At 71.9% G+C, this 56,638-nt stretch carries 52 protein-coding genes and 1 riboswitch (1 of these 53 cut by a window edge); of the genes, 29 read left to right on the top strand and 23 right to left on the bottom strand.

The window, feature by feature from the left end:
• The 6 genes from plsX to PYR91_RS33830 form a co-directional block, all read right to left on the bottom strand.
• Window positions 1-874, bottom strand: the 5' portion of a protein-coding gene (gene plsX, locus PYR91_RS33855; protein ID WP_279786645.1) for a phosphate acyltransferase PlsX. 146 nt of this gene lie to the left of the window's left edge; 874 of the gene's 1,020 nt are visible here — the first part of the coding sequence; the start codon lies at window positions 872-874; its stop codon lies off the left edge, out of view.
• Window positions 875-952: 78 nt separating this feature from the next.
• The gene (locus tag PYR91_RS33850; protein WP_279786644.1) at window positions 953-1,519 is read right to left on the bottom strand and encodes a DUF1707 domain-containing protein; all 567 of its coding nucleotides are present in this window, start codon (window positions 1,517-1,519) and stop codon (window positions 953-955) included.
• Between the two features lie 153 nt (window positions 1,520-1,672).
• Window positions 1,673-1,834 carry a hypothetical protein gene (locus PYR91_RS33845; protein ID WP_279786642.1) on the bottom strand — a complete coding sequence of 54 codons (162 nt, stop codon included), beginning with the start codon at window positions 1,832-1,834 and terminating at the stop codon, window positions 1,673-1,675.
• 142 nt (window positions 1,835-1,976) lie between these two features.
• Window positions 1,977-2,510 carry a YbhB/YbcL family Raf kinase inhibitor-like protein gene (locus PYR91_RS33840; RefSeq protein WP_279786640.1) on the bottom strand — a complete coding sequence of 178 codons (534 nt, stop codon included), beginning with the start codon at window positions 2,508-2,510 and terminating at the stop codon, window positions 1,977-1,979.
• A gap of 60 nt (window positions 2,511-2,570) precedes the next feature.
• Window positions 2,571-3,377: an ABC transporter ATP-binding protein gene (locus tag PYR91_RS33835; protein ID WP_279786659.1), complete on the bottom strand. Its 807-nt coding sequence runs from the start codon at window positions 3,375-3,377 to the stop codon at window positions 2,571-2,573.
• Between the two features lie 22 nt (window positions 3,378-3,399).
• On the bottom strand, window positions 3,400-4,359 hold the full coding sequence (locus tag PYR91_RS33830) for an ABC transporter permease (RefSeq protein ID WP_279786638.1): 960 nt from the start codon (window positions 4,357-4,359) through the stop codon (window positions 3,400-3,402).
• Between the two features lie 444 nt (window positions 4,360-4,803).
• On the opposite strand from PYR91_RS33830, the gene PYR91_RS33825 reads away from it, so the two are divergent.
• The 5 genes from PYR91_RS33825 (at window position 4,804) to PYR91_RS33805 (ending at window position 10,467) form a co-directional block, all read left to right on the top strand.
• Window positions 4,804-6,450 carry an ABC transporter substrate-binding protein gene (locus PYR91_RS33825; protein ID WP_279786636.1) on the top strand — a complete coding sequence of 549 codons (1,647 nt, stop codon included), beginning with the start codon at window positions 4,804-4,806 and terminating at the stop codon, window positions 6,448-6,450.
• 115 nt (window positions 6,451-6,565) lie between these two features.
• Complete coding sequence (locus PYR91_RS33820) at window positions 6,566-7,507, top strand: ABC transporter permease (RefSeq protein WP_279786635.1); 942 nt, start codon at window positions 6,566-6,568, stop codon at window positions 7,505-7,507.
• A complete protein-coding gene (locus tag PYR91_RS33815) occupies window positions 7,500-8,420 on the top strand; it encodes an ABC transporter permease (RefSeq protein ID WP_279786634.1) in 921 nt (306 codons plus the stop codon). The genes PYR91_RS33820 and PYR91_RS33815 overlap by 8 nt, the downstream gene beginning before the upstream one ends.
• A gap of 15 nt (window positions 8,421-8,435) precedes the next feature.
• Window positions 8,436-9,473 carry an ABC transporter ATP-binding protein gene (locus tag PYR91_RS33810; protein ID WP_279786632.1) on the top strand — a complete coding sequence of 346 codons (1,038 nt, stop codon included), beginning with the start codon at window positions 8,436-8,438 and terminating at the stop codon, window positions 9,471-9,473.
• A complete protein-coding gene (locus tag PYR91_RS33805; protein ID WP_279786631.1) occupies window positions 9,457-10,467 on the top strand; it encodes a dipeptide ABC transporter ATP-binding protein in 1,011 nt (336 codons plus the stop codon). Before PYR91_RS33810 ends, PYR91_RS33805 begins: the two co-directional genes overlap by 17 nt.
• 135 nt (window positions 10,468-10,602) lie before the next feature.
• Here PYR91_RS33805 and PYR91_RS33800 read toward each other — a convergent pair whose 3' ends face one another.
• Entirely contained in the window at window positions 10,603-11,415 is an 813-nt protein-coding gene (locus PYR91_RS33800) for an SAM-dependent chlorinase/fluorinase (protein ID WP_279786630.1), read from the bottom strand.
• A 443-nt stretch (window positions 11,416-11,858) separates the two neighbouring features.
• Between PYR91_RS33800 and PYR91_RS33795 the strand changes: the two genes are divergently transcribed.
• Window positions 11,859-12,173 (top strand): DUF3263 domain-containing protein, encoded by a 315-nt coding sequence (locus PYR91_RS33795; RefSeq protein WP_279786629.1) that lies wholly within the window; start codon window positions 11,859-11,861, stop codon window positions 12,171-12,173.
• A gap of 45 nt (window positions 12,174-12,218) precedes the next feature.
• Window positions 12,219-13,034, top strand: a complete 816-nt coding sequence (gene otsB, locus PYR91_RS33790) for a trehalose-phosphatase (RefSeq protein WP_279786657.1) — start codon at window positions 12,219-12,221, stop codon at window positions 13,032-13,034.
• Between the two features lie 45 nt (window positions 13,035-13,079).
• Here the strand turns inward: otsB and PYR91_RS33785 are convergent, their stop codons facing one another.
• The gene (locus PYR91_RS33785; protein WP_279786627.1) at window positions 13,080-14,330 is read right to left on the bottom strand and encodes an MFS transporter; all 1,251 of its coding nucleotides are present in this window, start codon (window positions 14,328-14,330) and stop codon (window positions 13,080-13,082) included.
• 119 nt (window positions 14,331-14,449) lie between these two features.
• On the bottom strand, window positions 14,450-15,877 hold the full coding sequence (locus tag PYR91_RS33780) for a trehalose-6-phosphate synthase (RefSeq protein WP_279786626.1): 1,428 nt from the start codon (window positions 15,875-15,877) through the stop codon (window positions 14,450-14,452).
• A 164-nt stretch (window positions 15,878-16,041) separates the two neighbouring features.
• Here PYR91_RS33780 and PYR91_RS33775 point away from each other — a divergent pair, with 164 nt between their 5' ends.
• The 5 genes from PYR91_RS33775 (at window position 16,042) to groL (ending at window position 21,176) form a co-directional block, all read left to right on the top strand.
• Window positions 16,042-16,605, top strand: coding sequence for a sigma-70 family RNA polymerase sigma factor (locus PYR91_RS33775; RefSeq protein WP_279786624.1), 564 nt, complete (start codon window positions 16,042-16,044; stop codon window positions 16,603-16,605).
• A gap of 259 nt (window positions 16,606-16,864) precedes the next feature.
• Window positions 16,865-17,026: riboswitch (SAM riboswitch) on the top strand.
• Between the two features lie 15 nt (window positions 17,027-17,041).
• Window positions 17,042-18,334 (top strand): threonine synthase, encoded by a 1,293-nt coding sequence (gene thrC, locus PYR91_RS33770; protein ID WP_279786622.1) that lies wholly within the window; start codon window positions 17,042-17,044, stop codon window positions 18,332-18,334.
• A gap of 13 nt (window positions 18,335-18,347) precedes the next feature.
• Window positions 18,348-18,623: a MoaD/ThiS family protein gene (locus PYR91_RS33765; RefSeq protein WP_279786620.1), complete on the top strand. Its 276-nt coding sequence runs from the start codon at window positions 18,348-18,350 to the stop codon at window positions 18,621-18,623.
• Window positions 18,624-18,962: 339 nt separating this feature from the next.
• A complete protein-coding gene (locus tag PYR91_RS33760; protein WP_279786618.1) occupies window positions 18,963-19,163 on the top strand; it encodes a cold-shock protein in 201 nt (66 codons plus the stop codon).
• A gap of 387 nt (window positions 19,164-19,550) precedes the next feature.
• On the top strand, window positions 19,551-21,176 hold the full coding sequence (gene groL / locus PYR91_RS33755; RefSeq protein ID WP_279786617.1) for a chaperonin GroEL: 1,626 nt from the start codon (window positions 19,551-19,553) through the stop codon (window positions 21,174-21,176).
• Between the two features lie 76 nt (window positions 21,177-21,252).
• On the opposite strand, the gene PYR91_RS33750 is transcribed toward groL, so the two are convergent.
• The gene (locus tag PYR91_RS33750; protein WP_279786616.1) at window positions 21,253-21,597 is read right to left on the bottom strand and encodes a YciI family protein; all 345 of its coding nucleotides are present in this window, start codon (window positions 21,595-21,597) and stop codon (window positions 21,253-21,255) included.
• Between the two features lie 27 nt (window positions 21,598-21,624).
• Complete coding sequence (locus PYR91_RS33745) at window positions 21,625-22,188, bottom strand: GNAT family N-acetyltransferase (RefSeq protein ID WP_279786614.1); 564 nt, start codon at window positions 22,186-22,188, stop codon at window positions 21,625-21,627.
• Here PYR91_RS33745 and PYR91_RS33740 point away from each other — a divergent pair.
• The 3 genes from PYR91_RS33740 (at window position 22,187) to PYR91_RS33730 (ending at window position 23,509) form a co-directional block, all read left to right on the top strand.
• Window positions 22,187-22,375 (top strand): hypothetical protein, encoded by a 189-nt coding sequence (locus tag PYR91_RS33740; RefSeq protein ID WP_279786612.1) that lies wholly within the window; start codon window positions 22,187-22,189, stop codon window positions 22,373-22,375. The two genes, PYR91_RS33745 and PYR91_RS33740, sit on opposite strands and share 2 nt — an antisense overlap.
• Window positions 22,372-22,659, top strand: coding sequence for a hypothetical protein (locus tag PYR91_RS33735; RefSeq protein ID WP_279781188.1), 288 nt, complete (start codon window positions 22,372-22,374; stop codon window positions 22,657-22,659). Before PYR91_RS33740 ends, PYR91_RS33735 begins: the two co-directional genes overlap by 4 nt.
• 466 nt (window positions 22,660-23,125) lie before the next feature.
• Window positions 23,126-23,509 carry a nuclear transport factor 2 family protein gene (locus PYR91_RS33730; RefSeq protein ID WP_279786610.1) on the top strand — a complete coding sequence of 128 codons (384 nt, stop codon included), beginning with the start codon at window positions 23,126-23,128 and terminating at the stop codon, window positions 23,507-23,509.
• A 30-nt stretch (window positions 23,510-23,539) separates the two neighbouring features.
• Here PYR91_RS33730 and PYR91_RS33725 read toward each other — a convergent pair whose 3' ends face one another.
• From PYR91_RS33725 to PYR91_RS33710, 4 genes are all read right to left on the bottom strand, one after another.
• On the bottom strand, window positions 23,540-24,076 hold the full coding sequence (locus PYR91_RS33725) for a hypothetical protein (RefSeq protein WP_279786608.1): 537 nt from the start codon (window positions 24,074-24,076) through the stop codon (window positions 23,540-23,542).
• Complete coding sequence (locus tag PYR91_RS33720) at window positions 24,073-24,930, bottom strand: AAA family ATPase (RefSeq protein WP_279786606.1); 858 nt, start codon at window positions 24,928-24,930, stop codon at window positions 24,073-24,075. The genes PYR91_RS33725 and PYR91_RS33720 overlap by 4 nt, the downstream gene beginning before the upstream one ends.
• On the bottom strand, window positions 24,931-25,410 hold the full coding sequence (locus PYR91_RS33715; RefSeq protein ID WP_279786605.1) for a hypothetical protein: 480 nt from the start codon (window positions 25,408-25,410) through the stop codon (window positions 24,931-24,933).
• Between the two features lie 140 nt (window positions 25,411-25,550).
• Complete coding sequence (locus PYR91_RS33710; protein ID WP_279786603.1) at window positions 25,551-27,596, bottom strand: AAA family ATPase; 2,046 nt, start codon at window positions 27,594-27,596, stop codon at window positions 25,551-25,553.
• A 394-nt stretch (window positions 27,597-27,990) separates the two neighbouring features.
• Between PYR91_RS33710 and PYR91_RS33705 the strand changes: the two genes are divergently transcribed.
• Window positions 27,991-28,284: a hypothetical protein gene (locus PYR91_RS33705; protein ID WP_279786601.1), complete on the top strand. Its 294-nt coding sequence runs from the start codon at window positions 27,991-27,993 to the stop codon at window positions 28,282-28,284.
• A gap of 230 nt (window positions 28,285-28,514) precedes the next feature.
• Here PYR91_RS33705 and PYR91_RS33700 read toward each other — a convergent pair whose 3' ends face one another.
• Both PYR91_RS33700 and PYR91_RS33695 read right to left on the bottom strand, forming a co-directional pair.
• A complete protein-coding gene (locus PYR91_RS33700; protein ID WP_279786599.1) occupies window positions 28,515-30,161 on the bottom strand; it encodes a DNA repair helicase XPB in 1,647 nt (548 codons plus the stop codon).
• Between the two features lie 139 nt (window positions 30,162-30,300).
• Window positions 30,301-32,820 carry a helicase C-terminal domain-containing protein gene (locus PYR91_RS33695; protein ID WP_279786598.1) on the bottom strand — a complete coding sequence of 840 codons (2,520 nt, stop codon included), beginning with the start codon at window positions 32,818-32,820 and terminating at the stop codon, window positions 30,301-30,303.
• 214 nt (window positions 32,821-33,034) lie between these two features.
• Here PYR91_RS33695 and PYR91_RS33690 point away from each other — a divergent pair, with 214 nt between their 5' ends.
• The 3 genes from PYR91_RS33690 to PYR91_RS33680 all read left to right on the top strand — a co-directional run bounded on the left by PYR91_RS33690 (window position 33,035) and on the right by PYR91_RS33680 (window position 35,598).
• On the top strand, window positions 33,035-34,405 hold the full coding sequence (locus tag PYR91_RS33690) for a hypothetical protein (RefSeq protein ID WP_279786596.1): 1,371 nt from the start codon (window positions 33,035-33,037) through the stop codon (window positions 34,403-34,405).
• A 96-nt stretch (window positions 34,406-34,501) separates the two neighbouring features.
• Window positions 34,502-35,134: an HAD hydrolase-like protein gene (locus tag PYR91_RS33685; protein ID WP_279786594.1), complete on the top strand. Its 633-nt coding sequence runs from the start codon at window positions 34,502-34,504 to the stop codon at window positions 35,132-35,134.
• Between the two features lie 65 nt (window positions 35,135-35,199).
• Window positions 35,200-35,598 carry a cold-shock protein gene (locus PYR91_RS33680; protein ID WP_279786593.1) on the top strand — a complete coding sequence of 133 codons (399 nt, stop codon included), beginning with the start codon at window positions 35,200-35,202 and terminating at the stop codon, window positions 35,596-35,598.
• A gap of 89 nt (window positions 35,599-35,687) precedes the next feature.
• On the opposite strand, the gene PYR91_RS33675 is transcribed toward PYR91_RS33680, so the two are convergent.
• A complete protein-coding gene (locus tag PYR91_RS33675; RefSeq protein ID WP_279786592.1) occupies window positions 35,688-37,304 on the bottom strand; it encodes an MFS transporter in 1,617 nt (538 codons plus the stop codon).
• 356 nt (window positions 37,305-37,660) lie between these two features.
• Between PYR91_RS33675 and PYR91_RS33670 the strand changes: the two genes are divergently transcribed.
• Both PYR91_RS33670 and PYR91_RS33665 read left to right on the top strand, forming a co-directional pair.
• Window positions 37,661-38,488 (top strand): DUF3027 domain-containing protein, encoded by an 828-nt coding sequence (locus tag PYR91_RS33670; protein WP_279786590.1) that lies wholly within the window; start codon window positions 37,661-37,663, stop codon window positions 38,486-38,488.
• Between the two features lie 137 nt (window positions 38,489-38,625).
• Window positions 38,626-41,676 (top strand): hypothetical protein, encoded by a 3,051-nt coding sequence (locus tag PYR91_RS33665; protein WP_279786589.1) that lies wholly within the window; start codon window positions 38,626-38,628, stop codon window positions 41,674-41,676.
• 157 nt (window positions 41,677-41,833) lie between these two features.
• On the opposite strand, the gene PYR91_RS33660 is transcribed toward PYR91_RS33665, so the two are convergent.
• Entirely contained in the window at window positions 41,834-42,190 is a 357-nt protein-coding gene (locus PYR91_RS33660) for a DUF2530 domain-containing protein (protein WP_279786587.1), read from the bottom strand.
• Between the two features lie 150 nt (window positions 42,191-42,340).
• Here PYR91_RS33660 and PYR91_RS33655 point away from each other — a divergent pair, with 150 nt between their 5' ends.
• A complete protein-coding gene (locus PYR91_RS33655; protein WP_347943915.1) occupies window positions 42,341-43,792 on the top strand; it encodes an NCS2 family permease in 1,452 nt (483 codons plus the stop codon).
• A gap of 126 nt (window positions 43,793-43,918) precedes the next feature.
• Here PYR91_RS33655 and PYR91_RS33650 read toward each other — a convergent pair whose 3' ends face one another.
• Together PYR91_RS33650 and PYR91_RS33645 are read right to left on the bottom strand one after the other, a co-directional pair.
• Window positions 43,919-45,145: a retropepsin-like aspartic protease gene (locus tag PYR91_RS33650; protein WP_279786586.1), complete on the bottom strand. Its 1,227-nt coding sequence runs from the start codon at window positions 45,143-45,145 to the stop codon at window positions 43,919-43,921.
• Window positions 45,146-45,239: 94 nt separating this feature from the next.
• Window positions 45,240-45,848: a helix-turn-helix domain-containing protein gene (locus PYR91_RS33645; protein WP_279786585.1), complete on the bottom strand. Its 609-nt coding sequence runs from the start codon at window positions 45,846-45,848 to the stop codon at window positions 45,240-45,242.
• 256 nt (window positions 45,849-46,104) lie between these two features.
• Between PYR91_RS33645 and PYR91_RS33640 the strand changes: the two genes are divergently transcribed.
• Window positions 46,105-48,696: a hypothetical protein gene (locus PYR91_RS33640; RefSeq protein WP_279786584.1), complete on the top strand. Its 2,592-nt coding sequence runs from the start codon at window positions 46,105-46,107 to the stop codon at window positions 48,694-48,696.
• Window positions 48,697-48,737: 41 nt separating this feature from the next.
• Here PYR91_RS33640 and PYR91_RS33635 read toward each other — a convergent pair whose 3' ends face one another.
• Window positions 48,738-49,319, bottom strand: coding sequence for a peroxiredoxin-like family protein (locus PYR91_RS33635; RefSeq protein ID WP_279786581.1), 582 nt, complete (start codon window positions 49,317-49,319; stop codon window positions 48,738-48,740).
• A gap of 76 nt (window positions 49,320-49,395) precedes the next feature.
• Here PYR91_RS33635 and PYR91_RS33630 point away from each other — a divergent pair, with 76 nt between their 5' ends.
• From PYR91_RS33630 to thpR, 5 genes are all read left to right on the top strand, one after another.
• Complete coding sequence (locus PYR91_RS33630; RefSeq protein ID WP_279786579.1) at window positions 49,396-50,019, top strand: TetR/AcrR family transcriptional regulator; 624 nt, start codon at window positions 49,396-49,398, stop codon at window positions 50,017-50,019.
• Window positions 50,020-50,253: 234 nt separating this feature from the next.
• A complete protein-coding gene (locus PYR91_RS33625; RefSeq protein ID WP_279786578.1) occupies window positions 50,254-51,537 on the top strand; it encodes an MFS transporter in 1,284 nt (427 codons plus the stop codon).
• Between the two features lie 40 nt (window positions 51,538-51,577).
• Window positions 51,578-52,018 carry a MarR family transcriptional regulator gene (locus PYR91_RS33620; RefSeq protein WP_279786653.1) on the top strand — a complete coding sequence of 147 codons (441 nt, stop codon included), beginning with the start codon at window positions 51,578-51,580 and terminating at the stop codon, window positions 52,016-52,018.
• A gap of 179 nt (window positions 52,019-52,197) precedes the next feature.
• Window positions 52,198-53,484: an MFS transporter gene (locus tag PYR91_RS33615; RefSeq protein ID WP_279786576.1), complete on the top strand. Its 1,287-nt coding sequence runs from the start codon at window positions 52,198-52,200 to the stop codon at window positions 53,482-53,484.
• Complete coding sequence (gene thpR, locus PYR91_RS33610; protein WP_279786574.1) at window positions 53,438-53,995, top strand: RNA 2',3'-cyclic phosphodiesterase; 558 nt, start codon at window positions 53,438-53,440, stop codon at window positions 53,993-53,995. The genes PYR91_RS33615 and thpR overlap by 47 nt, the downstream gene beginning before the upstream one ends.
• A 108-nt stretch (window positions 53,996-54,103) precedes the next feature.
• On the opposite strand, the gene PYR91_RS33605 is transcribed toward thpR, so the two are convergent.
• Window positions 54,104-55,075: an aldo/keto reductase gene (locus PYR91_RS33605; protein ID WP_279786573.1), complete on the bottom strand. Its 972-nt coding sequence runs from the start codon at window positions 55,073-55,075 to the stop codon at window positions 54,104-54,106.
• 157 nt (window positions 55,076-55,232) lie between these two features.
• Here PYR91_RS33605 and PYR91_RS33600 point away from each other — a divergent pair, with 157 nt between their 5' ends.
• A complete protein-coding gene (locus PYR91_RS33600) occupies window positions 55,233-56,327 on the top strand; it encodes a hypothetical protein (protein ID WP_279786571.1) in 1,095 nt (364 codons plus the stop codon).
• The last annotated feature ends 311 nt before the right edge of the window (window positions 56,328-56,638 follow it).

Here is a 56,638-nt window from a genome sequence, read left to right as displayed (position 1 = left end):
CGTTGAGGCCGAGCAGCGCCGCCCCGCCGTACGCCTCGGGGTCGAGCCGCTGGCGCAGGTCGCGGAGCCGGCCGCGCTGGAGGGTGGCGCCGAGCCGCGAGAGCCTGCCCGTCTCGATGGTGTCGCGCAGCTCGCTGAAGGCGTACCGGACGGAGCCCTCCATGGTCTTGAGCGCGACGTTGCCCGTGAAGCCGTCGGTGACGATGACGTCGACGGCGCCGGTCAGCAGGTCGTGGCCCTCGATGTTGCCCGCGAAGTTCAGCCCCGGAAGGGCAGTGATGAGCTCGTGGGCGCGTTTGGTCAGCTTGTTGCCCTTCCCGGCCTCCTCGCCGATCGTGAGCAGGCCGACCTTGGGGGAGGCGATGCCGAGGGCGGTCTCGGCGTACGCGACGCCCAGGTGGGCGAACTGTACGAGGTTCTCGGGCTTGGCGTCGGCGGTCGCGCCGGCGTCGAGCAGCACGGTGGGCTGGGGACGGGTGGGCAGCTGCACGGCGATGGCCGGCCGCAGCACGCCCTGCTGGGCCTTCAGCCGGAGCCGGCCCGTGGCGACCACGCCCGCCGTGGAGCCCGCCGAGACCACCGCGGCGGCGTCCCCCCTGCGCACGAGGTGACAGGCGACGGCGATGCTGGAACGGGGCCTGCGCAGGCTGGCCAGGGCGCCCTCGTCCATCGCCAGGGCCTCCTCGGCCCGCACGATCGGGATCTCGTCGACGGCGTCGTGCTCGGCGAGCGCCTCGGCGACCGCCCGCGGCGCGCCGACGAGCACGACGGGAACCCCGTGCTCCCGTACGGCGCGCACCGCTCCGGCCACGATCTCGCCGGGGGCGTTGTCGCCTCCCATGGCGTCAAGGGCTACGGGCGTAATGCCGTCCAAGCGGTCACCTCGTGCGGAATCAGGTTGTGTCCCGCATCGTAGGTGGACGAGGAGACTGCTGTGAGCGCCGCGGCGGGCTCAGCGGCGGACGACGATCTTGCCGAACATGGCTCGCCCCGTGACGCGGATGAGCGGGGTGTTGGGGTCGTTCGTATCGGCTCCGCCGGAGATGTCGCGCTTGGAGAACAGCGCGCTGCCGCCCTCGTCGAGGATGCGGGCGTTCTTGGGAACCCGGATGATGAGCTTGCCGCAGAAGGAGTCGGCCTGCAGGGTGATCTCGCGCCCCGGCATGACGGCGTCGGTGAGGTCGACGATCAGCGCTCCGAACCAGGAGCGCAGCAGCGTGTGCCGCCCGGTCACCCAGCGCCCGCGGCGGATCACCTTGCTGAAGATCGCGGAGACCTCCTGGCGGCCGGTGCCCGGCGCCTGGGAGGCGGTGCCGGTGGTCTCGGGCAGGTCGCGGACGATCGGGGCCAGCTCGCCCAGGGTGACGGCGGAGTACGCGGCCTCCAGCCGGTCGGCGTGCTCGACGCTGGTGAGGCGGCCGGTGGCGAGCGCCTCGCCGATGACGGCGGCGACGCGGTCGCGGTCGGCGTCGGAGGCCCGCTGGGCGCCGTCGCCTTCGAAGCTCATAAGGGAACCCACCCGCTCAGAGTAGCCCAACTCAAGATATGTCGCGATAAGGAATGGTGTTTGTCATCGACCATTCCGGCCCTCGCATGACCGAAGGCCGGCGCCGGGGGGCGCCGGCCTTCGGAGTGAAGGGCGGGATCGGTGGTGGGCTGGAGTGCGGGCGTCTCAGCCGCCCGGACCCCTGACGTAGGTGCGGCGGGCGATCTGGGCCTGCAGGCGGGCCATCTGCCAGTGCAGCTCGATGACCTGCTGGGCGAGCAGGCCCCGTGGAATGTCCGACGGGTCTTCCGCGGACAGTTGATCGATCGCGTTCGTGAGCTCTCGCACCCCGCACCCCCACTCCATAGCGGCTTCCCTCTGGTTCGAATGTTCGTTCGAATCATAGTGGACCGCCGCCCGCAGTGTCAGCAGTTTCACGTGCGGTGTCGGAGTTCTGTACGGTCTAGTGAGGCGTACGGCGACGCGGCTGTCAGATCTCGTACACCGGGGCGACGTAGCCGCGCGCCAGGGTGTTGGCGGTGATGTTGAAGCCCACCACCGCGGGCGGCGTGTCCGGGTCGAGGCCCAGCGCGTCGACGCCGAGTGCGTGCACGGCGAACAGGTAGCGGTGCGGTGACCCGGGCGGCGGGGCGGCGCCGCCGTACTGCTTGATGGAGTAGTCGTTGCGGCTGTGGACGGCCCCGTCGGGCAGTCCCTTCAGCTCTCCCGAGCCCGCGCCGGTGGGCAGTTCGGTCACCTCGGCGGGGATGTCGAACAGGACCCAGTGCCAGAAGCCGCTGCCGGTCGGCGCGTCGGGGTCGAAGCACGTCACCGCGTAGCTCCGGGTGCCCTCGGGCGCCCCCGACCAGCGCAGGTGCGGGGAGACGTTACCCCCGCTCATCCCCCAGTCGTCGAACACGTGATCGTCTGAGAGGCGCTCGCCGTCGCGGACGTCGTCACTCTCGACGGTCAGCCACGGAACCTCGGGAAGGAAGTCGTACGGAATCGGCGGCTGCTTGGGCATGGTGACCTCCGATGGAAGGGCGTTGCCGGACGCACCCCATCTTGCCCCGTCGCGCGAGGGTCAGGCGTTGTAGGCCGCGAGCACCGTCGCGGGGTCTCCGTCCATCTTGATCTGCCCCTTGTGCAGCCAGATGACCCGGTTGCAGGTCTCCTCGATGACGTCGAGGTTGTGGGCGACGAGGAACACCGTGCCCGCCTCGCCGCGCATCTGCTGGATGCGCTCCTGGCTCTTGCGCCGGAAGTCGCGGTCGCCGGTGGCCAGCGCCTCGTCGATGAGCAGCACGTCGTGGGTCTTGGCCGAGGCGATCGCGAAGCGCAGGCGGGCGCCCATGCCCGAGGAGTAGGTGGACATGGGGAACTGGACGAACTCCCCGATGCCGGAGAACTCCACGATCTCGTCGTAGCGCTCCTTGACCTGGGCGGGGGTCATGCCCATGGCATAGCAGCCGAGCACGATGTTGCGCTCGCCGGTGAGCTCCCGCATCAGGGCGGCGTTGACGCCGAGCAGCGACGGCTGGCCGTCGGTGTAGACCGAGCCGCTGTGCGGGGGGAGCAGGCCGGCGATGGCGCGCAGCAGGGTGGACTTGCCCGAGCCGTTGCGGCCGACGATGCCGATGGCGTCGCCGTGGTGGGCGACGAAGGAGATGCCCTTGATGGCATGCACCTCCTTCATCTGCGGCCGGCCCTGCCGCCGCAGGAGGCGGATCAGCGCGTTGGCGGCGTTGCCCTTCTCGGCGGCGCTCGCCGCGCCGTACACGCGGTAGATGATGTGCAGGTCGTCGACGATCACCGTGGGGGTGCCCGAGGGGGCGGCGACGCCCTCGGCGGCTTCCTTGACGGGTTGGTGCTGCTCTTGCGGGTGGGCCATCCGGGACGGCTCCTTGGTCAGCTCAGCCACGGCCATACCTCTCCTCGGCCCGCCAGAAGTACCAGAAGCCGCCGATCAGCGCCACGGCGGCCCAGAAGCCAGCGTATAGCCACAGTTGCGGCAGGCTGCTGTGGGGAAACCCCTTCTGTACCAGGTCGTCCGAGTAGGACTTCATCAGCAGGTGTCGCATGAGGTCGATGAAGACCGACGGGGGGTTGAACTCCAGCAGGAACCGCGCCCAGGCCGGCTGGTCGGCCATGCGGGCGTGGATGCTGAAGAACACGCCGGAGGTGTAGAGCCAGGTGCGCAGGATGAACGGCAGGAGCTGGTTCATGTCGCGTGCGAACGACCCGATGCGGGCGATCAGCAGGCTGGCCCCGAGGTTGAAGATCGTCTGAAGGATCAGCGCGAAGGGGATGAGCAGCCATGCCCAGGTCAGCGGCTCATGGGTGAGCAGCACGATGCCGAACAGGACGCCCATCGAGATGGCGAGCTGCTGGAACTCCTGGATGACGTACGCCAGGGGCAGCGCGGCCCGGGGGAAGTGCAGCGCGCGGATCAGCGAGAGGTTGCCGGAGATCGACTTGGCGCCGCCGGTGATCGAGCGCTGGGTGTAGGAGTAGACGAACACGCCCGTGATGAGGAAGGCGGTGTAGTTCGTCAGGTCGTCCTTCTGCCCCAGGATCAGGCCGAACATCAGGTAGTAGACCGCGGCGTTCAGCAGCGGGGTCAGTACCTGCCAGAGCTGGCCGAGCGCCGCCTGGGAGTACCGCGAGACGTTGCGCGACGTCGCGTACGTCAGGACGAAGTGGCGCCTGTCCCACAGTTGGCGCAGGTAGACGGGCAGACTTGGACGCGCGATGGCGCGTCGCAACCCGTGGCGCTCGGCGAGCGCGGACAGCGAATCCTTCCCGTTGGGGGAGGAGCCGCCCGCCCGGTCGCCCGCCCGGGAGTCCGCGACAGCGGATTCCGGCTGACTCATGGCATGGACTCTAGAGGATGCGGATGAATGACATGCCTGCGGCGGTCCTCGTCCGGCGGCGTCGCGGCGGCCCCGATGCCCGTCCAGAAGCCTTCGGCGCCGTCGACGCAGGTCGGCGACACGGGGGAGTCGGCGGTGGCGGACGCAACCCATGATGCGATCTATGGAGGGCCTGTGTACCTTAGTGAGGACTTTATGCCGTATCAAGGCATTATTAACGGCCTAGTTGGTATGCGTGTGACGTCCGGACAGGGACACGTGTGACCGAACTGCAACGCGCCAGAGACTCGCTGGTGAGAAGTAGTGAGGGATGCTCACGGTCGACTGGCAGGGCGTCGTCTGATTTGACCGTGTCCGCGAATCCCGGGGTCAGATCCCCTGGGACCGCCCCGACATGAGCGGTTCAGTGCGCTACGCCCACCTTAGAGGGAGGAATAATCCACGATGCGTGTGACCAAGGGCGCACAGATCGTCGCCGGCACCGCGCTGCTCGCACTCGCGGTCGCGGCGTGTGGTGGTGGCGGTGAGTCGTCGGGCACCGGTTCCACCGCCGGTGCCGGCGGAGCCGCTGGAGCGGTACGGGTTGAGATCGCAGAACCCCAGCACGACCTCATTCCGGGCAACACCACCGAGACCAGCGGCGCGGAGGTGCTGAACGCACTCTTCGTCGGTCTCGTGGACTACGACGCGGAGAAGAAGCCCTACAACCGTGTCGCGGAGTCCATCGAGTCGCCCGATGCCACGACGTGGACGATCAAGCTGAAGGACGGGTACAAGTGGCACAACGGTGAGCCCGTCGTCGCCCAGAACTTCGTCGACTCCTGGAACTACACGGCCAACGGCGCCAACGCCCAGGAGGGCAACTACTTCTTCGGAAGCGTCAAGGGCTACGACGAGATGAACCCGGGCGAGGGCAAGACGCCGACGGCCACGACCCTGGCGGGTCTGAAGGTCGTCGACGACAAGACCTTCACGGTCGAGCTCAAGAACCCGTTCTCGGGCTTCCCGACCATGCTCGGCTACACCGCGTTCTACGGGCTGCCCAAGGCCGCCTTCGAGTCCGAGGGCAAGCTCAAGGCCGACTTCGGCGGCAACCCGGTCGGCAACGGCCCCTTCAAGATCTCCAAGCCGTGGAAGCGCGGCACGGACCAGACCATCTCGACGGTCCGCAACGAGGAGTTCATGGAGGGCAAGGCCAAGATCGAGGCGGTCGACTTCAAGATCTACACCGACCTCAACACGGCCTACAACGACCTGCGCGCCGGCAACCTGGACATCATGGACCAGCTGCCCGCCGAGCAGATCGCCTCCGCCAAGCAGGAGTTCGGCGAGCGGTACATCGAGCAGCCGTCCTCGGGCATCGGCTACATCGGCTTCCCGATCAAGAGCGGCGCCGACTACGCCAAGAACAAGGACATCCGCAAGGCCGTCTCCATGGCGATCGACCGCAAGACGATCACCGAGACCGTCTTCTCGGGCACCCGTGTCCCGGCCGACGACTTCATCAGCCCGGTCGTCCCCGGCTACCGGCAGGGCGCCTGTGGCGAGACCTGCAACTACGACCCCGCCAAGGCCAAGGAGCTGTTCACCTCGGCCGGTGGTCCCAGCATGGGCGCCATCGAGCTGGGTTACAACGCGGACGGCGGCCACAAGGAGTGGATCGAGGCGGTCGCGAACAACCTGCGCACCAACCTCGGCGTCGAGGTGACCCCCAAGCCGGTGGAGAAGTTCGCCACCATCCTCGACGACCTGGGCGCCAAGAAGTGGCAGGGCGCCTTCCGCATGGCGTGGATCATGGACTACCCGTCGCCGGAGAACTACCTCCGCCCGCAGTTCGGGACCGGCGGGAGCTCCAACTATTCCGGGTTCGAGAGCAAGGAATTCGACGACCTGGTCACGCAGGGCGACGCGGCCAAGACCCTCGACGAGGGCCTGCCCTTCTACCAGAAGGCTGACGACCTGGTGCTGGAGGAGCTGCCGTACATTCCGGTGTACTTCTACCAGACCAATGGTGCGTACTCGGCCAACGTGAAGAACGTGAAGATCGACCCGTTCGAGCGGATCGACCTGTTCAACGTAGAGAAGGCCTGACGTCGACCACTCCGGGTGACCCGGTACATTCGAGTCACCCGGAGTGGGAGACAACCCCACGAGGGCGGCCCAGTTGGTTGCGGCGGGCCGCCCTTTGTAATGATCGGGAGAATCAATGGGCCGCTTCGTCATCAGGCGCCTGCTCCAGGCGATCCCTGTGCTGCTGGGCACCACCTTTCTCATCTTCGCCATCGTGTACGCGCTTCCCGGAGACCCCATCCAGGCGCTGGCCGGCGAGAGGCGTGTCGACCCCATCCTCGCGGCGACGCTGAGAGAGCAGTTCCACCTGAACGACCCGCTCATCGTGCGGTACGGCTACTACCTCCGTGACATCGTGAGCGGCAACTTCGGCACCACCTTCCGCGGCCTGCCGGTTTCGACGATCTTCGAGGGTAAGTTCGCGGTCACCTTGAAGCTCGCCACGACCGCCCTGTTGTTCGAGGCCGTCATCGGCATCGGGCTCGGGCTCTGGGCCGCCCTGCGCCGTGGCCGATGGGAGGACAAGGCCATCCTGGCCTTCACGCTCCTGCTGGTGTCGATCCCCACCCTGGTCAGCGGCTTCGTTCTCCAGCTCGTGCTCGGCGTGCAGCTCAAGACGAGCCTGGGCATCGCCTTCTTCCCCGTCGCGGGAGTGCAGGACGGAATCCGCAGTTATCTGCTGCCCGGCTTCGTCCTCGCCACCGTCTCGATCGCCTACCTCACGCGGCTCACCCGCACGAGCCTGATGGAGACGCTGCGCGCCGACTACGTCCGCACGGCCGTCGCCAAGGGCATGCCCCGAAGCCGCGTGCTCGGACGGCACGCGCTGCGCAACTCGCTCATCCCCCTGGTCACGTACCTGGGCGCGGACCTCGGCGCCCTTATGGGCGGCGCGGTCATCACCGAGACGATCTTCAACCTGCCCGGCATCGGCCAGCAGCTCTTCACCTCGGTCTACCTGCGGGAGAACCCCGTGGTGGTCGGCATCGTGACGGTCCTCGTGCTGATCTACATCGTCGCCAACCTCGTCGTCGACCTGCTGTACGCCGTCCTCGATCCCAGGATCCGCTATGAGTAACGACACTCTGCCGGCTGAGTCCGCCGCGCCGTCGGCGCAGCCCGCCAAGCAGGAGAAGCCCGCCAGCCTGTGGTCGGACGCGTGGTACGACCTCCGGCACAACAAGGTCTTCATCATCGCGTCGATCATGGTGTCGCTCTTCGTCGCCGTCTCGGCGTTCCCGGGCCTGTTCGACACCGTGGGCGTCGCCCCCGTCACCTGCCAGCTCGCCGAGTCCCGGCAGGGCATCAGCGCGGCGCACTGGTTCGGCACCGACAACCTCGGCTGCGACGTGTACTCGCGGGTCATGCACGGCGCGCGCGTCTCGATCGTCGTGGGCTTCGTCAGCGCCGTGGTGACCGGGCTCGTCGGTGGCGCGCTCGGTCTGCTGGCCGGCTTCTACGGGCGCTGGGTCGACGTGATCCTCTCCCGCGTCGCCGAGATCTTCTTCGCCATCCCCTCCATCCTGGGCGCGCTGCTCATCCTGTCGATCATCGGCCGCGACAACGCCGGCATCACCAGCGTGGTGCTGGCCCTGGCGATCCTGGCCTGGCCGATGATCCTGCGCATCATGCGCGCCGCGGTCATCACCGCCAAGCACCAGGACTACGTGGTCGCGGCCCGCGCGCTCGGCGCGAGTCCCGGGCGCATCATGGTCCGGCACATCCTTCCCAACGCGGTCGCGCCGGTCATCGTGGTCTCCACGATCAACCTGGGAGCGTTCATCGCGGGCGAGGCGGCGCTGTCCTTCCTCGGCGTGGGCATCCAGTCTCCGCAGATCTCCTGGGGGCTGATGATCGCGGACGCGCGCAACCGCTTCCTGGAGGCGCCGCTGCCGCTGCTGTTCCCCGCGCTGTTCCTGAGCCTGACCATCCTCAGCGTCGTCATGCTGGGTGACGCGGTTCGTGACGCGCTTGACCCCAAGCTGCGGTAGGAGAGGGCACCGAAGGTGAAGAACCCGTCAATCGACACGCATCCGCCGGCCGACGAGGTCGCGCAGGAGCCGCTCCTCGTGGTGGACAACCTCCACGTGGAGTTCGCCACCCGCCAGGGTGTGGTCCGGGCGGTGAACGGTGTCAGCTACACCGTGAACGCCGGCGAGTCCCTCGCGGTGCTGGGCGAGTCCGGCTCGGGCAAGTCGGTCACCGCGCAGGCGATCATGGGCATCCTCGACATGCCGCCCGCCCGCATCCCCAAGGGTGAGGTGCGCTTCCGCGGCACCGACGTGCTCCAGTTGTCGGAGCAGGCTCGCGGCCAGATCCGCGGCCAGCGCATCGCCATGATCTTCCAGGACGCCCTCTCGGCGCTCAACCCGGTGTTCACCGTGGGCTGGCAGATCGGCGAGATGTTCCGCGTGCACCGCGGCATGTCGCGGCGCGACGCCAACAACAAGGCCGTCGAGCTGATGGACCGTGTGCGCATCCCGGCCGCCAGACAGCGGGTCAACGACTACCCGCACCAGTTCTCCGGCGGCATGCGGCAGCGCATCATGATCGCGATGGCGATCGCGCTCGACCCGGAGGTCCTGATCGCCGACGAGCCCACCACGGCGCTCGACGTGACCGTCCAGGCCCAGATCATGGACCTGCTCGCCGAGCTGCAGCGCGAGAGCAACATGGGCCTCATCCTGATCACCCACGACCTCGGCGTGGTGGCGGACGTCGCCGACAAGATCGCGGTCATGTACGCCGGGCGGATCGTCGAGCACGCGCTCGTCCATGACATCTACAAGAACCCGGCGCACCCGTACTCCAAGGGCCTGCTCGACTCCATCCCGCGGGTCGACATGAAGGGCCAGGAGCTCTACGCCATCAAGGGCCTGCCGCCCAACCTGCTCAACATGCCCCCGGGCTGTGCCTTCCACCCCCGATGCCCGTACGGCCGCCCCAACTGCGTCACCGACGTGCCGCCGCTCTACGAGATCAGCGGGACGCGCGGAAGCGCCTGCCACTACTACCGGGAGGTCCTCGATGGCACCGTCCAGTGAGCGGATCCTGGAGGTCCGCGACCTGGTCAAGCACTTCGCGCTGACCCAGGGCATCGTGCTGAAGCGCCAGATCGGCGCGATCAAGGCGGTCGACGGCGTGTCGTTCGACCTGCACCGTGGCGAGACGCTCGGCATCGTGGGCGAGTCGGGGTGCGGCAAGTCCACGCTGGCGAAGCTGCTGATGGCGCTGGAGCGGCCGACCTCGGGCGAGGTGAAGATCAACGGGATCGACATGGCCAAGGCGCACGGCGGCGAGCTGAAGCGGATGCGCCGCAACATCCAGATGGTCATGCAGGACCCGTACACCTCGCTGAACCCGCGCATGACCGTCGGCGACATCATCGGCGAGCCGTACGAGATCCACTCCGAGGTCGCGCCCAAGGGCGACCGGCGCAAGAAGGTGCAGGAGCTGCTGGAGGTGGTCGGCCTCAACCCCGAGCACATCAACCGCTACCCGCACCAGTTCTCCGGCGGCCAGCGCCAGCGCATCGGCATCGCCCGGGGGCTCGCGCTCCAGCCCGAGATCATCATCTGCGACGAGCCGGTGTCGGCGCTGGACGTGTCGATCCAGGCCCAGGTCATGAACCTGCTGGAGAAGCTGCAGAACGAGTTCAACCTGGCCTACATCTTCATCGCCCACGACCTGTCGGTCGTCCGGCACATCTCCGACCGGGTCGCGGTGATGTACCTGGGCAAGATCGTCGAGCTGGGGCAGGACGCCGCGATCTACGAGCGCTCCAGCCACCCGTACACCCAGGCGCTCCTGTCGGCCGTGCCGGTCCCCGACCCCGAGGGCCGCGAGCAGCGCGAGCGGATCATCCTGCAGGGTGACCCGCCCTCGCCGGCCGACCCGCCTTCGGGCTGCCGGTTCCGCACCCGCTGCTGGAAGGCGCAGGACATCTGCGCGCAGCAGGAGCCGCTGCTGGAGATCCGCGCGGGCGGCCACTACAGCGCCTGCCACTTCGCGGAGGAGCACGACGTCCTGCACGTGTGACCGCCGCCCGCGACGTGACACACGCCGCGAGAGGCCGGTGGAGGGCGCCATGGCGGGGGAGGCGATGGCGCGCCGCGCACGGATCACGGCGAACCCCCCGCGGGCCCTGCCCGCGGGGGGTTCGCCGTTGGATGCTCAGATCTCGGGGCCGCGGGCCAGCCTGACGTGCGCGCCGGGCGGCAGGCCGAGGCGCTGCGCGGCGTCGCCGGAGTTGACCGCGAACGCGACCAGCCCGGCGGAGTCGGTGAACACGACCAGCGTGCCGGGCGGCACGGCGGCGTAGGTGTCGCGGAACGGCATGGTGACCTGCCGCCGCCCCATGGAGACCGCGACGGTGCCGCCCACCCTGATGCCGAGCGCGGCGAGGTCGTCGGCGGTCACCGACAGCTGCACGTTGCCGTAGCGGTCGAGCGAGAGCACCTCGCCCTCCACGGCGTCCTCCCCGCGCCGCGCGGTGGGCGCCGGCAGGGACAGCAGGCGGTCGAGCGGGATCTCCGGGCCGAGGTCGGCCGGCTTGCGCCCCCCGCACAGGTGCGCGGCCACCGGGGCGTAGATGTCGCGCCCGTGGAACGTCGGCGACACCGGTGACAGGAACAGCTCGGTGTTGGCGATCTCGTACGCGGTGCGCGCGCCGCCCGCGGCGAGCAGCGCCCACGACAGCAGCCCGTTGTCGGGGCCGATGAAAAGCCTGTTCCCCGCCTCGACGGCGACCGAGCGGCGGGCCCCTGCGGCGGAGGGGTCGACGGCGGCGACGTGCACGCCCGCCGGCAGGTACGGCAGGGTCTGCGCGAGGATCGCGGCGCCGCGCCTGATGTCGCCGGCCGGGACCAGGTGGCAGACGTCGATGATCCGCGTCTGCGGGGCGATGCTGATGATCACCCCGTGGCATGAGGCCACGAACCCGTCTTCCAGGCCGTAGTCGGTGAGAAGCGTGATGACAGAGGTCACATCTGGTGACTGTACGGCGTGAAGTCGCGGTGTCATAGGGGCGCATCCGGAGAGATCGTGAACGCGGCGATCCGCTGTTCCGGCCGGTCGGCCCGCCGCGCGCCCGGGGCGGGCGGGCGCGTCGCGGACGCGGCGCGGCGCCTTCCTCGTGTCAGCGCGGCCCGGGCGGTGTGACGTTCGACGACCACACCGAACGTCATTCCCCTCCAGGGCGGGCCTATCGCAGTGGTACGAGACGTTTGCCGGTCTCCTCCGAGATGTGGGCGATATGCGGGTCTGCTGAAGTGTCATGAACGGCCCTGGATTCCCGACTACCATGGCCACGGGCCGCATCCGCGGGTCGTGGCCATGGGTCGCTCGTCGGGGCGTTCACGCCCGTCTCCCGCTCCCCCGTGCCCGCTCGCCGTCCCGCGTCTCCCGCGTGCCCGATCGAGGAGGACAGCATGGACACCGCTCCGGAACACGGTGACGCCGACCCCGAGGATCTGCCGGCCCCCCACGCCTCCGGAGAGCTGACCGCACGCGAGCGTGAGCTCCTCGCCTTCGAGCGTCAGTGGTGGCGCCACGCGGGCGCCAAGGAGCAGGCCATCCGCGAGACCTTCGGCATCTCCGCCACGCGTTACTACCAGTTGCTCGGCCGGCTCGTCGAACGGCCCGAGGCGCTGGCCCACGATCCGATGACGGTCAAGCGGCTGCGCCGCCTGCGCGCCTCGCGCCGGCGCGAGCGCGCCGCGCGCCGCCTGGGTATGCGCCCCTGATCACGGGGTACTGCTTCACGCGTGACTAACGATGTTTTGCCGGACATAGCCGGTTTGTCAGCTATCAGGAGCGACCCGGCCTCGGCGGTGATCGGGCTCGACTTCGACGGCACGCTGGCGCCCATCGTCCCCGACCCCGCCGACGCGCGGGTCGCACCGGACGCCGCCGCGGCGCTGGTCAGGCTGGGCGCGCTGGTCGGGGCCGTCGTGATCGTCACCGGCCGCCCCGCCGCCACCGCCATCGCCTACGGTCACGTGCCGGGCGGCCCCGGGCTCGCCGACGTGCCCGGCCTCGTGGTGCTCGGCCAGTACGGCCTGGAGCGCTGGGAGTCGGGGCTGGTGACCTCGCCGCCGCCACCGCCGGGCGTCGACCGCGTGCGCGCCGAGCTGCCCGCCCTGCTGACCGCGCTCGGCCTGCCCCCCGGCGACGGCGAGGCGCCGGGGGTGACCGTCGAGGACAAGGGCCGTGCCGTCGCCGTGCACACCCGGCGCGCCGCCGACCCCGAAGGCGCGCTCCGCACGCTGCGCGAGCCGCTGGCCGCGCTGGCCGCCGCCCACGGGCTGGTCGTCGAGCCGGGCCGCCTGGTGCTGGAGCTGCGCCCCTCGGGCATGGACAAGGGGCAGGCCCTGCTGGCCTTCCTCGCCGAGCGGGGCGCCGGGTCCGTCCTGTTCGGCGGGGACGACCTGGGCGACCTCGCCGCGTTCGAGGCGGTGCGCGACTCGGGACTGCCGGGCGTGACCGTGTGCAGCGCGTCCGCGGAGGTCAGCGAGCTGGCGGCCCTGGCCGACGTCGTCGTGGACGGGCCCAGGGGGGTGGCCTCCCTGCTGTCGGCGCTCGCCGACGCGCTGAGCGGGCGGTGAGCGCCCTCGCGACCGGCCGGTGAGGCCGGTCGCGACCCTCGGTTCTCAGCCTTCGGCGGGGCGGGGAAGCCGCGCGCGGCCGCCCGAGCTGAGGGCGATGCCCACGATCGCGGCCGTGATGAGCAGCGGGACCATGAGGAACGCCGTGTGGGTTCCGTAGCCGTCGGCGAGCGCGCCGAGCGTGAACGGGCCGACGCCGACCGCCACCCCGGCCCAGATCGACCCCGCGGCGCCCGCCTGGTCGGCACGGCCGCCGGAGGCCGCGATCAGCCGCGACAGGGCGAGCGGGAACTGCACCGCGACACCGAGCCCGCTGACCGCCAGCCCCGAGTACGCGAGCAGCGGCTCGGTGCTCAGCCACAGGAGCGCCCACCCGGCGAGCGTCACCACCAGCCCCGCGGTGAGCAGCAGCGCCGGGCTGAACCGCAGCGCCAGGCCGCCGCCGGCGAACCGGCCCACGGCGAGCCCCACGGTGAACGCCGTGAGCCCGGTGGCCGCGGCGGCGGCGGTCATGCCCGTCTGGTCGGCCAGCAGCTTGGCGGCCCAGACGTTGAACAGGAACTCCATGGCCACCAGGCAGAACAGCACCGCCCCGGCCGCGTGGAAGCGCCAGCCGAAGGGCGTACCCGCCGGCCGGGCGGCCGGACCGGCCGCCGGGCCCGGGACGGGGGGCACGTGCGGGGAGGCGGGCGCGTCCTGCGGTGGGGCGAGGGACGGCACCCACACCCGGCCCATCAGCGCCAGCAGCAGCAAGGCGGCGACGGGGGTGAGCAGGATGGCCGACCGCCAGCCGAGCGAGGTCTGGGCCAGCACGCTGACCAGGTAGGACACGCCGATGCCGACGGTGACGCCCACGGCGTTCGCCTCGTTGATCGCCGCGGGCCCGGCCGGGCCGTGGTGGTCGCTCAGCACCGACATGCCGACGTAGAGCGTGATCGAGCCGCCGCCGCTGGCCAGGCCGAAGCCGAGCAGGGTCACCGGCAGCGCCGTGGTGGCCGCGACGCACAGGGTGCCCGCCGCCATCACGAACAGCCCTAGCCAGGTCGCCCCCCGCCTGCCGAACCGGGAGGTGAGCCGGGGGATGGCCAGGCCGCTGATGACGCTGCCGACGGCCATGACCGTGCCGTGCAGCCCCGCCACCGCCTGGGAGACCCCCTGGTCGATGCGCAGCAGGGGAAGCGCGGCCGACAGGCCGTACAGGTAGGTGGAGAAGGTGGAGAGCTGGAGGTAGATCAGCCAGGTGGGGCGGTCTCTGACGAGCCTGGCGCGCGACCCGCCGGACGTGGTCGAGCTCAATGATCCCCCGGTGCCTCGAACCGCTCGAACTCGCAGAAAGGTATCACCGACCTGTTCATCACCGCATGACCGGAATGACGGTTGATGCGCCGGCAGCCGTCCAAGCGTGCGTGCGCGGGTCAGCGCTCCAGGGCGGCGAGCTGGTCGGAGAACCACCGGGTCGGGGGCAGGGCGGTCGCGGCGGCGCGCAGACGGACCCCGCGCTTGGCCCGCTCGTCCTCCGGCAGCAGCAGCGCGTCGTACAGCGCCTGCGCCGTGCCGGAGACGTCGTAGGGATTGACGACCAGAGAGTCGGCCCCCAGCTCGGCCGCCGCGCCCGCCTCCCTGGACAGCACCAGCGCGCAGTGCGGGGCCAGGATCGGCCCCTCCTTGGCGACGAGGTTCATGCCGTCGCGGATGGGGTTGACCAGCAGCACGTCGGCCATGCGGTACGCGGCCAGCGAACGGGCGTAGTCGTCGTGCACGTTGAGGATCAGCGGGTCCCACTCCTCGCTGCCGAACTCGTCCTCGATCTCCTTGGCGCAGCGCTGGACGGCGGCGGTGTACTCGCGGTACTCGGGCAGGTCGTGCCGGGAGGGGTAGGCGAACGCCAGGTGCACGACCCTGCCGTGCCACTCGGGATGGTCGGTGAGGAACTGCCGGTAGGCGAACAGGCCCCGCACGATGTTCTTGGACAGCTCCGTGCGGTCGATGCGGACGATCAGCTTGCGGTCGCCGACGCGGTCGCGCAGGGCGGTCATGTGCGACTCGACGTCCGGCTCCAGGGCTCTGGCCCACAGCGCGTCGCCGTCCACGCCCAGCGCGTGCACGCCGATGCGTGTCGTCCTGCCCTCGTACGTCACCGTGCGCTCCACGCGGTCGACCACCGCGCCGAGCAGGGCCTCGCAGCAGTCCATGAACGCCGACGCCCAGCGGGTGGCCAGGAATCCGGCGTGGTCGGCGCCGAGGATGCCCGACAGAAGTTCGCTGGCGATGTCGTCGGGCAGCAGGGAGAAGTACTCGGGCGGGGCCCAGGGGGTGTGGGAGAAGTGGCCGATGCGCAGATCGGGGCGCTCGACGCGGAGCATGGCCGGGGCGAGGGTCAGGTGGTAGTCCTGGATCATCACCCGGGCGCCGTGCGCGGCCTCCTCGGCCAATGCCAGCGCGAACGCGGCGTTGTAGTCCTGGTAGGACTCCCACTCGCGCCGGAACCGCATGTCGAAGTGCGGGGAGTTGGGGATGTTGTAGAGCAGGTGGTTGACGAACCACAGCGTGGAGTTGGCCACCGCGTTGTAGGCGCGGTGGAACGTCGCCGGCGGGATCTCCAGCATGCGCACCGCGCCGGTGTCGTAGCCCGCCTGGTCGAGGCGCCCGCCCGGCGCGAGACGCACGGCGCTGCGGTCGCCGTCGGACAGCGCGGCGCACACCCACAGCATGTCGGACGCCTTGGCGATCTCCGACAGGCCGGAGACCATGCCGCCGCCGCCGCGGCGCATGGAAAGCGTGCCGTCGTCCGCCAGCGTGAACGACACGGGGCCCCGATTGGAGGCCAGCAGAACTGTGTTCATCCGCCCATCACCACTCCTCGCCCGCCGCCGTGGCGGTCATCCCTCGCCGTACCTCTCCGCTGTGATGCGCACGTGGGCCGCGGTCACTAAAATTTACGCCCTCAATAAGATGTGCTCGTGGGCAGGCGGGCGGCAACGCATGGACGGTCGGAGGGGGCTCGGACATGGCGCTTGACGAGACGACCGAAGAGCTGGCCCACGCCGCCGCCCGAGGCGACCACCGATCGCTTGGAGAGCTCCTCCGCCGCGTCGAACCGGACGTCCTACGCCATTGCGGGCGGCTTCTGCCCTACCACCAGGACGCGGAGGAGGCTTGCCAGGATACGTTGCTCGCCGTCGCGCGCAACATCGGCAGGTTCGAGGGCAGGGCACGATTCTCCACCTGGTTGCACATCGTCACCACCAACTGCGCCAGGACGACCTACCGCACGCTCAAGCGGCGGTCGGCCGAGCAGGCCGACGAGCACCTTCCCGAGCTGCGGGCCGACCCGCGCCGGGTGAGCGTCATCGCCGGGTCGCGGCTCGACCTGCTGGACGCCATGGAGGCGCTGGAGTCCCAGCGGCCCGACCTGGCGCAGGCGCTCGTGCTGCGCGACATCTGCGAGCTCGACTACAACGAGGTCGCCGAGCAGCTCGGCATACCGCTGGGCACGGTGAAGTCGCGCATCCACCAGGCCAGGAAGTACATCAAGGCGGCGCTGGGCGACGCCTACGACCTTCGCGCCTGAGCGCCGGGCACGCCGCGCCTACGCGGCCGTCCCGCACGGCGTGGGCACCGGCGGGACCGCCGGCCGGGCCGAGGGCCGGGGTGCCCCGGCGCGCGGGCGCCGCGACCGGAGAGCGCGGGGGGCCGCCCTGGGGTTGGCGAGGTGTCCGGGCCGGGGTCGCACGGTCACGGGTCCCGGGTGGTGAGGTCTGGGGTCACACGGGTGGAGAAACGAGGTATGGTTCTATTGGCCTGCGTCGGCAGGCCGACAACTGAATATTTGCTCATCCAGAGGGGTGGAGGGACCGGCCCTGCGAAGCCCCGGCAACCCTCCCGGCTGTGGTCGATCGCGTCTCCGAATGGCGCCTCGCGACCAGTGAGACCGGCCGGGACAGGTGCCAATTCCGGCCCGTGACCAAGGTGGTCGCGGGCGAAGATGAGGGGAAAGGCCTCGCTTCATGGCGCTCGCAACCGCTGAGACTAAGACTTCGCTCGACTTCGGACCCGCCGTGGCACTCGCGTGCCGCGAATGCGGAACCCGCTACGACCTCGGCCCGCTCTTCGCCTGCGCGGAGTGTTTCGGGCCACTCGAAGTGGCCTACACCTGGAACTCCCCCGAGGGCGACGCCGCCCCGGTGACCCGCCGGCAGATCGAGGCCGGGCCGGCCGACATCTGGCGCTACCGGGCCCTGCTGCCGGTGCCCGCCGACGTCGCCTCCAAGCCCAACCTCGCGCCGGGGTGGACCAAGCTGGTCCCGGCGCGCAACCTGGCCCGAGAGCTGGGCATGCGCAGCCTGCACGTCAAGGACGACTCCGGCAACCCCACCCACTCCTTCAAGGACCGGGTGGTGGCCATCGCGCTGGAGGCCGCACGCAACTTCGGCTTCCACACCCTTTCGTGCTCCTCCACGGGCAACCTGGCGGGGGCGGTGACCGCCGCCGCGGCCCGCGCGGGGCTCGACGCCTGCGTCTTCATCCCGTCGAACCTCGAAGAGGCCAAGATCGTCATGGCCTCGGTGTTCGGCGGGCGGCTGGTCGGCATCGAGGGCAGCTACGACGACGTCAACCGCTTCTGCTCGGAGCTCATCGGCGACCCGATGAGCGACCGCTGGGGCTTCGTCAACGTCAACCTGCGGCCCTACTACGCGGAGGGGTCCAAGACCCTCTCCTACGAGATCGCCGAGCAGCTCGGCTGGCGCATCCCCGACCAGATCGTCGTGCCGGTGGCGTCCGGGTCACAGCTCACGAAGATCGACAAGGGCTTCAAGGAGCTGATCAGGCTCGGTCTGGTCGACGACAAGCCGTACAAGATCTTCGGCGCCCAGGCGGAGGGCTGCTCGCCGGTCTCGACCGCGTACAAGGCCGGCCACGACACCGTGCGGCCGGTGAAGCCGAACACCATCGCCAAGTCGCTCGCCATCGGCAACCCCGCCGACGGGCCGTACGTGCTCGACATCGCCCGCCGCACGGGCGGAGCCGTGGAGGACGTCACCGACGCCGAGGTGGTGGACGCCATCCGGCTGCTGGCGCGCACCGAGGGCATCTTCGCCGAGACCGCGGGCGGCGTCACCGTCGGCGTGCTGCGCAAGCTGCTCGTCGGCGGCGCGCTCGACCCCGACGCCGAGACGGTCGTGCTCAACACCGGCGACGGTCTGAAGACCCTCGACGCGGTGTCCTCCGAGGCACGCCCCACCGCCGTCATTCGGCCTTCGCTCTCCGCATTCCGTGCGGCCGTCGCGGAAAACTCCTGAAAGGGCACGACAAATGAGTGTTTCAGTGCGGATTCCGACGATTCTTCGCACCTACACCGATGGCGCCTCTGAGGTGAACGGCGAAGGGGCCACGCTGCGGGAGGTGTTCCAGAAGCTCGAGTCGGACTACCCCGGAATCGGTGCCCGTATTCTGGACGAAACGGGCAAGATCCGCCGTTTTGTCAACGTCTATGTCGGGGAAGAGGACGTCCGTTTCGCCGAGGGACTGGACACCCCTACGCCCGACGGGGCCCAGATCTCCGTCATCCCGGCTGTGGCCGGAGGCTGACTCTCCGCGACCTCGCGACGCCCGCATGTCCCTGGACATGCGGGCGTTCGTGCGTCTACGGGCCCTGGATCTGGTGATCTATCATAATAGAAGTTCTTACTGGGCCCCTTGTAGTGCAATTCTCAACTAACTAAACAGGTGCCGAAATTCGGGCACCTACCGCCGGCGGCGATCGTCAAGAACGAGTTTGGTCATTGACTCTGTTGCGCCAAGCCTTGCCACAGGTATGGTCGAGAACGATCGACGTGGCCGAGGAGTTCGCATGTCTCTCGGCTGAGAAGGTCACGGGCCTCGCGGAGGAGTGGGCGGGGTCCAGAGCCCAGCAAGAGGAGTCGGAAAGTGGCGCAGGGCACCGTCAAATGGTTTAACGCGGACAAGGGCTACGGCTTCATCGCGGTAGACGGTGGTAAGGACGTGTTTGTCCACTACTCAGCGATCCTGTCGGAGGGGTACCGTTCGCTCGAACAGGGTCAGCGGGTGGAGTTCGAGATCACACAGGGCCAGAAGGGTCCGCAGGCGGAGGCGGTCCGTACGGTGTGACGCCGGTCGGCGTCGGCCGGCCGTCGAAGGAACCCACTGGTTCTCCCGATCAGTAGTCGGAGGGTTCGGTCCGTCATGCTCGGTGGCGGGCCGAGCCTTCCGTTATGTCCGGTCGGGGGGCGGCATGTGAAGAACCGCCCAATATTTGGTATCCGGCCCTGCGAATTCGTGTGCCGCCCAGGTCATAGGGGTTGCCGCTTGCACTCGACCGGGTAGAGTGCTAAACAGTTCGTTGGCACTCTCACGTAGAGAGTGACAACCACGGATCGAGGCGATGGGGCCCGGCGATCCACGGCGACAGGTGCCGTGGGGGTGCGGGTCTACATGCCGTCGCGGGCTTCGGCTCGGTCCGCTGCAAGCCACCCTGTATCTGGGAGGTCTAGCCGTATGGCAGCCAAGATGATCGCGTTCAACGAAGAAGCCCGGCGCGGTCTCGAGCGCGGTATGAACCAGCTCGCCGACGCCGTCAAGGTGACCTTGGGTCCCAAGGGCCGCAACGTCGTGCTGGAGAAGAAGTGGGGCGCCCCCACGATCACCAATGACGGTGTCTCCATCGCCAAGGAGATCGAGCTCGAGGACCCGTGGGAGAAGATCGGGGCCGAGCTCGTCAAGGAAGTCGCGAAGAAGACCGACGACGTCGCGGGTGACGGCACCACCACCGCCACCGTGCTCGCCCAGGCTCTGGTACGCGAGGGCCTTCGCAACGTCGCCGCCGGCGCCAACCCGATGGGCCTGAAGAAGGGCATCGAGGCCGCGGTCGAGCGCGTGAGCGAGGAACTGTCCAAGATCGCCAAGGATGTGGAGACCAAGGAGCAGATCGCTTCGACGGCCTCCATCTCCGCCGGCGACCCGCAGATCGGCGAGATGATCGCCGAAGCGATGGACAAGGTCGGCAAGGAAGGCGTCATCACCGTCGAGGAGAGCAACGCCTTCGGCCTCGAGCTCGAGCTCACCGAGGGCATGCGCTTCGACAAGGGGTACATCTCCGGTTACTTCGTGACCGACACCGAGCGCATGGAGGCCGTCCTCGACGACCCCTACGTGCTCATCGTCAACTCGAAGGTCTCCGCCAACAAGGACCTGCTTCCCCTGCTCGACAAGGTCGTGCAGGCCGGCAAGCCCCTGGTGATCATCGCTGAGGACGTCGAGGGCGAGGCCCTGGCCACCCTGGTCGTCAACAAGATCCGCGGCCTGTTCAAGTCCGTGGCCGTCAAGGCCCCCGGCTTCGGCGACCGCCGCAAGGCCATGCTGACCGACATCGCCGTCCTCACCGGCGGCCAGGTCGTCAGCGAGGACGTCGGCCTCAAGCTGGAGACCGCGACCCTCGACCTGCTGGGCCGCGCCCGTCAGGTGATCATCACCAAGGACGAGACGACCATCGTCGACGGTGCGGGCGACCCCGAGCAGATCTCCGGCCGGGTCAACCAGATCCGCGCCGAGATCGAGAACACCGACTCCGACTACGACCGCGAGAAGCTCCAGGAGCGTCTCGCCAAGCTGGCCGGCGGCGTCGCCGTCATCAAGGCCGGCGCGGCGACCGAGGTCGAGCTCAAGGAGCGCAAGCACCGCATCGAGGACGCCGTTCGCAACGCGAAGGCGGCCGTCGAGGAGGGCATCGTCCCCGGCGGCGGCGTGGCGCTGCTGCAGGCGGGCGCCAAGGCGTTCGACAAGCTGGAGCTGTTCAACGACGAGGCCACCGGTGCGGCGATCGTCCGCAAGGCCCTCGAAGAGCCGCTGAAGCAGATCGCGGTCAACGCCGGCCTCGAAGGCGGCGTCGTGGTCGAGCGGGTCCGCAACCTCGAGCAGGGTGTGGGCCTCAACGCCGCGACCGGCGAGTACGTCAACATGCTCGAGGCGGGCATCATCGACCCCGCCAAGGTGACCCGTTCCGCGCTGCAGAACGCCGCCTCCATCGCGGCGCTGTTCCTCACCACCGAGGCCGTCATCGCCGAGAAGCCCGAGAAGAACCCGGCCGCTCCCGCCATGCCCGGCGGCGGCGACATGGACTTCTGAGCCCCGGCTCATCGCCTCACCGAAAGGGCCATCCCCGGACCGCACCGGGGGTGGCCCTTTGGCGTCGCCCGGCCGTTCAGGGGGCCTCCCAGACGGGGCGCACCTCGACGCCCGCGCCCATCGGGCAGTGCCGGGCGATCTCCAGGGCCTCGTCCAGGCCGGCGCAGTCGATCAGGTAGTAGCCCGCGAAGTCGGTCTTGAGCTCGACGAACGGCTCCTTGACGACCTGCGGGCCGTTGGCGGAGGGCCGCACGGTGACGGCTTCCTGCCCGGGGTGCACCGCCTGCCCGGAGAACTCGACGCCCCGCTCGCGCAGGTAGCGCGCGAACTCCTGGTGCTCGGTCAGCGCGGTGGTCATCTCCTCCTCCGACACCGACTCCCAGTAGTTCTCCGGGTCGAACAGCAGCAGCATGTACTTCATGGGTGCCTCTCGCGTCGGTGACGGCCCTCACCCCCATCGTGGCCGACCGGGCGGTCTGACGCGCCGGTCGCTTCGCCGCCCGGGATGCGGGCGCACTCTCGCGTGCGCCCGCGGGCGGGCCCGGCCGCACGCCGGCTCGGGGGTCAGGAGCCGGCGTTCAACCGCTTGACCCAGCGGGCCACCCCGGGCTGTGAGGTGTAGCCCAGGGCCGTCCACGCCTGGTGGGCCTGCTCGTTGGCCTCCTCCACCATGGCGTCGACGCGTGCCGCCGAGCCGGGCGAAGCGTGCCTCGGCGGCCGCCAGCAGGGTGCGCGCGACGCCCCTGCGGCGGTGTCCGGCGTCGACCGCCAGCCGGTAGAGGTGGCACCGCCAGCCGTCCCAGCCGGCGACCAGCGTGCCCACCGTCCGCCCGTCGATCTCGGCGATCAGCAGGGCCTCGGGATCGCGGCTGACCAGGCGCTCCACCGCGTCGAGCGTGTCGTTCCGCCCGGCGGTGTTGTACCCGGCCTCCCGCCAGAAGGCGAGCACCGCCTCCACGTCGCCGGGCACGGCGGTTCTCACGGTCACATCGGTGGTCTCAGGCGCGCTCATGAACGACGAAGCTACCGCCGCCGCCGCGCCCGAGCCAATGGGGGCGGGCCGCGGAGGGTGGCAGCAAGGTGCCAGCGGCGGGCAGCTTGCTGCCGTCCATTCATCTGGTTCCGAAGCCTCGAAAAGCGGAGAGTTGGTTGTGCGAGAAGAAAACAAAACAACCACCGGAAAGAGGAAAAAGAAATGAACTCCACGACCTCCCTCACCGCCAAGATCTCCGCCGGCTTCGTCTCCGCCGCCGTCTCCCTCACCGCCGCGATCGGCCTCTACGCCGCCACGAGCCAGGCCGCCGAGTACGCCCCAAGCACCCACGTCGTGGCCGGCACCACCTGGGACACCCCCGCCGACAAGGACGGCACCACCTGGGACTCCGCCTCCACCAGCGACGACGACGGCACGACCTGGGACTCCGCCAAGCTGCTGGCCGAGGGCGAGATCCCCGCCGACGACAACGGCACCACCTGGGACTGACAGCGGAAATCGAAAAGGCGAATTCAATACCAACGACACGGCAGAACAACTGAACCAGTAAAACCGATACACCGGCCGACCGGCCCGCCGGCATCGCGGACGAGACCCGTCCCCGCCGAAGCCCCCGCGAACCGGCCACAGCTAAGAAAACCGCTCCGCCGAAACACCCCGGCCCGCTGAACCACCGGCCGCTCTCCCCGGATCCAGGCGTGACACCGACCGCCCCGGGAAACCGCGCCCCAGCCCTCGGCCCCCGCACCACCGCTCCCCCCACCGCCCCCGCAGTGCCGCGGCTCGCCTTCGCGAGCCCCCGATCACATCGCGACGGTCCCCACGCCTCCCCGGGAGCCTTTACCGCCGGCCCGGAGACCGGACCCCTGGTGCTGTTCGGCCCGTCGGGCTGAGCGCGCCACGCTGAGAGCGAAGGTGCGGGCGGGAGCGCGCTGGTGTGTGAGGATCTGTCGTCATGACGGACGACACCCGCACCGCCGAGTTGCGCTCGGCCGAGCGCAGGCTGCAGGCGGCCCAGCTCGCTTCGGACGTGAACGCGCTGGACGAGCTGCTCGACGATCGGCTGATCTTCACCGGCCCCGACGGCGACCTGTTCGACAAGCAGGACGACCTGCGGGTGCACCGCACCGGCGAGCAGAGGCTGACGCAGGTCGTCGAGGACGAGCTGACCGTGCTCGTCGTCGGCCGCACCGGCGTCACGTGGTTCCTGGGCAGGCTGTCCGGCGAGTTGTCGGGCACGCGGTTCTCCGCGCGCGTGCGGTACACCCGCACCTGGATCCACGACGACGACCACGGGTGGCGGCTCCTCGCGGCGCACGTCGGCCGGCTCGACCGGTGACGCGCACCGCGAGCGCGGGCCCCGGGCGGCCTAACCGTGGCCGGCCCGCCGCATGAAGACGTTGGCCTCACCGAGGTCCAGGAACGTCTCCGAGCGCTCCTGGGGCGCGTGCTTCCACGCGGGGGCTCCGCCGCCGAGGTTCATGTAGGCCAGCCACTGCTTGTAGACGACGGCGTCGTTGTTGATGGCCGCGGTGAACTGCACCCAGTAGTTGGTGTCCAGCCGCATCCGCTTGGCGGTCTCCGCGAATCGGCGCCCCGCGACCTTCACCTCCGGGGCCTGGCGGCCGTCCCAGCCCGAGAGGCCGCCGGTGATCGAGGGCATGCTCAGGGTGAGCTGGGCGTGCAGCGACCAGTCGACGCGCAGCTCGACCTCGATCACCCGAAGCCCGGTGTGGTCGCATCCGAAGAGCCCGATCGACTCGACGGCCTTCAGGCTCACTCCCTGCACCACCTGGTCGATGTACGCCTCGGCGATGTCGCCGTAGGTGAGCAGGAAGCGGAACTGGTCCTGGATCGACTCTAGCCGGGTCTGTGTCCAGGTGTAGGTGTAGGTCTGCACGCTCATCTCGGCCGCCCTCCGTGATGGTTGTCCGCCAGGAAGTCCTCTTGGGCGGCGTCGCGCTCCGCCCGCACCCGTTCGGCGACCGCGATCAGACCGGTGCCGGTGATCCGGCGCCTGCCCAGGTCGCCGCCGAAGGAGGCGCCGTTCGCGCGCAGGAAGGCGCGCATGTCGTGGCCGACGAGCTTCAGGAGCTCGGTCAGCTCGGCGGTGGTGAGCGCCTGCCGCACCCCGGCGAAGAACGACAGCGGCTCGCCGGGGAACTCCTCGGCCAGCCGGTCGAGGCTCGCGGCGTCGCAGACGTCCATGAACATGCCGTACAGCACCTCGCGGACCTCCTGCGGCCTCGGCCGCCAGGCGAAGGCGTCCATGCGCCCGTGCCGGCGCAGCGGCGGGTAGAGCCGCGACAGGTTGTTGCCGGTGACGAACACCGGGACGCGCCGGGGGAAGTTGCGCGCGGGGTCGACCGGCCGGTCGGCCAGGTGCATGAGCTCGGCGAGCACCTGCTGGTGGTTCACCGTGCCGGTGTTCTGCTCCCACTCGCCCACGGTGGTGTCGACGTCGTCCAGCACGAGCGCCGTCGGGACGCCCTTGGCCAGGGCGAGTGACGCGGTGGCGTACGTGCGGGCGATGTGCTTCCCCGGCTCGCCCGCCAGCCCGCTCTCCAGGTCGGCGGCGTTCAGCCGCAGGGGCTCCACGCTGCAACGTTCCAGGGCCGCCGAGAGCTGGATCGACTTGCCGTCGCCGGCCCGGCCGAAGACGCCCATGATGACGGGCCACCGCCCGGTGTCGCCGTAGGTGGCGACCAGGTGCAGGTGAACGCGTGTGAAGAACCGGTCGAGCAGTACCACATCGGTCATTCAGCGCTCCTGGCCGCGTCTGGCTCGCATGATCTCTTCCTCGAACCCGTCGAAGAAGCTGTTCAGCGCCTCCGCGGAGTCGGCGGCCGACACCGGTGCCGCCGCCGGTGCCCGCGCGGGCACGTGCGGCGGGCCGGACGCGGCCCGCCGCGTGTGCAGGCGCTGCTCCACCGAGGAGCTGAAGCGCTCGATGACGGGGCCCACGCCGCTTCCCGGCTCCTGGCCGGCGAGCAGCTCCAGGCGGTCTCCGTGCAGGACGAACGTCTGCCCCTGCGTCCTGACCAGATGGCGGGTGAGGGCCAGGACGGTGACGCGGGCGTCCGCCAGCTCGGTCTCGACGGCGCGCTGGCTCGCCATCAGGCGGACGACCTGCTCCTGGATCTCGGCGATGTCGACGCCTTTGCGCCGCCTGTTCAGAAAGTCTTCGGTGAGCTTGCCGACGAATGGATAGAGGACTGCCAGGACAAGTTCGGCGACCATCGCGCTACCCCCGCGCCCGTTGCTATATAGCGTTCACTATAGCCAGTGATCACGATAAAGCGTAGCTATCGGTAATGAGGTGATGACGGGTTATTATCGGTCGCCGAATATCGGTATTCGGGCGCTCCCGAATATCCGGGTCAGTGAAGCTGGTCGGGCAGGTCGCGCGCGTGGAGAACGGTGAGCGTGGTGACGGCGCGGGTGAGGACGACGTAGAGGCGGGCCAGGCCGCGCGGCTCGGCGTCGACGATGTCGGCCGGCTCGACGGCCACGACGTGGTCGTACTCCAGGCCCTTGGCGAGCGAGGCCGGGACGACCGAGACCCGGTGCCCGCCGGGCGACTCCGGGCCGAGCACCTCGTGCGCCACCCCGGCAGCGGTGAGCGCGGCCGCGAGGGCGGGCACCGCGTCGTCGGCGGCGATGACGCCGACCGACCCCTCGTGGAGGGCGGCCCGTTCGACGGCCTCGGCGACGGCGCCGGGCGGGCTCTGCGTCCGCCGCACCGTGAGCGAGCCCGCGCCGGGACGCAGTGACCGGGGCGCCGCCAGGCCGGGTGCCACGGAGGGGAGCAGGCGGGCGGCGAAGTCGAGCACCTCGCGCGGCACGCGGAAACCGAGCGTCAGCTCGGTGACCGACCCCTCGGTGAAGCCGAGGTGCGACAGCACCTCCTCCCACGACCGGGCCGACCACGGGGTCGTGCCCTGGGCGAGGTCGCCGAGCACGGTGGCCGAGCCGGTGCGGCACCGCCTGCCGAGCGCGCGAAGCTGCATGGCGGACAGGTCCTGCGCCTCGTCCACGACCACGTGGCCGAGGGTGGGCGTGCGCTCCATCAGGTCGGCGAGCTCGTCGAGCAGCGCGGCGTCGGCGGCGGACCACCTGGCCGACTTCCACGACCGCGGGGGCTTGGGCCACACCAGGAGCGCGCACTCCTCGGGCGTCAGGTCGCCCTTCGCGGCGGCGGTGAGGGCCTCGCCGCCGGACAGCAGGCGGTACAGCACCTGCTGCGGCGTCACGCGGGGCCAGACCTGCTCGACGAGCTGCTTGACCTGCTTGGAGCGGGCGACGGCGTCCTGCACGCGGTCGTCGGGCGACTCGCCGCGCTGCTCCATGCGCACGAGCACCGCGTGGGCGAGCCGCTGGGCTACGGCGGCGCGGCCGGGGCCGTACCGGGTGGTGCCGCGCAGGGAGGCGACGATCTCGCGCACCTCGTGGTCGGGGACCCGGAAGCGGTTCACGCCGCGCGTGATCAGCAAACCCTCCTCCGGCTTGCTGATGTGCTGCCACAGCGCGCGGTACAGGACGGGAGCCATGCGGGCGTCGCCCTTGAGCGTGGCGACGGCGGGCGCTTCGGGGGCTGCGTGGTCGCCCAGGATGCCGGCGACGGTGGTCTGGTCGACCTTCACCTCGCCGAGGGCGGGCAGCACCGAGGAGATGTAGGACAGGAAGGCGCGGTTCGGCCCGACGATCATCACGCCCGACCGCGCCAGCTTCTCGCGGTGGGTGAACAGCAGGTAGGCGGCCCTGTGCAGGCCGACGGCGGTCTTCCCGGTGCCGGGCGCGCCCTGGACGCACACGGTGTGGCCGAGGTCGGCGCGGACGATCTCGTCCTGGTCGGGCTGGATGGTCGCGACGATGTCGCGCATGGGCCCGGTGCGGGGCCGCTCGATCTCCTGCGTCAGGATGCGCGACTCGTGCACCGCGCCGCTCTGGTCGAGCGGCTCGTCCTCGTAGGCGGTCAGCTCGCCGCCGTGGAAGCCGAAACGCCGGCGCAGCCGCACGCCCATCGGGTCGGACGGGCGCGCCTGGTAGAACGCCCGGGACACCGGCGCCCGCCAGTCGATCACCAGGGGGTGGCTGGCGTCGTCGTGCACGTGGCGCCGCCCGACGTGGATGGTGCGGGGGAGGTCGTCGTCGGCGAACCTGTCGAGGCGGCCGAAGAACAGCGGGGCGTCGGGATGGTCGGCGAGGGCGGCCACGCGCTTGTCGAGCAGGCCCTGCAGCACCTGCTGTGACACCCAGTCGCCCGCGGCGTCGGCGGACAGCGACTCGGCGTGCCGGCGCATCGCCTTCAGCGCGGCGCGGGAGACGGCGAGGTGGGTGCGCTCGGCGTCCAGCACTTCGGTGGGATCGTCATGCCGTGTTGGGTTCTCGTCGGGTATGTCGGGGGCCAGCTGGTGTCCCGGCATGCTGGTGGGCTCCTTCGGAAGTCGGGATGATGGCGAGGGCAGGGCGGCGGCGTCGCGGGCATGGTTGGGCGACACCGGCCGTCGGAGACGACGTGACGGGCGGCGGGGGCATGGACAGACGTGCGGGACGACCGGCGGCGACGGGCGGACGGTTGGGCGTGAGCGGACGGCGGGACGCGAGCGGGCGGGCAGGCGAAGGCGGCACGGAACGCGTGACAGGGTGGGCGAACCCACAAGCTTATACGTTCGGCCTCCGGCGGGGGCTGCCTGTGACGCGGGTCCGGCGGGCCGGGCGATCTACCAGTTGTCCGGAGTTTGCCGAGACTTGGCCTTTGGGTACTTCGTGAGGGTGACGACGCGAACCGAGGTGGCGGTGTCCCCGGTCATCCCCGCCATGGCGAACCTGCTGCTCGGCGGGCTCTGGACGTTGTCCGTCTTCGCGGGGTGGGGGCTGGAGGCGTTCTGCGGGGAAGGTGAGACGCCTGAGTCGTGCGTGGACCGGCTGACCGTCGTCTCGACGCTGTCGGGCATGTTCGCGATCGTGGCGGCGTGCTGCACCCTTGGTGGACTATTGCCACCAGTAATGCATAGATATCCGCAAAAGTCCCTGATACTGGTTGGGGCCGCCACGGCCTCGTGGATATTCGCCCTAGGCGTGCTTTACGTCGGCGGGATGGTCGGTCGGTGATGTCACCGACACGGTGCGTTGTTGTATACCAAAATCCCCAAAAAGCGGGACAAACCTTGTGATTTCGTTAGATCATAGGGTATGCCGAACTTGGCGCAGAAGGGGCCAATACGCAGGGGGGGTGACGCGGTGTACAGGGCCGACGGAATTTCGTGGACCTGAATGCCGGCTCCTAGGCACGTATACCTGGGGGTAGGTGGGGGAAGCCCGACGACGTGCCGCTCAGCGCCTTATTCGCTGGCGAGCACGTCGTCCGCGTCGATGATCTGATACGCGTACCCCTGCTCCGCGAGGAACCGCTGGCGATGCGCCGCGAAATCCTGGTCGACGGTGTCCCTGCTGACCACCGAGTAGAACCGCGCGCCGCCGCCGTCCGCCTTCGGGCGCAGCACCCGGCCGAGCCGCTGGGCCTCCTCCTGGCGCGAGCCGAAGGTGCCCGACACCTGGATCGCCACCGACGCCTCGGGCAGGTCGATCGAGAAGTTGGCGACCTTCGACACCACCAGCACCTGGATCTCCTTGTCGCGGAAGGCCTGGAACAGCCGCTCCCGCTCCTTGACACGCGTCTCGCCCTTGATGACGGGCGCGTTCAGGTGCTCGGCCAGCTCGTCGAGCTGGTCGATGTACTGCCCGATGACCAGCACCTGCTCGCCCGCGTGCCGCCGCACGAGCGTCTCGGTGACGCGGGTCTTGGAGGGCGTCGTGGCGCAGTAGCGGTAGCGCTCCTCAGACTCGGCCATCGCGTACGCCAGCCGCTCGGCGTCGGTGAGCGTGACCCGCACCTCGACGCAGTCGGCGGGCGCGATCCACCCCTGGTTCTCCATCTCCTTCCACGGCGCGTCGTACCGCTTCGGGCCGATGAGGGAGAACACGTCACCCTCGCGGCCGTCCTCGCGCACCAGCGTCGCCGTCAGCCCGACCCGGCGCCGCGCCTGGAGGTCGGCGGTCATGCGGAAGATCGGCGCGGGCAGCAGGTGGACCTCGTCGTAGATGACCAGCCCCCAGTCGCGCGCGTCGAAGAGCTCCAGGTGGCGGTACACGCCCTGCCGTCGCGTCGTCATCACCTGGTAGGTGGCGATGGTGACCGGGCGGATCTCCTTGCGGGTGCCGGTGTACTCGCCGATCTCGTCCTCGGTGAGCGAGGTGCGCTTGAGCAGCTCCTGCTTCCACTGGTGGGCCGAGACGGTGTTGGTGACCAGGATGAGCGTCGTCGCCTGCGCGTGCGCCATGGCGGCCGCGCCCACGATGGTCTTGCCGGCGCCGCAGGGCAGCACGACGACGCCCGAGCCGCCGTGCCAGAACGCGTCGGCGGCCTCGCGCTGGTAAGGGCGCAGGCCCCAGGTGTCCTCGGTGAGCGTGATGTCGTGGTACTCGCCGTCGACGTACCCGGCGAGGTCCTCGGCCGGCCAGCCCACCTTGAGCAGCGCCTGCTTGATGTTGCCGCGCTCGCTCGGGTGCACGGCCACGGCGTCGTCGCCCAGGCGCGCGCCGAGCATCGGCTGGATCTTCCGCGACCGCAGCACCTCCTCGAGCACCGCCTTGTCGGTGCTGGTCAGGGTGAGGCCGTGCTCCTCGGACTTCTCCAGCCGGAGCCTGCCGTACCGCGACATGGTCTCGGCGATGTCGACGAGCAGCGCGTGCGGGACGGGGTAGCGGCTGAAGCCGATCAGCGCGTCGACGACCTGCTCGGCGTCGTGCCCGGCCGCACGGGCGTTCCACAGCGCGAGCGGCGTCACCCGGTAGGTGTGGACGTGTTCGGGAGCGCGCTCCAGCTCGGCGAAGGGCGCGATCGCCTTGCGGCACTCGTCCGCCCGCGCGTGTTCGACCTCCAGCAGCAGCGTCTTGTCCGACTGGACGATCAACGGACCATCAGACACGGTGTTCCTCTTCCGATCGGGGTCGCGCACGGCCACCGCCCGGTGGTCCGTCCGCCTATCCAACAAGGCGGGAGCCCGGATCAGTCCCGCTTTCCCGTCGCTTGACGAGCCCCGCGCGCCGGGCCCGCGGGTGGTGCGGCTAGCCGACGTCGGCCACGCCGGTGATGCGGTGCAGCGCGAAGCGGTGGATGGCCGCCCGTGTCTCGTCGTAGGCGGTGAGGTAGCCGCCCTCCATGCGGGCGGGCTCCAGGATGCGGCTGGTGGCGTGGCCCTGGGAGTCGAGGTAGCCGATCCAGACGCGCGCCCCCTGGCGGATGGCCTCCTGCAGCACGGTGATCGTGCCCGTCGACGGCGAGCGCGGCACCTGCCCGTCAGGGGCCGCCACCGGCTGCCTGCGCTCCTGGTGGGCGGCGTCGCCGGCCCGCAGCGCGCGCACGGCCGCCGCCACCACGTCGGTGTCCGGGCCGGAGTGCACCTGGAACGACCGGGCCGACGGCGGCCGCTCCGTGCGCCTGGCGTCCGCCCTGCTCACCACCACGTCGCCCTCGGACGACTCGGCGACCGGGGCGTAGCCGAGCGCGCGCAGCGAGTCGACCACCACCACACGGGAGCTGCGCGAGGCCACCACGGTGGGGGCGAGCCGGCGCAGGCGCAGCGGCACCGCGCGTTTGTCGGCCATCACCTCGTCCAGGACGCCGGGGTCGTCGCAGCGGACGTAGGCGCCGGCCGTGCCGACCCGGACGCGGCCGTGCCGGCGGGCGACGTCGGTCACCAGGTAGCGCAGCGGCTGCGGGACCGGCGTCGTGGAGTGCTTCTCGAGCATGGCCAGCACGTCCTCGGCGCTGAAGCCGGCGTCCAGCGCGCGCCGGACCGACTGCTCGCCGAACCGGTAGACGGTGGCGACGCCCTTGGACTCGATGTCGGCGACCAGGGCCAGCCAGCGGCCCAGCTCGCTGACGAGCGGCCCGGGCGCGACGGCCGTGAGGTCGGCCTGCAGCAGCAGGTGGTCGAGCGGTTCGGGCAGCAGCGGCGCCAGCAGCTCGGCGGCGGTGCCGGCCGCGCTCTTGCGCGCCGCTCCCTTACCGGCGGGCTTGGCCGGGGCGGGCGCCTGGCGCGCGGAGGCGGGCAGCAGCCTGCGGCCGAACGCCGGCATGGCGCCGAGGCCGATGACGCCGATCTGCTCGGCCTCGCGCAGGGTGAACTCCACGAGCTGGTCGCGGTAGGCGCCCCGGCGGCGGGGCTGCTCGAAGGCCAGCCGTTCTCGCACCGACTGGCTCGACGGCGCGAGGCCGGGGCCGGCCGAGGCCAGCACCGCCAGCGTGCGCAGCCGCACCTCCGCCGCCGCGGGGCGGCGCAGCTCGGGATGCAGGACGTTGAGCAGGCGGTCGCGGTCGTCCCGCTCGCCCACCAGGCCGGGAACCCGGTCGCCCGCGAGCCAGGCGCCGGCCAGCGCCTCCCAGCGGTCTTCGGTGGCCTTCACGCGCCAGCCGTCGTACGCCGTCGTGGGGACCCACTCGCCGTCGGCCGGGGAGGTCGCGGCGACGAGCCCCGCCGCGTGCGCGACCTCCACCACCAGGGCGGCCGTCCACTCGGGCAGGTCGAGGATCTGGGCGGTGCGCTTGAGGTCGCGCACGGACAGCCCGCCGGCCCGCAGCGTGCCGGGCGGGTCGACGCTCCAGCGCTCGCACAGCTCCTCCACCGTGCGGGTGAACGCGAACGCCTGGCTCGCGGCCGTGCGCCCGGCCAGCTCGGCGTCGCGCGCGGTGCCGGTCAGCGGCGGCGGGGTGGGGCACAGGTCGCGATGGACGCGGCCCCCGCGCAGCACCAGCCCGACCTCGCGCGGCAGCACCACGCTGTCGTCGCTGTTGGCGGCCAGCAGGCCGCGGGCGAGGAGCTGCTCGATCGGCGACTGGGCGGTCTCCAGGGTGACCTGGCGGCGGGCGTTGGGCACGCGGCCGGTGGGCGGCCCCCACGCCAGCTCCTCCAGGGCGGCCCGGGCCTGGGGGCCGACGTCGCGCAGCAGGCGCTCGACGATGCCGCCCTCGGCGAGCAGGCCCGCGAGCCGGTCGACCACCGAGCCGCCGCGGGCGGTCTGGCCGCGGTGGACGGCCTCGGCCAGCTCTTCCAGGCGCTCGGGGGGGTGGTGCCGGAACACCTCGGCGGCCGGAGGGCCGAGCCCGGCCGGGTGCTCGGAGACCTCGCGCACGCCCGGCGCGGGCCGCAGGGCGTCGTCGGGGCCGTAGATCAGGGCGGCCGCGCGCAGGTGGTCGACGGCTTCGCGCAGCGGGGTGCCGAGACCCGCGGCGACGTCTCGCGAGGGTGCCTTGCGCGACGGGCGCGGGGCGCTCGCCTCGGCGGGCCGCGGCGGGGAGGCGTCCTGGGAGGGGACGGACCGGGCGAGGGCGCGGTGGAGCTCGTCGTAGGGCAGCCCGGGGCCGTCCTCGGCCGTCATGACGACGAGGGTCTCCACCACCGCCAGCGTGAAGCGGTTGAGCCGGTCGAGCGCGCGGCCCGTGACCGACGGGCTGGCCGCGCGGATCGCCAGCCCTTCGATGTGGGCGGGGACCGGGGTGATCAGCTCGGGGCGCGCGGCGACGAGCGCGCGCAGCCCGGTGTCGGACAGGTCGCGGAGCCATTCGGTGAACTCGGCGTTCGTCACGGTCGGCCGAACCCCCTGTCCACCCTCGTGCTGTACGCCCGCTCCCAGCGCGGGAACGTCCCTCCATCGTAGGAGCCCATGGGCCATAGCACGCCAATCGGTTCGATCACGCGGTGCCGCGGTCTCCCGGGCGGGGGTCGTCCGTCCTCGGCGCCGGGCGGTCATTTCGGGGAAACGGCACGGGCGTCGGCGGGCCTGGGGCAGTATGGCGAGGGTGATCGAGCGCGCCGACCAGCTCGTCCTGGAGTATGTCAGCAAGGTCGCCGACCTCGCCCACGGCGTGCTGCGCACCGAGGAGCGGCTCGACTTCGTCCGGCGCCTGCGCTCGCGCATCGAGGAGGAGCGCCGCGGCGCCGAAGACCTCGGCACGGTGCGCAAGGTGCTCGCCCGGTTCGGCGACCCGGCGGCGCTGCTCCAGCGCGAGCTCCAGCGGCTCGACGCCGCCGACCAGCAGTCCGTCCGCCGTGACGCCGCCGGCCGGCCCGCCTCCGAGAGCCGCCTTCCCCCGCCCTCGACCGGGCGCCGTCTTCCCTCCGGCGGGCGCGTGCAGCCGTCGGCGGGCGGGCGTCCCGCGGCGGGCTCGGCTGCCCGCGCGGCGCCGTCCGCGGGTGGCCGCCCCGTCCCCTCGCCGGGCGGCGGGCGGCTCCCGTCCTCCGGCGGCGGCCGTCCGAGCCCGTTCTCGGGCGGGCGCCCGGGCCGGTCCGCGGGCCGGCCGGCCCCGTTCGCCGGGGGCGGTCGCGTGGTCCCCGGCTCCTCGCGGGGCCGCTCCCTCCCGCCGCCGGGGGCCGACCGTCGACGGCCGTGGGTTCCGGAGACGCCCAAGACCCCGGCACCCGGCGCGGACGACTTCGGGGACTCCGCGACGGAGGTCCTGCCGGCCGTGGTGGACGACGCCCCCACGGCCGTGGTCGGCGACGGCCGGCCTGTCGTGGCCGAGGAGACCGTCCTGGTGGAGGGCGTCCGCCCCCTGGGCCCCGAGGGCCTCAAGGCCGCCGCCGGGGGCGCGCGTCCCGGCGCCGGTCCCTCCGTGGTGCGCGAGGCAGGCTCCGGCCGGCCGCCGCTCTCTCGGCCGGCCCGCAGGCCGAGTGGGACGTCCGTCCCGTCGTCCGGCACGCGTGTGCCGATGGGCGCGCACCTGCGCGACCCGGTGTCCGCCGACGGGCGCGACGCCGCGACGATCCTGCGCGACGACCGCCGCGAGGTGGCCGGCATGGCCCTGCTGGTGCTGGCGGCGCTGCTCATTCCGCTGCCGTTGCCGTATCTCGCGATCTTCCCGGTGCCGGTGCTCGTGTGGGCGGCCGGGGCGGTCACGGTGCTCGCGGGGGAGGCCTGGGCCTTCAGAGACCGCGTGGCCGGGGCCACGGCGCCCGTGGTGGCCTATTCGGCCGGGGGCGTGGTGCTGGGCGCCCTTCGGTCCTCGGAGGAGCCGGGGGAGGGGTTCCAGGCGTTCGTGGCCTCGTTCTGGCACGTCAGCGGGCTGATGTTCATGATCGGTACGGCGGGCGGCGTGCTGTGGCTCGGCTACCGGCTGCTCCGTCCGCCCCCACCGCCGCCTCGGCGGCCGATGCTGACGATGACCCGCTGAACAGGAGTAATACCCCTATATCCGGCTGAATGTGGCTGTGAGGGCTATCAATACCCCTTTGTCGCGCGGTTCGCAGAGGTTTGGCATGCTTTAACGATGTATTCGGTGGGTTTCGACCTCGACCTGACATTGGCGGACACACGCGCGGGGATCGCGGCGGCGTTCGACGAACTGTCCCAGCGGCTGGGCGTGGTGATCGACAGCGACCTCGTGATCAGCCGCCTCGGCCCTCCGCTGGAGCACGAGCTCACCTACTGGCTGCCGCCCGAGGAGATCGCGGCGGCGGCCGACCTCTACCGCTCCCTCTACGCGGTCACCGCGGTTCCGCTGACCACGCTGATGGCCGGCGCGGCGGAGGCCGTCGCGGAGGTGCGGCGGCACGGCGGCCGGGTCATCGTGGTGACCGCCAAGAACACCCGCGACGCCCGCAGCACCGTGGAGGCCCTCGGCCTGGAGGTCGACGAGGTGGCCGGCCTGGTGTTCGGCGCGGGCAAGGGGATGGCCATCGCCGACTTCGGCGCGGCCGTCTACGTGGGGGACCACGTGGCCGACATCGAGGCGGCCCGGGCGGGCGGCGCGCTGAGCGTCGCCGTGGCGACCGGCCCGTACACCGAGCAGGCTCTGCGAGATCACGGAGCCGACGTGGTGCTGCCCGACCTGACCGGCTTCGCCGCCTGGTTCGAGGCGTGGCGGGCCCGGGAAATCGGGGGCGTTTCGACGGTCATCTGACGCCCCGGGTGGGCATAACCTACATTCCATCTACCATTCATGACAGTCTGAACGAGGTCACCCCTGTGCCTACTGGCAAGGTCAAGTGGTACGACGCTGACAAGGGCTTCGGTTTCCTCACCCGCGACGACGGCGGCGAGGTATTCGTCCATTCGTCAGCGCTCCCCAAGGGCGTTGAAGCGCTCAAGCCGGGTCAGAAGGTCGAGTTCGGTGTAGCCGAGGGCCGCCGTGGCCAACAGGCGCTTTCGGTCCGCGTGCTCGAACAGCCGCCGGTGCTGGCCAAGGCCGCCAAGCCGAAGGGCAAGCGCAAGAAGCCGGACGAACTCGTCGTGATCGTTGAGGACCTGATCAAACTGCTCGACGATGTGTCCGATTCCTACCAGCGCGGCAAGCACCCCGACCCGTCGCACGCGAAGAAGATCGCGACCGTGCTGCGCGCCGTCGCCGACGACATCGACGCCTGACCCGGACGGCCGGCGCTCCCGCGCGCCGCGCCGGCCCGGCGTCCCCATGGCCACCGCACCACCGCCCCCGCGCCGGCGAGGGGCGGCGGTCAGCCGTGCGGGTTGGTCAGCGGCTTGGTCGTCTGCGCGGGCTGCGGATAGCCGTCGGGCTCGCTCGGCGCGGGGTGCGGCTCGCCGTGCTCGGCCCGCACCCGCGCCTTCGCGGCGCGCAGGCGGCGCCGCCGGGAGGTGACCAGCCAGGCGAGCGCGGCCAGCAGGCCCGCCGTGACCACCGCCAGCCCGATCGGCCCGGCGGTGCGGCCCGACAGCAGCGAGAGCAGCAGGCCGGCCAGCCCGCCGCCGACCCAGGCGATCTGCAGCAGGGCCTCCACCACGCCGAACGTCGACGAGCGCACCTCCTCGCCGATCTCGCGCTGGACGATCGCGTCCAGCGCCAGCTTGCCGACCTCCTGGGTGAACCCGGCCACCGCCGCCACCACGACGGCCGCCCAGAGCCCGAAGAAGACCGCGCCCACGGCGGCGGCGGCCGTCGCCAGCCCCACGGCGAAGAGCACGATGAGCTGCGGGGAACGGCCGCGGATCCACGACGCGACCACCGCGCCGAGCAGGCCGCCCGCCCCGGCGCCGCCCGCCAGGACGGCGATCGTCAGCTCCTTGGACAGGCCGCCGCCGCGCAGGTGACCCTCCTGGACGAGGAAGAGCAGGAAGAACAGCAGGAACCCCGAGAGCACGCGGACCGCGGCGTTGGCCCACATGGCCTCGGTGACCACCGGGCCCAGGCTCAGCAGCGTGCGCCACCGCCGTGCCCGGCCGCCCGCCTCGCGGACGCCGCCCGCGCCGGACCCCGTTGCGGCCGAGGGGGTATGGCCAGAGCCGTCCAGGCTCCGCTCGCCGGTGAGCGCGCCGTCGTCGAGCTCGATGTCGGGGGCGTCGACGTGGCGCGGCAGCCGCATGGTGCCCACGCCGGCCGCGAGGAAGACGACCATGGTGCCGCGCAGCACCCAGTCGGCGCCGAGCCAGCTCGTCAGGCCCACGGCGACCGGCGCGGCGACCCCCGCCGCGACCAGGGAGAACAGCGCGACCCTGGCGTTCGCCGTCACCAGGCTGATGTCGGCGGGCAGCACGCTGGGCATGGTCGCCGCCCGCGAGACGCTGTAGGCCTTGGACAGCACCAGCACGGCGAGCGCGGCCGGGAAGAGCGTGACCGCGTCCGACGGGCCGATCGCGGCGGCCATGGCCCAGCAGAGCAGGCCGCGCGCGAACAGCGTCCCGGCCATGACGTAGCGGCGGCCCGACCGGAACCGGTCGAGGACCGGGCCCACGAACGGCGCCACCACGGCGAAGGGCAGCATCGTGATCAGCAGGTACAGGGCCACCTGGCCGCGGGCCTGGTCGACCGGCAGCCCGAACAGCAGGGTGCCGGCCAGCGCGACCGTGATGAGGGTGTCGCCGGCACCGTGGACGGCGGTCAGCTCGATGAGGCGCCCGAGCCCCGTGCGGTCGGCGCCCTGGGCGTGGGTGAGCCGGCGGGTGGCCCTGCCGACGCCGCGCCCGGCGCGCGCCGCTCCCGTCGCCGCGGCCCGGCCGGCGCTCCCGGTCTTCCGGGTGGCGGCGCGGCCCGCTCGTGCAGTGCGGCGCCCGGCGCCCGCGGCGGCGCTTCCCGCGCGCGACAGCCCCGACCTGGTTCGCTCCCAGGCTCCGGCCATCAGACCCGCGCGGACGGCACGCCACCGTCCCGGCGACACACGCGCCCCGCCGTCGGCGACCCTCCGGTGATCCGGCCCTCCACGCTCACTCCCTTCCCCGGACGCGAACCGGCTTGCCGCTCACCCCGCGGCGGCGGCTCCCGCCGCTCCCTGAAGAGCTTGCCTGCATTCGCCCGCCGCCAACCCCCACCACGGCACCGACCCGCTCTCCCGTTCGCGGCGGCCCCCGCCGCCCCACCCGGCCGAGACCGGATTCTTTGTTGTTGATCTTCCACTTCCAGACCCGCGCTTTGGTTTACAGTCTTACCCGACCCATAAGCGTGATGTCCGCTCCCTGCATGGGTGAGAATTGACGTGTGAGTCGCACTCGTTCCCGCACCTTTGCCGTCGACCAAGCCAGCGCCGCCGCGGTGGAGCTCGCCCGTGCCGCGGCCGAGGAGATCGCCCGCCCCGGCGAGGTGGGGGAGCATCTCGGTTACGAGAGCGAGGGTGAGCGCGTCCTCACCCACTACTTCGCGTGCCTCGACCGCGCCTACCGGGGGTGGCGCTGGGCGATCACGCTGACCCGCGCCTCCCGCGCGCGCAACGTCACCGTCAGCGAGACCGTCATGCTGCCCGGCAAGGGCGCGCTGATGCCTCCGGCGTGGGTGCCGTGGAGCGAGCGGCTGCGCCCGGGTGATCTCGGCGTCGGCGACCTGCTGCCCACCTCCGACGACGACGACCGTCTGGCCCCGGGGTTCACCCAGACCGACGACGACGACGCCGACACCCAGATGATCTTCGAGTACGGCCTCGGCCGGGCGCGGGTCCTGTCGGCCATCGGGCGCGACCGCGCCGTCGACCGCTGGCACGCGGGCGACTCCGGGCCGCACACCCCGCTCGCGCACGCCGCGCCCGCGCAGTGCTCCACCTGTGGGTTCTTCTGGCCGCTGGCCGGCTCGCTGCGCCTGGGCTTCGGGGTCTGCGCCAACGAGTACGCCCCTGACGACGGCAAGGTCGTGGCCGCCGACCACGGCTGCGGCGCGCACTCCGAGGCCGCCGTGGTGCCGGTCCCCGGCGCCGAGGCGGCCGTGCCGATCCTCGACGACCTCGGCTACGACCTCATGGAGGAGACCGTCTCCGACGGCGCCTCCGAGCCCGGCTCCGTCGAGGACGACGAGTCCGAACCGCTCGGCCACTCCTGACCTCTGGGCCCAGCGGCCGTGCCTCCCGTGCCGGGTCCGTCCGCCGGGGCGCTCTTCCGGCCGGGCGGGCCTAGGCCGGCATCGACATCCCCGGCCGCGGGCAGCCGGGCCACCTCCTCCACCTCTGGGACTGACGGGTGACTGACATCTTTGGCACCGAACGCATGCGCGCGACCGTTCTCGCCGCCTGGGCGGCCTCGCCCGCGCGCTTCCGCGAGGACGCCAACGCCGAGGAGGACTTCGCCCTCGGCGGCTACCGCGACCGCCTCATCGTCGAACTGGCGCAGAACGCCGCCGACGCCGCCCTGCGCGCCGGAGTCCCCGGGCGGCTGCGGCTGAGCCTGGAGAACGGCGTGCTCAGCGCCGCCAACACCGGCGCGCCGCTGGACGCCACGGGCGTCGAGGGGCTCGCCACGCTCCGCGTGTCGGGCAAGCGCGGCGAGGCCGGCGCGATCGGCCGGTTCGGCGTGGGGTTCGCGGCGGTCGTGTCGGTGTGCGACGAGCCGCTGATCGCCTCGCGCGCCACCGGGGCCGTCCGCTGGTCCAGGGCCGAGACCGTCGCGCTGGTCGAGGCCGAGCCCGCGCTCGCGCCCGAGCTGAAGGGCCGCTCCGGGCACGTCCCCCTGCTGCGCCTGCCCTTCGAGGCGGGCCCGGCCGACGTCCCCGGCGGGTTCGACACCGTCGTCCGGCTGCCGCTGCGCGACACCTCCGTCGAGCAGGCCGTCCGCCGGATGCTCGACGAGACCGGGCCGGCGCTGCCGCTCGCCATGCCGGCCCTGTCGTCGATCGAGATCGAGGTCGACGGCAAGGTCCGCACGGTCTCCGCCGACGGCTGGCGGGTGGTCGAGGAGTCCGGCCGGTTCACCGACGCGCAGGTGGCCGAGCTGTTCGCCGACCGTCCCACCGAGGAGCGCGCGCGGCCGCACTGGCTGGTCCGCTGGGCCGTGCCCGCCGAGCACGGGCGCCTGCCCGGGGACGTCGCGCCCGTCGTGCACGCGCCGACGCCCAGCGACGAGCCGCTCGACCTGCCCGCGCTGCTCATCGCCACCTTCCCGCTGGCCACCGACCGCCGGCACGTCGCCGCGGGCCCGCTCACCGACTTCCTGGTGGAGCGCGCCGCCGAGGCGTATCTGCGGCTCCTGGGCGAGCTGCCGAAGACGACGCGCCTGCTCGACCTCGTGCCCGGCCTCATGGGCAAGGGCGAGCTGGACGCCGCCGTCCGGCGGGCCATCCTGCGCCGCCTCCCCGGCGCGCCGCTGCTCCCGGCCCTCTCGCCGCCCGCCGACCCCGACTGCCGGCGCGACGCCGAACCCGGCGCGGGGCAGGCCGGCGGGTACGTCGTCGCGGGCCGTGAGGCGTCGGCGGTCGCCGGCTCGGCCGAGTTCCTCGACCTGATCGCCGACATCGTCCCCGGGCTGCTGCCCGCCGGCTGGGCCTCGCGGCACCCCGCGCTCACCACGCTCGGCGTCAACCGCGTGGAGCCGGCCGACCTGGTCGACATGCTGTCCGGCGAGGCCGTCGAGCACCGCTCCCCGGCCTGGTGGCGCTCGCTGTACGAGGTGATTCCCGCCGACGACCGCGAGGCCCTCGGCGCCATCGCCGTTCCGCTCGCCGACGGCCGCCTCGTCCGCGGCCCGCGCGGCACGCTCGTCCTCACCGACGGCTCCTCGCTCGACCCGTCGCTGCTCGGCCCGCTCGGCCTGCGTGTGGTGCACCCGGAGGCGGCGCACCCGGTGCTGCTCCGTCTCGGCGCCGCCGAGGCGACCCCGCGAAGCGTCCTGGAGGACCCGCTCACGCGCGCCACCGTCGCCGAGTCCCTCGACAGCGCCGACCCCGAACCGGTGGCGCAGGCCGTCCTGGCGCTGGTGGACGCCGCCGGGCTGACCCCGGGCGAGGCGCCCTGGCTGGGCGCGCTGGCGCTGCGCGGATCCGACGGCGAGCTGTACCCGGCGGGCGAGCTGCTGCTGGGCGACGGCTCGCTGGCCAAGCTGATCGACCAGGAGGTGCCGTTCGGCGTCGCCGCGCCCGACCTGGTGGAGCGGTACGGATCCCGCGTGCTGGAGGCCGCGGGCGTGCTCGACGGGTTCGCGGTGGTGAACGACACCGACGTCCTGCTCGACCCCGAGGAGTGCGACCACGATCTCGACGCCGAGGACGAATGGCTGGAGACCGTCCTCGACACGCTGCCCGAGGCCGAGGTGCCGCCGGTCGCCCGCGAGTTCGCCGCCGTCCGCGACCTTGAGTACGTGGCCGACTGGCCGTCGGCGCTGGCGCTGCTGTCGCGCCCGCCGCTGCGGGCCGCCCTGCAGCCGCTGCGCGCGCTGGTCGCAGGCGAGGTGGCCGAGGCGCCGTCGTACACCGCCTGGTGGCTGTCGCGCCATCCCGTGCTCGACGGCAGGCGGCCCACGTCGCTGCGCGTCCCCGGCGGAGACCCGCTTCTGTACGGGCTCTACGGCGACGCCCCGGCGGGCATGGACGCCGCCGCGCTGGCGATGATCGGGGTGCGTACGACGCTCGCCGACCTGCTGGCGGCGCACGGCGGGCCCGACGAACTGCTCGACCTGCTGGCCGACCCCACCTTGGAGGTCGACCGGCCTCAGTTGCGGTCGCTGTGGATGGCGCTGGCCGGGGTGGAGCCGTCGCGGGTCGCGCCGCCCACGGCGGTGCGGGCGATCCTGGACGGCGAGATCGTCGTCGCCGACGCCGAGGACGGGCACCCGGTCGGCGGCAACGGCGGCCCCGTCCGCGAGGGGCTGGTCGCGGCGGGCGGCCCGGTGGTCGTCGAGGCGCCCGACCTGCTGGCGCTGGTCGCGTCGCGCCCGCTGGTGCTGGCCCCGTTCGACCTCGCCGAGGCGCTGTCGGAGCTGCTCGACCTGCCGGTGGCGGGCGAGGCGGTGACGGGCGAGGTCACCTCGTCCGGGGCGCGGCGGCCGGTGCCCGCGCAGGTGCGCTCGCTGCTGCCGTCGGCGCCCGCGGCCTACGTCGAGCATGATCGGCTGCTGGTCGACGGGGTGCCCGTCTCCTGGCGGTTCTTCGAGGGCGCCGTGCACGCCACCGGGGTCGAGGGCCTGGCCCGGGGGCTGGCGTGGGCGAGCGGCCAGTGGGGCGACCGCCTGGCGGTGGCCGCCCTGCTGCGCGACCCGGACGCCGTCCCCCTGCTGCTCGCCGAGGCCGACCTCGACACCTGAGCCCCACCTCGGCCCCCCGGGGGCCGGCCGCACGAGCCCTTCTAGGGATGTCCGAGGGGCCGGGGGCGCTCTGGGCGGGGGGATGGGCTCAATACATGCGACCCGCACGGGCCCTCAGGGGATTCCAGGCCGGGGCGGCTCTGGGAGTCGGATGCGCTCAGGAGGTGCGGCCGGGTACCGGCCGGTCCTCCTGGTCCCCTGTGACGGCCTGCTCCCGCGGCACGGCGCCGGTCTGCGCCGGGCCCGCGGTGGCGTCCGGGAGCGCCGGTGCGCCCGTGGGGTCGCCGGCCGCCGGGACGCGTTCATGGCGGTCGCGGCGCCAGACGTACCAGTAGCCGAAGATGCCCAGGCCGATGCCGGCGACGCACGTCCAGATCCACCACCGCTGGTCGGGGTCGAGGCCGGCGAACAGCAGCACGACCAGAGCGACCGCCCACAGGCCTATGCCCGAGAGGATCACCTTGGCGTCGTCCGTCTCCAGCGGTCCGGGGTCGGGGGGGCGAGGCGCGTTCACGCATTCCAGCCTAGGCGAGAACACTTCGCTCATCGCGGTGCGGGGGCGTACAACCTGCCGGGGATCGAACCGCGCACAAGTTGGTCTCGATCGCACGACGAGAGACGTCGGGGTCTTTTCGGCCGTGGTAGCGCCTGCCACTCTGCCCGCGTGAGCGACATAACGACCCCCACGTCCCCGTCCACCGGCTTCGCCGGCCGGCTTGATCGTTACTTCCACATCTCCGAGCGCCGGTCGACGTTCGGCCGTGAGATCCGCGGCGGGCTGGCGACCTTCTTCACGATGGCGTACATCGTCGTCCTCAACCCGCTGATCATGGGCTCGGTGAAGGACGCCGACGGCCAGGTGCTCGGCGACGGCACCGTCGCGAACTTCGCCATGATCGCGGCGGCGACCGCGTTCACGGCGGGCGTTCTGACGATCCTCATGGGCGTGGTCGCCAAGGTGCCCTTCGCACTGGCGGCCGGCCTCGGGCTCAACGCCTTCGTGGCGTTCGGCATCGCGTCCTCCATGTCGTGGGAGGACGCGATGGGGCTGGTCGTCCTGGAGGGCATCGTCATCGTGATCCTGGTGCTGACCGGATTCCGGACGGCGGTGTTCCACGCGATCCCGAACCAGATGAAGACGGCGATCAGCGTCGGCATCGGCCTGTTCATCGCCCTGATCGGCTTCGTGGACTCCGGCTTCGTCCGCAAGGCGGAGGGCACCCCGCTCGAACTGGGCATCGGCGGCTCGCTGACGAGCTGGCCCCTCTTCGTGTTCATCGTCGGCCTGCTGCTCACCGTGGTGCTGGTGGCCCGCAAGGTCAAGGGAGCCATCCTGATCGGCATCGTCGGCACGACGATCATCGCGATCATCGTCCAGGCGATCGCCGGCGCGGGCAAGCTGGGCTGGAGCCTCGTCGTGCCCGAGCTGCCCGAGAGGATCGTAGGCGTGCCCGACCTGAGCCTGCTCGGCCAGTTCAGCCTGTTCGGGTCGTTCACCAAGGTCAGCGCGGTCCTGGCCGTGTTGCTGGTGTTCACCCTGCTCATCACCGACTTCTTCGACACGATGGGCACGGTCGTCGGCGTCGGCCGCCAGGCCGACCTGGTGGACGAGGACGGCACCCTCCCGCGCACCCGCGAGATCCTGCTCGTCGACTCCGTCGCCGCGGCCGCCGGCGGCGCCGCGTCCACCTCGTCCAACACGACGTACATCGAGTCGGCCGCCGGCGTCGGGGAGGGCGCCCGCACCGGCTTCGCCAGTGTCGTCACCGGCATCCTGTTCCTGCTGGCGGTCTTCCTCTCCCCGCTGGTCGACGTCGTCCCCTACGAGGCCGCCGCCCCCGCCCTGGTCGTCGTCGGCTTCCTCATGATGACCGCCATCAGGGACATCGACTTCACCGACTACGAGATCGCCATCCCCGCCTTCCTGACGATCGTCCTCATGCCCTTCACCTACTCCATCTCCAACGGGATAGGCGCCGGCTTCATCACCTACGTCCTCATCAAGGCCATCAAGGGCAAGACCCGCGAGGTCCACCCCCTCCTGTGGGTGGTGACGGCCCTCTTCGTCATCTACTTCGCCATCGGCCCCATCAAAATCCTGCTCGGCCTCAGCTGATCCCCGGCCGTTCCGGGCTCACCACCCCCCGGAACGGCCGTTCCGTCCGCGGTCAGCGCCGGTGTCTGGTCCCTCCTCCGGGGGCTCATGGTCGGTGAACACGTCCGGCCCGTCGGTCCGTTGTCCTCACGCGGCCGCTGCGGGGTGGCGGAACGTGTATTCGTGGTGGTCGAAGTCGAGGGTCCACGCGTACTCGTTGAGGAAGGAGTGGGACAGCAGGGCGTCGATGCGCACGCCGCCGAAGGATGACCAGGGCACGCGGCGGGTCGGGGTGGTGGCGGCGAACTGGTCGTCCTGGCGTAGCGGGCCCAGGTGGACGGGGGCCTGGAGGGTGAAGTGAGGGCGGGCGGCGCGGTCTCGGGGGACGCCCCAGGAGCGGTAGTGGCGGGCGGTCGTGTAGAGGCATGCCTGGCGGGGCGGTGAGCCGTCCTCCTGGCCGACGTAGACCAGGCCGGAGTCGATGAAGAAGTTGAGGTCCCGGCGGGGGCCGAAGCCTCCCCGGGCGAACATGTAGTGGTCGCCCCACAGGTAGAAGGGGATCCGGGCGAGCTCTCGCCGGCCGTCGAGCAGCGCGAGGTGGTCGGCCGTGTGCCGTGGGTCGCGCCGCTTCGACAGGATCAGGCGGTCACCGGGATGGTCGACGGTGGCGAGGAACCGCTGCAGGACGTTGGTGCCGATGATGACGAGGTCCTGGTCGTCGCGCAGGGTCGGCAGGGCGTTCACCGGCACGTTCTTCAAGGCGGCGCCGCCGAGCGTCAGCTCCCTGGCCATCCCGGTGTAGAGGTCGGTGCGGGTCGTGCCGTGGTGGTCCTTTCCATGGCGGGTCAGCCGGATGCCCAGCGCTTCGGCGCGCCGGGTTCCCATGGCGAGGAACGCGCCGCCGGTGTCGATGTGGGCGTGCACGGGGTGGCCGTCGAGCGTGGCGTCCACCGCGGGCAGGTAGGGCGCCAGCGGGTGGTCGGCGAAGGGGAGGACGGCCGTGTGATCGAGTTCGACCCTCAGCGGGTGGTCCATGCGAGACACCAGGTCGGGAGGCATCGGCCGTCGCCCCCGGCGCCGCTGTACGTGCGCGTGGGCCTCGGCCGGCCGGTCAAGGTGCAGCAGGGCGTGCGCGACGGGTTCGTCCAGTTCCGTCCAGGCCGGATACCGGTGGCGGACGGCCTCGTAGTGGGCGAGCGCCTGCTCGTAGCCGCCGCGCACGTAACTCGTCAGGAACCGCAGGCGCGCCCGCTGCCGTGGGCCGCTGTGGGCGGCCAGGCGCTCGGCTTCGTCGACGTCCCCACGCACCCAGGCCCGCCACGCGGCCCGGGCGGGCGCTGCTCGTAAGTCCCAGCGGTGGGAGACCAGGCTCATTCCCCGCTCTCCCCGGCCGCGTGATCGTGTGCCCTGCCCCGCCATGCGGCGTAGGCGGGTGCGCGTTGTGAGCGCCGGCGACGGGAGGCCGGGCTCATTGTCCGGACTCCTCGACCGGGTGGCCGCTTCCGGTGGTCAGGTCCAGGGTGGCGGCGATGATGGTGAGCAGAGGGACCACCGCGTGGGCGGCGAGTTCGTACTCGCCTCGCCTCGGCTGGATGAGCAGGCCCACCGCCTGTAGACCGCGCAGGTGGTGGTAGAGGTGCCCCGTGGAGGTCGTCTCACCGAGGGCCTCCTGGAGCTGTGTGCGGGTGCGTGAGGTTCCGACCAGCGCGGTGAGCAGCGCCAGGCGGGCAGGACTGCCGAGGCACTCCAGCAGGGCGGCGGTACCCGATCGCTCCGCGCCGGTGAGCTCCTGGACGGGTCGCTGTTTGGCCCACATGTACTCACGACCGTCGCGGCCGACGGCTCCCGCGTACGCGATCGCGCCGGTCGCCTCCGACGGTCCCGGCTGCTGGCCGTCGTCGGGTCCTTCGATGTGCTCGCGCAGCCGGTCGAGCAGCCGCAGGGGCGCGTCGCCGGACGAGCGCCCGCCCACCCGGTCTTTCGGCTGGGCGACCGCCCCCGCCTCCAGCCGTCCCACCCGCCCCTCCAGGGCGGCGAGCCGCTGCTCCATCGCGTCCATTCTCCCCCAGATCACCATCGAGAGATTTTTCCGTAATTCCGGACTAGCGTACATAGGCGTGTTCGGAGGGTCAACGACCCATAGCGGCTCGCCGACGTCGCGTGCGGATGCTCAATGCGGACTGAGTACGGAGACTCATGCGGAGATGATCTGAAGGCGGCATTGTTCAGTCATGCGCGGAGATGTGCGGTGCCCTGACTGCGGTGCGGACTTGGGCGGAGGCGGGGCCCCGGGAACGGGGGCGGGGGCCGAGTGCCCGCGGTGCGCGTTGCCGTTGGGGGGACCCGTCGCGTTCGAGCTGTGGCAGGTGGACGGAGCGCTGGCCGGGCTGCGGGTCGAGGAGAGGCGACTGCTGGGCCGCCGGGAGGAGTTGCTGGGCATCCTGCGGCACGGGCGCGCGCGGGTGGCCGAGGATCCGGCCGCGGAGCAGGCCCGGCGTCCGGGGTCCTCGGGGGAGCAGGTCCGGGGTCCGGGGTCCCCGGGGGAGCAGGTCCCGGGTCCGGGGGAGCCTGTCGGGCGGCCGGGGGAGCGGGTCCGGGGGCCGGAGGTGCCGGGGGAGCCGGTTCAGCGGCGGGAGGTGTCGGCGGGGGCGGTACAGAACCTGCTGCTCATCCTCGGGGGCCTGCTGCTGACGGTGGCGGCGGTGGTGTTCACCGTCGTGAGCTGGGGGCGGATGGGCATCGGCGGGCGGGCGGTCGTGCTGGCGGGGTTCACCGCGCTGGCCATGCTGGTGCCGGTGGTGCTGGTGCGCCGTCGGCTGACCGCGACGGCCGAGGCCGTGGCGGGCCTCGCCGTCGCGCTTCTGCTGCTCGACGGGTACGCGGCCAGACGGGTGGGATTCCTCGGGGCCGACGCCGTCGAGGCGCTGGACTACACGGCGGCGGTGTTCGGCGTCATCGCGCTGATCCTGGTGGCTTACGCGCGGTTCGTTCCGCTTCGTGGTCCCGTCCCGGTCGCGGTGGTGCTGGCACAGCCGATCCTTCCGCTGCTGGCCGAGGGCGCGTCGGCGACCTGGGTGGTCGCCGCGCTGGTGGCCACGGCGGCGCTGGACGTCGCGCTGGTGCGCTACGGCCGGGCGCGGACGACGTCCGTGATCTGCGGCAGCGTGGTGGCGGTTCTGGCGCTGCTGGGCGGCGGGGCCCTCGCGCTCGACGGCGGCTCCCTCGGGCGGGCGCTGGGCGGGTCCGCGTCGCTGGCCGCGCTCGCCCTGCTCGGGGCGTTCGCGGTGTGGAGCCTCGTCCGGTCGCGCGTGGCGGAGTGGGAGACCTGGGCGTCGCTGATCACGGTGGGCGCGGCGCTGGCGCTGATCGCCGCCCTGGCCGCGCCGGGGGAGTGGGCGCTGGACGGGCCGAGCCCGGACTGGCGCCCGTTGGCCTACCTCCTCCCGGCGCTCGTGGTCGTGCTCGCCGCCACCTGGCTGCCCTGGCGCGGGATACGGCTGGCGGGCATGGCCACCGGTGGCCTGGTGGCGCTGTCGACCGCGCTGACGGCGCTGCCCCGGCTCGTGTTCACCCTGGCGGCACCGCTGGAACGGCTCGAAACCCTCTGGACGGGCAGGTGGGAACGCGGAGCATGGCCCGCCGAGGTGACGTCACCGGTGGAGGTGGTGGTGCTCGGCGTGCTGACGGCCGGCTTCCTGGCGCTCGCCGCGCGCGGCGCCGGTGCGCGGCCGATGGCGGGCGGTCCCGCCGCGTCGGACGTACCTGGCGCCGGTGGGCGGCGAGTGGAGGATGATCCCCCGGCGTCGGACGTGGGCGGTACTGGTGGGCGGCCGGTGGAGAGCGACCCCCCGGCGTCGGACACGGGCGGTGCCGGCGGGCGGCCGGTACGGGGGGATTCCCCGGCGTCGGACGGTGGCGGTACCAGGGGGTGGGCGGTTCGGGGGGCGTTGGTTGGTGCGCTGACTTCCGGGGTGCTCGGGGTCGCGGGGGTTCCGGCGGCCTTCGCGATGGCCTATCCGGCGGCGGTGGCCCTGTATGTGGCGCTGGCCTGTGTGCCGGCGGTGGCCGCCACGCTGAGCCGGGCGCGTTGGTGGGCGGTGGCCTGCGCGCTCGTCGCGGGCCCGGCGTCGGTGGAGGCGGCGGCGTACGCGTTCGGCAGCGAGGCGGCCACCCTGATCGTGCTGCCGATCCTGGCGGTCGCGGCCGCCGCCGTGGCGTTCGCCGCCAGGGTGACGGCCCTGCGGGCATGGGGGCTGGGCGCCGCCGTGCTGTTCCTCGGCCTGGAAGCGCTGGCGACGGGACTGGCGGTGGGGCTTCAGCCGACGGTGGCGGCGAGTGTCGGGTACGCGGTCGCCGGGGTGCTCGTGCTGGTCGGCTCGCTGTGGGCCGGCGTGTCCGATCGAGGCTGGGGGAGACCGGAGTGGCTGCGGTACACGGGCACCGTCCTGCTGCTGGCCGCCACGTGGCTGCGGCTGTGGGCAGGCGAGGTCGCCGTCGTGGAGGCGTACACGGTGCCGTGCTCGCTGGCGCTGCTGGGGTTCGGCTGGTGGTGGCGGCGGAGCGGGAACCTCTCGTCGTGGGCGGCCTACGGCGCCGGGCTCTCCTTCACGATGCTGCCGAGCCTGGTGGCGGTGTACGCGGACGAGGAGTGGCGGCGTTCGCTGGCGCTGGGCGTGGTGGCGCTGGCGGTGCTGCTCGCCGGAGCCCGGTTCCGGCTCCAGGCCCCCACGGTGATCGGCGGCATCACGCTCTTCGGCGTGGTGGTGCGGGAGATGGCCCCGTACGTGTCGGAGTTCTGGGTCGCGGTGCCGCGCTGGGTGCCGATCGCGGTGGGCGGGCTCCTGCTCGTGGTGATCGGCGCGACGTACGAAGGACGCGCCCGCGACCTGCGGCGGCTTCGGAACACCCTGGCGACGATGGACTGACGCTCCCCGCGCTCCGCCTCCCGCGTTCCCGTCTGACGGGCTCAGCGGGCCGCGCGGGCGTGGGTGAGGAGTTCTTCGGTCGACCACTGGTCGTCGGCGTGGGCGCCGTACTTGCGGGCCAGGACGTGGCCGCCGGGGGCTATGAGGAAGTCGGCGGGCAGGCCGGTGCGGCCGCCGTGGGGGAGGAGCGACGGGGCGGGGCGGCGTCGGCGCAGGACCGGGACGAGGTCGCGCGCGACGCCCCGGAGGATCGCTCCCCACGCGCGCGGGTCGAGCAGGGCCCGGGGGGCGGACTCCACGCCGAACTCGGCGTAGAGCCGCTTGCCGGGGTCGGCGACGACGGCGAACGGCAGGTCGGCGGCGTGCGGGCGCAGTTCGTCGGCGGATGAGTGGAAGACGACGACCTCACGGACGCCCGCCGAGACGATCTCGTCGTGCCGCGTCACGAACGACCGCAGATGCAGGTTGCAGACCGGGCAGCCCGCGAAACGCCGGAACTGCAGGTGGACGAGGTGCTCCGGGTGGGGGACGGACACCGTGGCGCCGGCGATCGTCTCCAGATCACGGGGGGTGATCACCTGCCCCACCGTGATCCGCTTCTTCTCCGCGAGCTTGGGCGTCATGTCGATCTCTCCTCCGTAGGCGTGCGATGTACGCTAACGCTGAACGGTATGAGCGTAGGCTGTACGCTGTCAATCCGTGCCGCGTCCTCGCTCCCTCACGCATACGGACATCGCCTCCGCCGCGCTCGCGGTCATCGACCGCGACGGCCTGGCCGCCCTCTCCATGCGCGCGGTCGCGGTCGAGCTGGGCATGGCGACGATGTCGCTGTACCGCTATGTCACCGACCGCGAGCAGCTCGAAGGGCTGGTCGTCGACCTCGTGCTCTCGGACGCCGACCTCACGCCGCCCCGGGGAGGCTCGTGGAGCGAGCGCGTGACGGTACTCGCCGAACGGGTCCGCGACGTCATCGGCGCGCACCCGAACGTCGTCCCGCTGACGCTCACCCACCGCCACAGCTCCGCCGCCGTGCTCCGCTGGGCCGAGGTGGTCCTCGCCGTCCTCACCGAGGCTGGCTTCACCGGGGAGAAGAGGGTCGTCGCCCTGCGCGGCGTGCTGGCCTACCTGATCGGCTCCATCCAGCTGGAACACCTCGGCCCCCTGTCGGGCCCGGCCACCGCCACCATGGCCGGCCTGCCCCGCGCGCAGTTCCCGCTCCTGGCCCAGACGGCCCGCCAGGCCCGGGACGTCACCCCGCCCGAGGAGTTCCGCCGCGGCCTGGCCGCCCTTCTGCGCGGTCTCGGGTCCTGCCTGGACGAGTGACCGGTCGCCGCCGCGGCTCGCGGGCCGGCCCCTTCGAGCCGGGCGTGGTCCAGGTCCGCGCGGCGCACGTCGGTGCGGGACAGAGCCGGGGCGCGGGGCCGGGACGCGCCCGGCGGGCGGGCGTGGACCGTCAGCGCCGACCGGGTGTGCGGGGCCGGAGAAAAGGCTTTGTCAGGGCGCGGAAGTCGTGACTAAGGTCGATCGGCCGTTTTCCCGCTACGAAGGGACGTGGTCATGCTCGGGCCCGCTCTGATCCGCCGCTTTCCGGTCCTGGGCATCCGCGACTTCCGGCTGCTGCTGGCCGACCGCCTGCTCGCGCCGGCGGCGGTCGCGTTCTCGATCGTCGGGGTGTCGTTCGCGGTCCTCGACCTGACGGGCTCGACCGCCGACCTGTCGTACGTGCTGGCGGCCCAGATCGCGCCGTCGCTGGTGTTCACGCTGCTCAGCGGGGTCGTCGCCGACCGCATCCCCCCGCAGCGGGTGATCGTCGCGGCGAACGTGCTGATCGCGGTGTCCGAGGGCGGCCTCGGGCTGCTCGTGCTCACCGGCGAGGTCGAGCTCTGGCACATGATCGTGCTGGAGACGCTGACCGGGGTGGGCATGGCCGTCTTCTGGCCGGCGTCCCAGGCGCTGCTGCCGAAGATCGTGCCCGACGGGCTGCTCCAGGAGGCGAACGCCATCAGCCGCCTGGCGATGAACGGCGCGCAGATGGGCGGGGCCGCCGTCGCGGGGGTGGTGGTCGCGGTCATCGGGCCCGGGTGGGCGCTGTCGATCTGCGGCGTCGGGCTGCTGGGCACGATTCCGATGCTGCTGTCGATCAGGGTCACCGGGCACGCGCGGGTGCCGGGCGCGAGCATGCTCGGCGACCTGCGTGAGGGCTGGTCGGAGTTCGTCAGCCACACCTGGCTGTGGGCGATCGTGCTGCAGTTCTGCGTCACGCTCATGGCCTGGTACGGCGGGTTCCAGGTGCTCGGCCCGGTCGTCGCCAAGTCCGACCTCGGCGGGCCGGCGGCGTGGGGGGTGATCACCGCGGCCGAGGCGCTGGGGCTGCTGCTCGGCGGCCTGCTGTCCCTGCGCTTCGCCCCGAGAAGGCCCATCCTGTTCGTGGCGTGCATCGGCGCGGTCATGGCCATCTCGCCGCTGTCGCTGGCGATGCGGTGGCCGCTGCTGGGCATCTGCGGGGCCGCGGTGCTGCTCGGCGTCGCGATGGAGATCATGATGGTGCAGTGGAGCGTCGCGCTGGCCCGCAACATCCCCTCGGAGAAGCTGGCCCGCGTCTCGGCGTACGACGCGCTCGGCTCGGTCATGGCGATGCCGGTCGGCGCGCTGGTGGCCGGCCCGCTGGCGCACAACATCGGCACCTCGGCCACCCAGTACGGCGCCGCCGCGGTGATCGTCGCCGCCGCGGCGCTCACCCTGCTGTCCCGTCAGGTCCGCACCATGCGGGCGCACGTCCCTCGGCCGGACTCCGACGACGACGAATCGGGCCTGCCTGGAATCACCGCGAGCCCGATATAGTTAGCAAAGGTAATGACTTATGCTAACGAACCTCCAGAAGATGGGCCCCGTGTCGGACCTTCGAAGCGACCCAGGCCTGGCTTCCGCGCTACGCGTGTCGCTGGCCCGGTTGACCCGGCGGCTGCGGCGTCAGGCCGGGGCCCATACGCTGACCCCCACCCAGCTCGCGGTGCTCAGCGCCGTCGAAGCGCATTCGGGGATAACCCCTGGCGAGCTCGCCGAGCTCGAAAAGATGCAGCCGCCTTCGATGACGCGGGTGATCGCCGGGTTGGAGGAGCGGGGGCTGGCCGCCCGCACCCCGCACCCGGGCGATCGGCGCCAGGTGACCGTGAGCGTGACGGAGCCCGGCCGGGAGCTGCTGAAGTCCGAGCGCCGGGGCAAGGAGGCGTGGCTCGCCCAGCGGCTGACGGAGCTGACCCCCGAGGAGCGCGCGACGCTGCGAGCGGCGGCGCCGATCCTGGAGAAGCTCTCCCAGATGTGAGCCGTCCACAGGCTGTGGACGACGCCCGGCGGCCGGTCCCGCTCGACGAGCCGGCTCCGGCGCCGTTCCAGCGGCGGTGGGACCCGCGGGTGCCCGCCGTCCCGGGGCCTGTCCAGGATGGGACCGGCGAAGAGGTGGCGGGAGCGCCGGTCGCGGGAACACCTTCATCGGAGGCGCCGGTGGGGGAAGCGGAGGCCGTCAGCCGTTCGGGCGGCGGCATGTTCCGGTCGTTGCGCAACCACAACTACCGCCTGTTCGTGTCGGGCAGCGTGGTGTCGAACGTCGGCACGTGGATGCAGCGCACGGCCCAGGACTGGCTGGTCCTGGAGCTCACGCACGGCAGCTCGGCCGCGCTCGGCATCACCACGGCCCTGCAGTTCCTGCCGGTCGTGCTGTTCGGCCTGTTCGGCGGCGTGCTCGCCGACCGTTACGCCAAGCGGCCCCTGCTCATGATGGCTCAGGCGCTGATGGGCGTGCTCTCGCTCACCATGGGCCTGCTCACGCTGACCGGCCACGCCCAGGTGTGGCACGTCTACGTCATGGCCTTCCTGCTCGGCACGGTCTCCTGCGTCGAGGTGCCCACGCGGCAGTCGTTCGTGGTCGAGATGGTCGGGCGGTCCGACCTGTCCAACGCCATCGCGCTGAACAGCTCGACCTTCAACCTCGCCAGGGTCGTCGGCCCCGCCGTCGCGGGCCTGCTGATCTACGCCCTGGGCGGCACCGGCCCGATCTTCATCATCAACGCCGTCTCGTTCGCCGCGGTGATCGCGGGCCTGATGCTGATGCGCGCGACGGAGCTGCACACGCCCCTGCCGGTGGCCCGGGCCAAGGGGCAGCTCCGCGAGGGCCTGCGGCACGTGTGGCAGCGCCCTGAGCTGCTGATGCCGATCCTGCTGGTGGCGTTCGTGGCGATGTTCGCGACCAGCTTCACCATGAGCATCGCGCTGATGGCCAAGCAGGTGTTCGGCCAGGACGCGTCGTCGTTCGGCGTGGCGTCCAGCGTGTTCGCCGTCGGGGCCCTCGGCGGGGCGCTGCTGGCCGCGCGGCGGGCCCGCCCGTCCCCGCGCCTGCTGATCGGCGGGGCCGTCCTGTTCGGCGTCTTCGCGATCGCGGCCGGGCTGGCGCCGGTCTACCCGGTGTTCCTGCTGCTCCTGGTGCCCGCGGGCATGGCGATGATCACGACGAACACCGCCGCCAACTCCTCGGTGCAGCTCGCGGCCTCACCCGAGATGCGGGGCCGTGTCATGGGCATCTACGTGCTGGTGTTCACCGGCGGCGCCCCGCTCGGCGCGCCGCTGATCGGCTGGGTCGGCGAGCTGGCCGGCCCCCGTCTGGGCATGATGATCTGCGGTGTGATGTGCCTGGCCGGTGTCGGCCTGGCGATCCTGCTGACCAGGTTCGCTGCCGGAAGGACACGCGGTGCGGTTGTTCGTGGCGTTGTCGCCTCCTCCCGAAGCGCTCGCTGAGATAGCGGAGGCCGTCGGCTCGGTGCGGGAGCGATGGCCCGAGCTGCGCTGGGTGGCGCCCGAGACCTGGCACGTGACGCTGGCGTTCCTCGGGGAGGTCCCCGACCGGGTGGTGCCGTCCCTGGAGGTGCGGCTGGCGCGGGCGGCCGGGCGCTACGCGCCTATGACCATGGAGTTCGCCGGGGCGGGCGCCTTCCCGTCCCCCGGGCGGGCGCGGGTGTTCTGGCTGGGCCTGCGCGGCGGCGGCCCGTCGATCTCGCGGCTGGCGGCCTCGATGGTCGCGGGCGCGCGCCGGGCCGGGGCCGAACAGGCCGACAGGAAGCCCTTCCACCCCCACCTGACGCTCGCCCGATCGCGGGGCGGCGCCGACCTCGGGCCGCTGACCGACGCGCTCGCGTCGTTCGCGGGCACGCCGTGGCGGGCCGAGGCCGTGCACCTGAAGCGCAGCCACCTCGGCCCGTCGGTGCGTTACGAGACCGTCGGGTCATGGCCATTGGCCGGGCGCGGCTAGGCTCCACTGCGTGGACCGTCCCCGACGCTGGCTGCTGCCCGCGGTGCTCGCGCTGCTCGTGGTCATCGTGGTGATCGGCGCGCTCCTGTCGTAACCCGCCTCAGCCTGTCACCAGGCGTAGGCCTCGGGCGCCTCGCCGCCGGGGCCGGGGAAGACCTCGTCGAGCTGGGCCAGCGCCTTGTCGTCCAGCTTGATCTCCAGAGCGCGCAGCGTGCCGTTGAGCTGCTCGATCGTGCGGGGGCCGATGATCGGCCCCGTCACGGCCTTCTGCGCCAGCAGCCACGCCAGGGCGACGTTCGCGGGCTCCTCGCCGCGCTCGTCGCAGAACGCCTCGTAGCGCTCGATCTGGTCGCGGTGCTTCTCCAGCTCGCGCAGCATGTGCTCCGAGGCCGAGCGGCCCTTGTCGATCTTCCGCAGGACGCCGCCCAGCAGGCCGCCGCCCAGCGGGCTCCACGGGATCACGCCGAGCCCGTAGTCGTCGCAGGCCGGGAGCACCTCCAGCTCCACGGTGCGGGTGAGCAGGTTGTAGTGCGACTGCTCCGACACCAGGCCGGTGAAGCCGCGGCGGGCGGCGCCCTCCTGCGCCTTGGCGATCTGCCATCCGGCGAAGTTGGACGACCCCGTGTAGATGATCTTGCCCTGCTGGCGCAGGACCTCCATCGCCTCCCAGATCTCGTCGACCGGGGTGTTCCTGTCGACGTGGTGCATCTGGTAGATGTCGATGTAGTCGGTCTGCATCCTCTTGAGCGAGGCGTCGCAGGCCCGGCGGATGTTCAGGGCCGACAGGCCCTCGTCGTTCGGCCAGTCGCCCATCGAGCCGTACAGCTTGGTGGCGATGACCGTCTTCTCGCGGCGGCCGCCTCCCTTGGCGAACCAGCGCCCGAGAATGTTCTCGGTGATCCCCTCTCCCTTCTTCCAGCCATACACGTTGGCCGTGTCGAAGAAGTTGATGCCCAGTTCGTGAGCTCTGTCCATGATGGCGAACGAGTCGTCTTCGGAGGTCTCAGGTCCGAAGTTCATCGTGCCCAGGCAGAGGCGGCTCACGGAAAGACCGGTGCGTCCGAGGCGTGTGTATTCCATGCTCCTCACCCTAAGCACCTTGAGTGCACTCAAGCCCAGCCCCCGACCGCGACGAACTGGCCCGGGTTTCCCCAAGCCGCGCCGGGACGCCGCGCCGGTGCGACGCGGCGCGGGCGGCGCGGGGCATGATGAGCTGATGGGGAGCGAACGGGTGGCCATGACGATTCGAGTCCTCGCCGCGGTGGGGCTGCTGCTCGGCGTCCCCGCGGCGGCCTGCGCCGCGACAGGTGCGGCCGCCGCGGCGGTCGATCCCGGCGCAGGCGAGGCGTCCGGCGGGCGGGGGGACGAGAAGCTGCTGTTCCGGTTCAAGGACCCCCGCATCGGGGAGTCCAGCGGCCTGGCCGTGTCCCTCACCCGAAAGAACGTGATCTACACCCACAACGACAGCGGCTCCAGCGCGCAGTTCTTCGCCGTCGGCCCGACCGGCGCCACCCTGGCGACGTTCACGGTGGCCGGGGCGGCGGCCCGCGACTGGGAGGCCATGGCCACGTCCATCGACCCGGCCACCGGCCGGGCGGTGCTCTGGTTCGCCGACATCGGCGACAACCTCAACGGCGCCTGGCCCGACTACTCGATCTACAAGGTGCCCGAGCCCACGACCATGCGGGACGCGACCGTCCAGGCCACCCGCTACCGCTTCCGGTACAAGGACGGCGGGCGCAACGCCGAGGGCATCATGGTCAACCCGAGGACGGGGCGGCTCTACGTCGTCAGCAAGGAGTTCGCCGGGTCGGTCTACCAGGCCCCGGCCAAGCTGCGCACCGACCGGGTGAACATCCTGCGCCGCGTCGGGCCGGCGCCGCTCATGGCCACCGACGCCGCCTACTCGCCCGACGGCTCCATGTTCGTGATCCGCACGTACATCTCCGCGTCGCTGTACCGGGCGCCGGACGACCTGGTCAGCCGGGTCTCCATGCCCGCCCTGCGGCAGGCCGAGTCGATCGCCTTCACCCGCGACGGCAAGTCCCTGCTCGTCGGCTCCGAGGGGGAGAACAGCCCGGTGTACGCGGTGCGCCTCCCGGCGGCGGCCACCGCCGGCCAGGCGTCCGCCTCCCCCCGCCGCGAGGGCGCGAGCCCCCCCGCGTCCCGCTCGGCCGCCCCCTCGGTGGCCCCGTCGGCCGCCTCCGCCGAGGAGGAGGCCGAAGCGACGAAGCACGACACCGGCGTCCCAGGCGGCATGGTCGCCCTCTGGGTAGGCATGGCCGTAGGCGCCACCGGCCTCATAGCCGCGGTGGCCCGCCGCTTCAGCTGACCCTTCCCGTCGGCGGGTGACGCTCGGCCCCCCACTCCGTCCGCGCTCCGATCAACGGCCGCCCCCCGAAACGGCGCCTTCGGCACCGCCTCCTCAGGGCGACCCTCATCCGCCCCCCACCCAACGTCGCGCACGCTCCCCGCAGCCGGACGGAAAGCAGTACAGCCTCGGTCGAGGTCCGGCAACCCGGGTGTCGTTGACTGCTCGCTGTCCGGTCGGCCTCCACGGTCGGCTCGGTCGCTGTGGTCGGCTTCGGCCGTGGTTTGGTCGGCTCGGTCGCTGTGGTCGGCTTCGGCCGTGGTTTGGTCGGC

The organism is Sphaerisporangium sp. TRM90804 (assembly GCF_029846175.1).
GTDB lineage: Bacteria > Actinomycetota > Actinomycetes > Streptosporangiales > Streptosporangiaceae > Sphaerisporangium.
The sequence above is the reverse complement of the archived record's forward strand: the minus strand, read 5'-3'. Positions and strand labels throughout refer to the sequence as shown.

Coding starts and splice junctions, on each gene's coding strand:
- PYR91_RS33840 (WP_279786640.1), bottom strand. CDS start 2,510: ATGCCCAAGCAGCCGCCGATTCCGTACGACTTCCTTCCCGAGGTTCCG.
- PYR91_RS33685 (WP_279786594.1), top strand. CDS start 34,502: ATGTATTCGGTGGGTTTCGACCTCGACCTGACATTGGCGGACACACGC.
- PYR91_RS33730 (WP_279786610.1), top strand. CDS start 23,126: ATGACGGACGACACCCGCACCGCCGAGTTGCGCTCGGCCGAGCGCAGG.
- PYR91_RS33740 (WP_279786612.1), top strand. CDS start 22,187: ATGAACGACGAAGCTACCGCCGCCGCCGCGCCCGAGCCAATGGGGGCG.
- PYR91_RS33835 (WP_279786659.1), bottom strand. CDS start 3,377: ATGGCCCACCCGCAAGAGCAGCACCAACCCGTCAAGGAAGCCGCCGAG.
- PYR91_RS33795 (WP_279786629.1), top strand. CDS start 11,859: ATGGACACCGCTCCGGAACACGGTGACGCCGACCCCGAGGATCTGCCG.
- PYR91_RS33675 (WP_279786592.1), bottom strand. CDS start 37,304: ATGGCCGGAGCCTGGGAGCGAACCAGGTCGGGGCTGTCGCGCGCGGGA.
- PYR91_RS33830 (WP_279786638.1), bottom strand. CDS start 4,359: ATGAGTCAGCCGGAATCCGCTGTCGCGGACTCCCGGGCGGGCGACCGG.
- PYR91_RS33650 (WP_279786586.1), bottom strand. CDS start 45,145: ATGAGCCTGGTCTCCCACCGCTGGGACTTACGAGCAGCGCCCGCCCGG.
- PYR91_RS33725 (WP_279786608.1), bottom strand. CDS start 24,076: ATGAGCGTGCAGACCTACACCTACACCTGGACACAGACCCGGCTAGAG.
- PYR91_RS33805 (WP_279786631.1), top strand. CDS start 9,457: ATGGCACCGTCCAGTGAGCGGATCCTGGAGGTCCGCGACCTGGTCAAG.
- PYR91_RS33705 (WP_279786601.1), top strand. CDS start 27,991: ATGGCGAACCTGCTGCTCGGCGGGCTCTGGACGTTGTCCGTCTTCGCG.
- PYR91_RS33820 (WP_279786635.1), top strand. CDS start 6,566: ATGGGCCGCTTCGTCATCAGGCGCCTGCTCCAGGCGATCCCTGTGCTG.
- PYR91_RS33625 (WP_279786578.1), top strand. CDS start 50,254: ATGCTCGGGCCCGCTCTGATCCGCCGCTTTCCGGTCCTGGGCATCCGC.
- thrC (WP_279786622.1), top strand. CDS start 17,042: ATGGCGCTCGCAACCGCTGAGACTAAGACTTCGCTCGACTTCGGACCC.
- PYR91_RS33745 (WP_279786614.1), bottom strand. CDS start 22,188: ATGAGCGCGCCTGAGACCACCGATGTGACCGTGAGAACCGCCGTGCCC.
- PYR91_RS33750 (WP_279786616.1), bottom strand. CDS start 21,597: ATGAAGTACATGCTGCTGCTGTTCGACCCGGAGAACTACTGGGAGTCG.
- PYR91_RS33620 (WP_279786653.1), top strand. CDS start 51,578: ATGGGCCCCGTGTCGGACCTTCGAAGCGACCCAGGCCTGGCTTCCGCG.
- PYR91_RS33605 (WP_279786573.1), bottom strand. CDS start 55,075: ATGGAATACACACGCCTCGGACGCACCGGTCTTTCCGTGAGCCGCCTC.
- PYR91_RS33645 (WP_279786585.1), bottom strand. CDS start 45,848: ATGGTGATCTGGGGGAGAATGGACGCGATGGAGCAGCGGCTCGCCGCC.
- PYR91_RS33775 (WP_279786624.1), top strand. CDS start 16,042: ATGGCGCTTGACGAGACGACCGAAGAGCTGGCCCACGCCGCCGCCCGA.
- PYR91_RS33735 (WP_279781188.1), top strand. CDS start 22,372: ATGAACTCCACGACCTCCCTCACCGCCAAGATCTCCGCCGGCTTCGTC.
- PYR91_RS33600 (WP_279786571.1), top strand. CDS start 55,233: ATGACGATTCGAGTCCTCGCCGCGGTGGGGCTGCTGCTCGGCGTCCCC.
- PYR91_RS33635 (WP_279786581.1), bottom strand. CDS start 49,319: ATGACGCCCAAGCTCGCGGAGAAGAAGCGGATCACGGTGGGGCAGGTG.
- groL (WP_279786617.1), top strand. CDS start 19,551: ATGGCAGCCAAGATGATCGCGTTCAACGAAGAAGCCCGGCGCGGTCTC.
- PYR91_RS33715 (WP_279786605.1), bottom strand. CDS start 25,410: ATGGTCGCCGAACTTGTCCTGGCAGTCCTCTATCCATTCGTCGGCAAG.
- PYR91_RS33815 (WP_279786634.1), top strand. CDS start 7,500: ATGAGTAACGACACTCTGCCGGCTGAGTCCGCCGCGCCGTCGGCGCAG.
- PYR91_RS33780 (WP_279786626.1), bottom strand. CDS start 15,877: ATGAACACAGTTCTGCTGGCCTCCAATCGGGGCCCCGTGTCGTTCACG.
- PYR91_RS33825 (WP_279786636.1), top strand. CDS start 4,804: ATGCGTGTGACCAAGGGCGCACAGATCGTCGCCGGCACCGCGCTGCTC.
- PYR91_RS33720 (WP_279786606.1), bottom strand. CDS start 24,930: ATGACCGATGTGGTACTGCTCGACCGGTTCTTCACACGCGTTCACCTG.
- PYR91_RS33710 (WP_279786603.1), bottom strand. CDS start 27,596: ATGCCGGGACACCAGCTGGCCCCCGACATACCCGACGAGAACCCAACA.
- PYR91_RS33765 (WP_279786620.1), top strand. CDS start 18,348: ATGAGTGTTTCAGTGCGGATTCCGACGATTCTTCGCACCTACACCGAT.